51 protein-coding genes, 1 tRNA gene, 2 pseudogenes and 1 riboswitch are annotated in these 57,671 nt (G+C 67.2%); of the genes and pseudogenes, 36 read left to right on the top strand and 18 right to left on the bottom strand.

Translation table 11 applies throughout. The annotated features are described in order from the left end of the window. Positions 1 to 81 precede the first annotated feature (81 nt). Positions 82 to 660, top strand: a complete 579-nt coding sequence (locus tag BST47_RS14580) for a hypothetical protein (protein ID WP_083126241.1) — start codon at positions 82 to 84, stop codon at positions 658 to 660. Between the two features lie 135 nt (positions 661 to 795). Then, a complete protein-coding gene (gene topA / locus BST47_RS14575) occupies positions 796 to 3,603 on the top strand; it encodes a type I DNA topoisomerase (protein ID WP_083126240.1) in 2,808 nt (935 codons plus the stop codon). On the opposite strand, the gene BST47_RS14570 is transcribed toward topA, so the two are convergent. Beyond that, positions 3,600 to 5,213, bottom strand: coding sequence for an adenylate/guanylate cyclase domain-containing protein (locus BST47_RS14570; protein WP_083126239.1), 1,614 nt, complete (start codon positions 5,211 to 5,213; stop codon positions 3,600 to 3,602). The genes topA and BST47_RS14570 overlap by 4 nt on opposite strands. 92 nt (positions 5,214 to 5,305) lie before the next feature. Here BST47_RS14570 and BST47_RS14565 point away from each other — a divergent pair, with 92 nt between their 5' ends. Together BST47_RS14565 and BST47_RS14560 are read left to right on the top strand one after the other, a co-directional pair. Further along, a complete protein-coding gene (locus BST47_RS14565; protein WP_083126238.1) occupies positions 5,306 to 6,514 on the top strand; it encodes a DNA polymerase III subunit delta' in 1,209 nt (402 codons plus the stop codon). A gap of 83 nt (positions 6,515 to 6,597) precedes the next feature. Then, positions 6,598 to 6,670: transfer RNA gene (locus BST47_RS14560), tRNA-Thr, on the top strand. Here BST47_RS14560 and BST47_RS14555 read toward each other — a convergent pair. Further along, on the bottom strand, positions 6,670 to 7,545 hold the full coding sequence (locus BST47_RS14555; protein WP_083126237.1) for an alpha/beta fold hydrolase: 876 nt from the start codon (positions 7,543 to 7,545) through the stop codon (positions 6,670 to 6,672). The genes BST47_RS14560 and BST47_RS14555 overlap by 1 nt on opposite strands. A 318-nt stretch (positions 7,546 to 7,863) precedes the next feature. On the opposite strand from BST47_RS14555, the gene BST47_RS14550 reads away from it, so the two are divergent. Further along, complete coding sequence (locus tag BST47_RS14550; RefSeq protein WP_165799793.1) at positions 7,864 to 8,604, top strand: SDR family oxidoreductase; 741 nt, start codon at positions 7,864 to 7,866, stop codon at positions 8,602 to 8,604. A gap of 50 nt (positions 8,605 to 8,654) precedes the next feature. On the opposite strand, the gene BST47_RS14545 is transcribed toward BST47_RS14550, so the two are convergent. Then, positions 8,655 to 10,439 carry a hypothetical protein gene (locus tag BST47_RS14545; RefSeq protein WP_083126516.1) on the bottom strand — a complete coding sequence of 595 codons (1,785 nt, stop codon included), beginning with the start codon at positions 10,437 to 10,439 and terminating at the stop codon, positions 8,655 to 8,657. Beyond that, entirely contained in the window at positions 10,436 to 11,413 is a 978-nt protein-coding gene (gene galE, locus BST47_RS14540; RefSeq protein WP_083126235.1) for a UDP-glucose 4-epimerase GalE, read from the bottom strand. Before galE ends, BST47_RS14545 begins: the two co-directional genes overlap by 4 nt. A 96-nt stretch (positions 11,414 to 11,509) precedes the next feature. Between galE and BST47_RS14535 the strand changes: the two genes are divergently transcribed. Further along, positions 11,510 to 13,291 (top strand): N-acyl-D-amino-acid deacylase family protein, encoded by a 1,782-nt coding sequence (locus BST47_RS14535; protein ID WP_083126233.1) that lies wholly within the window; start codon positions 11,510 to 11,512, stop codon positions 13,289 to 13,291. Between the two features lies 1 nt (position 13,292). Next, a complete protein-coding gene (locus tag BST47_RS14530; RefSeq protein ID WP_083126232.1) occupies positions 13,293 to 13,895 on the top strand; it encodes a TetR/AcrR family transcriptional regulator in 603 nt (200 codons plus the stop codon). On the opposite strand, the gene BST47_RS14525 is transcribed toward BST47_RS14530, so the two are convergent. Genes BST47_RS14525 through BST47_RS14515 form a run of 3 tightly spaced genes read right to left on the bottom strand, consistent with a single transcriptional unit; the run spans position 13,875 to position 20,388 of the window. After that, on the bottom strand, positions 13,875 to 15,131 hold the full coding sequence (locus tag BST47_RS14525; RefSeq protein ID WP_083126231.1) for a polysaccharide biosynthesis protein: 1,257 nt from the start codon (positions 15,129 to 15,131) through the stop codon (positions 13,875 to 13,877). The two genes, BST47_RS14530 and BST47_RS14525, sit on opposite strands and share 21 nt — an antisense overlap. Next, the gene (locus BST47_RS14520; protein WP_083126230.1) at positions 15,128 to 16,465 is read right to left on the bottom strand and encodes a M1 family metallopeptidase; all 1,338 of its coding nucleotides are present in this window, start codon (positions 16,463 to 16,465) and stop codon (positions 15,128 to 15,130) included. The genes BST47_RS14525 and BST47_RS14520 overlap by 4 nt, the downstream gene beginning before the upstream one ends. Next, the gene (locus BST47_RS14515; RefSeq protein ID WP_083126229.1) at positions 16,462 to 20,388 is read right to left on the bottom strand and encodes a Pls/PosA family non-ribosomal peptide synthetase; all 3,927 of its coding nucleotides are present in this window, start codon (positions 20,386 to 20,388) and stop codon (positions 16,462 to 16,464) included. The genes BST47_RS14520 and BST47_RS14515 overlap by 4 nt, the downstream gene beginning before the upstream one ends. A 254-nt stretch (positions 20,389 to 20,642) precedes the next feature. Here BST47_RS14515 and BST47_RS14510 point away from each other — a divergent pair, with 254 nt between their 5' ends. Continuing rightward, a complete protein-coding gene (locus BST47_RS14510; RefSeq protein ID WP_083126515.1) occupies positions 20,643 to 21,695 on the top strand; it encodes a TerC family protein in 1,053 nt (350 codons plus the stop codon). 31 nt (positions 21,696 to 21,726) lie between these two features. On the opposite strand, the pseudogene BST47_RS14505 reads toward BST47_RS14510, so the two are convergent. After that, a pseudogene (locus BST47_RS14505) lies at positions 21,727 to 22,878 on the bottom strand (serine hydrolase domain-containing protein). A gap of 111 nt (positions 22,879 to 22,989) precedes the next feature. Here BST47_RS14505 and BST47_RS14500 point away from each other — a divergent pair. After that, the gene (locus BST47_RS14500; protein ID WP_083126228.1) at positions 22,990 to 23,229 is read left to right on the top strand and encodes a hypothetical protein; all 240 of its coding nucleotides are present in this window, start codon (positions 22,990 to 22,992) and stop codon (positions 23,227 to 23,229) included. Next, positions 23,223 to 23,762, top strand: coding sequence for a hypothetical protein (locus tag BST47_RS14495; RefSeq protein ID WP_234809715.1), 540 nt, complete (start codon positions 23,223 to 23,225; stop codon positions 23,760 to 23,762). The genes BST47_RS14500 and BST47_RS14495 overlap by 7 nt, the downstream gene beginning before the upstream one ends. A 50-nt stretch (positions 23,763 to 23,812) precedes the next feature. Here the strand turns inward: BST47_RS14495 and BST47_RS14490 are convergent, their stop codons facing one another. After that, complete coding sequence (locus tag BST47_RS14490) at positions 23,813 to 24,328, bottom strand: 2-oxo-4-hydroxy-4-carboxy-5-ureidoimidazoline decarboxylase (RefSeq protein WP_083126514.1); 516 nt, start codon at positions 24,326 to 24,328, stop codon at positions 23,813 to 23,815. 66 nt (positions 24,329 to 24,394) lie between these two features. Continuing rightward, positions 24,395 to 24,883 (bottom strand): inorganic diphosphatase, encoded by a 489-nt coding sequence (locus tag BST47_RS14485; protein ID WP_083126225.1) that lies wholly within the window; start codon positions 24,881 to 24,883, stop codon positions 24,395 to 24,397. 145 nt (positions 24,884 to 25,028) lie between these two features. Here BST47_RS14485 and dacB point away from each other — a divergent pair, with 145 nt between their 5' ends. Genes dacB through BST47_RS14460 form a run of 5 tightly spaced genes read left to right on the top strand, consistent with a single transcriptional unit; the run spans position 25,029 to position 31,241 of the window. Beyond that, positions 25,029 to 26,408, top strand: coding sequence for a D-alanyl-D-alanine carboxypeptidase/D-alanyl-D-alanine endopeptidase (dacB, locus tag BST47_RS14480; RefSeq protein ID WP_083126224.1), 1,380 nt, complete (start codon positions 25,029 to 25,031; stop codon positions 26,406 to 26,408). Then, on the top strand, positions 26,405 to 27,460 hold the full coding sequence (locus BST47_RS14475; protein WP_083126513.1) for an Rv3626c family coenzyme F420 biosynthesis-associated protein: 1,056 nt from the start codon (positions 26,405 to 26,407) through the stop codon (positions 27,458 to 27,460). Before dacB ends, BST47_RS14475 begins: the two co-directional genes overlap by 4 nt. Next, positions 27,439 to 28,401 (top strand): tRNA lysidine(34) synthetase TilS, encoded by a 963-nt coding sequence (tilS, locus tag BST47_RS14470; RefSeq protein WP_083126223.1) that lies wholly within the window; start codon positions 27,439 to 27,441, stop codon positions 28,399 to 28,401. Before BST47_RS14475 ends, tilS begins: the two co-directional genes overlap by 22 nt. 13 nt (positions 28,402 to 28,414) lie before the next feature. Further along, complete coding sequence (gene hpt, locus BST47_RS14465) at positions 28,415 to 29,002, top strand: hypoxanthine phosphoribosyltransferase (RefSeq protein WP_083126222.1); 588 nt, start codon at positions 28,415 to 28,417, stop codon at positions 29,000 to 29,002. 19 nt (positions 29,003 to 29,021) lie between these two features. After that, positions 29,022 to 31,241 carry a molybdopterin-dependent oxidoreductase gene (locus BST47_RS14460; RefSeq protein ID WP_083126511.1) on the top strand — a complete coding sequence of 740 codons (2,220 nt, stop codon included), beginning with the start codon at positions 29,022 to 29,024 and terminating at the stop codon, positions 31,239 to 31,241. Here the strand turns inward: BST47_RS14460 and BST47_RS14455 are convergent. Next, positions 31,238 to 31,987: an SIMPL domain-containing protein gene (locus BST47_RS14455; protein ID WP_083126512.1), complete on the bottom strand. Its 750-nt coding sequence runs from the start codon at positions 31,985 to 31,987 to the stop codon at positions 31,238 to 31,240. The genes BST47_RS14460 and BST47_RS14455 overlap by 4 nt on opposite strands. A gap of 31 nt (positions 31,988 to 32,018) precedes the next feature. Next, positions 32,019 to 32,936 carry an alpha/beta fold hydrolase gene (locus BST47_RS14450; RefSeq protein WP_083126221.1) on the bottom strand — a complete coding sequence of 306 codons (918 nt, stop codon included), beginning with the start codon at positions 32,934 to 32,936 and terminating at the stop codon, positions 32,019 to 32,021. Between the two features lie 82 nt (positions 32,937 to 33,018). Here BST47_RS14450 and ftsH point away from each other — a divergent pair, with 82 nt between their 5' ends. The 11 genes from ftsH (at position 33,019) to BST47_RS14395 (ending at position 42,734) form a co-directional block, all read left to right on the top strand. Beyond that, positions 33,019 to 35,346 carry an ATP-dependent zinc metalloprotease FtsH gene (ftsH, locus tag BST47_RS14445; RefSeq protein WP_083126220.1) on the top strand — a complete coding sequence of 776 codons (2,328 nt, stop codon included), beginning with the start codon at positions 33,019 to 33,021 and terminating at the stop codon, positions 35,344 to 35,346. A 28-nt stretch (positions 35,347 to 35,374) separates the two neighbouring features. Continuing rightward, positions 35,375 to 35,983 (top strand): GTP cyclohydrolase I FolE, encoded by a 609-nt coding sequence (folE, locus tag BST47_RS14440; protein WP_083126219.1) that lies wholly within the window; start codon positions 35,375 to 35,377, stop codon positions 35,981 to 35,983. 8 nt (positions 35,984 to 35,991) lie between these two features. Next, positions 35,992 to 36,795: a dihydropteroate synthase gene (folP, locus tag BST47_RS14435; protein ID WP_207568621.1), complete on the top strand. Its 804-nt coding sequence runs from the start codon at positions 35,992 to 35,994 to the stop codon at positions 36,793 to 36,795. Next, a complete protein-coding gene (gene folB / locus BST47_RS14430; RefSeq protein ID WP_083126218.1) occupies positions 36,788 to 37,180 on the top strand; it encodes a dihydroneopterin aldolase in 393 nt (130 codons plus the stop codon). Before folP ends, folB begins: the two co-directional genes overlap by 8 nt. Next, the gene (gene folK / locus BST47_RS14425) at positions 37,177 to 37,689 is read left to right on the top strand and encodes a 2-amino-4-hydroxy-6-hydroxymethyldihydropteridine diphosphokinase (protein ID WP_083126217.1); all 513 of its coding nucleotides are present in this window, start codon (positions 37,177 to 37,179) and stop codon (positions 37,687 to 37,689) included. The genes folB and folK overlap by 4 nt, the downstream gene beginning before the upstream one ends. Next, positions 37,689 to 38,165, top strand: a complete 477-nt coding sequence (locus BST47_RS14420) for a DUF3180 domain-containing protein (RefSeq protein WP_083126215.1) — start codon at positions 37,689 to 37,691, stop codon at positions 38,163 to 38,165. The genes folK and BST47_RS14420 overlap by 1 nt, the downstream gene beginning before the upstream one ends. Positions 38,166 to 38,240: 75 nt before the next feature. Beyond that, positions 38,241 to 39,566 carry a DUF6779 domain-containing protein gene (locus BST47_RS30705; RefSeq protein ID WP_083126214.1) on the top strand — a complete coding sequence of 442 codons (1,326 nt, stop codon included), beginning with the start codon at positions 38,241 to 38,243 and terminating at the stop codon, positions 39,564 to 39,566. A gap of 88 nt (positions 39,567 to 39,654) precedes the next feature. Beyond that, positions 39,655 to 40,575 (top strand): Rossmann-like and DUF2520 domain-containing protein, encoded by a 921-nt coding sequence (locus tag BST47_RS14410; protein ID WP_083126509.1) that lies wholly within the window; start codon positions 39,655 to 39,657, stop codon positions 40,573 to 40,575. Continuing rightward, positions 40,572 to 41,507: a pantoate--beta-alanine ligase gene (gene panC, locus BST47_RS14405; protein WP_083126213.1), complete on the top strand. Its 936-nt coding sequence runs from the start codon at positions 40,572 to 40,574 to the stop codon at positions 41,505 to 41,507. Before BST47_RS14410 ends, panC begins: the two co-directional genes overlap by 4 nt. Then, complete coding sequence (gene panD, locus BST47_RS14400; RefSeq protein WP_083126212.1) at positions 41,507 to 41,914, top strand: aspartate 1-decarboxylase; 408 nt, start codon at positions 41,507 to 41,509, stop codon at positions 41,912 to 41,914. The genes panC and panD overlap by 1 nt, the downstream gene beginning before the upstream one ends. A gap of 4 nt (positions 41,915 to 41,918) precedes the next feature. Further along, positions 41,919 to 42,734 carry a type III pantothenate kinase gene (locus BST47_RS14395; protein ID WP_083126211.1) on the top strand — a complete coding sequence of 272 codons (816 nt, stop codon included), beginning with the start codon at positions 41,919 to 41,921 and terminating at the stop codon, positions 42,732 to 42,734. A 9-nt stretch (positions 42,735 to 42,743) separates the two neighbouring features. Here BST47_RS14395 and BST47_RS14390 read toward each other — a convergent pair whose 3' ends face one another. Beyond that, the gene (locus tag BST47_RS14390) at positions 42,744 to 43,979 is read right to left on the bottom strand and encodes an alanine racemase (protein WP_083126210.1); all 1,236 of its coding nucleotides are present in this window, start codon (positions 43,977 to 43,979) and stop codon (positions 42,744 to 42,746) included. Between the two features lie 23 nt (positions 43,980 to 44,002). Between BST47_RS14390 and lysS the strand changes: the two genes are divergently transcribed. The 6 genes from lysS to BST47_RS14360 all read left to right on the top strand — a co-directional run bounded on the left by lysS (position 44,003) and on the right by BST47_RS14360 (position 50,603). After that, complete coding sequence (lysS, locus tag BST47_RS14385; protein ID WP_083126209.1) at positions 44,003 to 45,511, top strand: lysine--tRNA ligase; 1,509 nt, start codon at positions 44,003 to 44,005, stop codon at positions 45,509 to 45,511. A gap of 124 nt (positions 45,512 to 45,635) precedes the next feature. Next, positions 45,636 to 45,977, top strand: a complete 342-nt coding sequence (lsr2, locus tag BST47_RS14380) for a histone-like nucleoid-structuring protein Lsr2 (RefSeq protein WP_083126208.1) — start codon at positions 45,636 to 45,638, stop codon at positions 45,975 to 45,977. Between the two features lie 266 nt (positions 45,978 to 46,243). Then, positions 46,244 to 48,784: an ATP-dependent protease ATP-binding subunit ClpC gene (gene clpC1 / locus BST47_RS14375; RefSeq protein ID WP_083126207.1), complete on the top strand. Its 2,541-nt coding sequence runs from the start codon at positions 46,244 to 46,246 to the stop codon at positions 48,782 to 48,784. A 97-nt stretch (positions 48,785 to 48,881) separates the two neighbouring features. Continuing rightward, positions 48,882 to 49,005, top strand: a riboswitch (adenosylcobalamin (AdoCbl) riboswitch). A gap of 5 nt (positions 49,006 to 49,010) precedes the next feature. Then, positions 49,011 to 49,226, top strand: coding sequence for a CbtB domain-containing protein (locus tag BST47_RS14370; protein ID WP_083126206.1), 216 nt, complete (start codon positions 49,011 to 49,013; stop codon positions 49,224 to 49,226). 25 nt (positions 49,227 to 49,251) lie between these two features. Continuing rightward, positions 49,252 to 50,055, top strand: coding sequence for a CbtA family protein (locus BST47_RS14365; RefSeq protein ID WP_083126205.1), 804 nt, complete (start codon positions 49,252 to 49,254; stop codon positions 50,053 to 50,055). Beyond that, entirely contained in the window at positions 50,052 to 50,603 is a 552-nt protein-coding gene (locus tag BST47_RS14360; protein WP_083126204.1) for a histidine phosphatase family protein, read from the top strand. The genes BST47_RS14365 and BST47_RS14360 overlap by 4 nt, the downstream gene beginning before the upstream one ends. A 136-nt stretch (positions 50,604 to 50,739) precedes the next feature. Here the strand turns inward: BST47_RS14360 and BST47_RS14355 are convergent, their stop codons facing one another. Both BST47_RS14355 and mhuD read right to left on the bottom strand, forming a co-directional pair. After that, entirely contained in the window at positions 50,740 to 52,089 is a 1,350-nt protein-coding gene (locus BST47_RS14355) for a serine hydrolase (RefSeq protein WP_234809714.1), read from the bottom strand. After that, on the bottom strand, positions 52,073 to 52,393 hold the full coding sequence (mhuD, locus tag BST47_RS14350; protein ID WP_083126508.1) for a mycobilin-forming heme oxygenase MhuD: 321 nt from the start codon (positions 52,391 to 52,393) through the stop codon (positions 52,073 to 52,075). Before mhuD ends, BST47_RS14355 begins: the two co-directional genes overlap by 17 nt. 25 nt (positions 52,394 to 52,418) lie before the next feature. Between mhuD and BST47_RS14345 the strand changes: the two genes are divergently transcribed. Further along, a complete protein-coding gene (locus BST47_RS14345) occupies positions 52,419 to 53,189 on the top strand; it encodes an alpha/beta fold hydrolase (RefSeq protein ID WP_083126201.1) in 771 nt (256 codons plus the stop codon). Here the strand turns inward: BST47_RS14345 and BST47_RS14340 are convergent. Next, the gene (locus tag BST47_RS14340; RefSeq protein WP_083126200.1) at positions 53,163 to 53,417 is read right to left on the bottom strand and encodes a hypothetical protein; all 255 of its coding nucleotides are present in this window, start codon (positions 53,415 to 53,417) and stop codon (positions 53,163 to 53,165) included. The genes BST47_RS14345 and BST47_RS14340 overlap by 27 nt on opposite strands. A 71-nt stretch (positions 53,418 to 53,488) precedes the next feature. Here BST47_RS14340 and BST47_RS14335 point away from each other — a divergent pair, with 71 nt between their 5' ends. Continuing rightward, positions 53,489 to 54,475: a helix-turn-helix domain-containing protein gene (locus tag BST47_RS14335; RefSeq protein WP_083126199.1), complete on the top strand. Its 987-nt coding sequence runs from the start codon at positions 53,489 to 53,491 to the stop codon at positions 54,473 to 54,475. Positions 54,476 to 54,477: 2 nt separating this feature from the next. On the opposite strand, the gene BST47_RS14330 is transcribed toward BST47_RS14335, so the two are convergent. Together BST47_RS14330 and BST47_RS14325 are read right to left on the bottom strand one after the other, a co-directional pair. Then, entirely contained in the window at positions 54,478 to 55,836 is a 1,359-nt protein-coding gene (locus BST47_RS14330) for a bifunctional lipase/adenylate cyclase LipJ (protein ID WP_107528971.1), read from the bottom strand. A 13-nt stretch (positions 55,837 to 55,849) separates the two neighbouring features. Further along, entirely contained in the window at positions 55,850 to 56,719 is an 870-nt protein-coding gene (locus tag BST47_RS14325) for an iron-sulfur binding domain-containing protein (protein ID WP_083126198.1), read from the bottom strand. On the opposite strand from BST47_RS14325, the gene BST47_RS14320 reads away from it, so the two are divergent. Further along, positions 56,718 to 57,338, top strand: a complete 621-nt coding sequence (locus BST47_RS14320) for a carbonic anhydrase (RefSeq protein ID WP_083126506.1) — start codon at positions 56,718 to 56,720, stop codon at positions 57,336 to 57,338. The two genes, BST47_RS14325 and BST47_RS14320, sit on opposite strands and share 2 nt — an antisense overlap. A gap of 71 nt (positions 57,339 to 57,409) precedes the next feature. Beyond that, a pseudogene (locus BST47_RS14315) lies at positions 57,410 to 57,671 on the top strand (hypothetical protein); the annotation flags it as partial.

The raw sequence follows: 57,671 nt of genomic DNA, 5'->3' as shown, positions 1-57,671 counted from the left end.
GCGCCGCGGGGGTGTTTTCGTTTGTGGGGCGCCCGGCCCGGCGATCCGCCGGTGAGGCGGTCCCTGGCTTAGTGTCGAAGCGTGAGCCAGCTGTCCTTCTTCTCTGCCGAGTCGGTGCCGCCCGCCGTGGCCGACTTGACCGGGATACTCGCCGCACCGGGTCAGGTGGTGCTGGTGGGTGCGGGCGCGCGCCTGTCGGTCGTGGTCGACCAGGTGTGGCGTGCCCAGGCGCTGGCCGAGATGATCGTCGAGGCCGGCCTGGAGCCCGAGATCGCCCGCACCGACGAGAACAACCCGCTGGTGCGCACCGCTGTCGATGCTCGCCTGGTCGGTATTGCGGCGGATTGGACACGTGGCGCCGTCAAGACCGTGCCGCCGCAGTGGTTACCCGGGCCTAGGGAATTGCGGGCCTGGACGCTCGCCGCAGGCACCACAGAGGCCGACCGCTATCTCCTCGGTCTGGATCCGCACGCTCCTGACACGCATTCACCACTCGCGTCGGCGATGATGCGAATCGGGATAGCCCCGACTCTGATCGGAACCAGAGGGTCCCGTCCAGCGCTGCGGATCAGCGGCCGCCGCCGACTATCGCGCCTGGTAGAGAACGTGGGGGAACCACCTGGGAACGTCGACGCGTTTGCCCAGTGGCCCAGGATCTGAGGCTGCGCAACCGGGGGGTCAGTTTGCGTCGGCCCTCGCAGAATGCGAAATTGTCAGTTGCCGACGAGGCCGTGGCGCATATTGAGCGCGTAACCGGGCGTTGTAGGCGATAGAAAGAGTGGAGCGAAGGCACTGGTGGCAGACGGGGACGGCAGTAGCGGCCGCAACGGTAATGTGCGGCGACTCGTCATAGTCGAGTCGCCCACCAAGGCTCGTAAAATAGCGGGTTACCTGGGCTCCAATTACATCGTCGAGTCGTCGCGCGGGCACATCCGCGACCTGCCGAGGGCGGCCGCCGACGTACCCGCGAAGTACAAGTCGGAGGCGTGGGCCCGCCTCGGAGTCAACGTCGACGCCGACTTCGAGCCGCTCTACATCATCAGCCCGGAGAAGAAGAGCACTGTCGCGGAGCTGAAAGACCTGCTCAAGGACGTCGACGAGCTCTATCTGGCCACTGACGGCGACCGCGAGGGCGAGGCCATCGCGTGGCACCTGCTGGAAACGCTGAAACCGCGCATCCCGGTCAAACGGATGGTGTTCCACGAGATCACCGAACCGGCCATCCGCGCCGCCGCCGAGGACCCGCGCGACCTGGACAACGACCTGGTCGACGCGCAGGAGACCCGGCGCATTCTGGACCGGCTGTACGGCTACGAGGTCAGCCCGGTGCTGTGGAAGAAGGTCGCGCCGAAGCTGTCGGCCGGCCGCGTGCAGTCGGTCGCGACCCGCATCATCGTCTCGCGCGAGCGGGAACGGATGGCGTTCCGCAGTGCGGGCTATTGGGATGTGACTGCCGAACTCGACGCCAGCGTGTCGAACGCGGAGGCCTCACCGCCCACGTTCACGGCCAAGCTGAACTCCGTCGACGGTCGTCGCATCGCCACCGGCCGCGACTTCGACTCCCTTGGCGGGCTCAAGAAGCCCGACGAGGTGCTCGTACTCGACGAGTCCGGGGCCGGCGCGCTGGCCACCGGACTGCGTGGCGCCCAACTCGAGGTGTCGTCCGTCGAGCAGAAGCCTTACACCCGTAAGCCGTACGCGCCGTTCATGACGTCGACGCTGCAGCAGGAGGCCGGCCGGAAGCTGCGGTTCTCCTCGGAGCGCACGATGAGCATCGCGCAGCGGCTCTACGAGAACGGCTACATCACCTATATGCGTACCGACTCGACGACGCTGTCGCAGTCGGCCATCAACGCCGCACGGAATCAGGCCACCCAGCTGTACGGCCAGGAGTACGTGCACCCGTCGCCGCGGCAGTACACCCGCAAGGTCAAGAACGCCCAGGAGGCGCACGAGGCCATCCGTCCCGCGGGTGACGTGTTCCAGACCCCCGGACAGCTGCACGCACAACTGGACACCGATGAGTTCCGGCTCTACGAGCTGATCTGGCAGCGCACCGTCGCGTCACAGATGGCCGACGCCAGAGGCACGACGCTGTCGCTGCGCATTTCCGGACAGTCCAGGGACGGCCAGGACGTCGTGTTCAGCGCCAGCGGCCGCACCATCACGTTCGCGGGCTTCCTGAAGGCCTACGTCGAGAGCATCGACGATCAGGCCGGCGGCGAGGCCGACGACGCCGAGAGCCGGCTGCCGAATCTGGAGCAGGGCCAGCGCGTCGACGCCAAGGAGCTCACCGCCGACGGTCACACTACGTCGCCGCCCGCTCGCTACACCGAGGCGTCGCTGATCAAGGCGCTGGAAGACCTCGGCATCGGCAGGCCGTCGACGTACTCCTCGATCATCAAGACGATCCAGGACCGCGGCTACGTGCACAAGAAGGGCAGCGCCCTGGTGCCGTCGTGGGTGGCGTTCGCCGTCACCGGCCTGCTCGAACAGCACTTCGGACGGTTGGTCGACTACGGCTTCACCGCGGCTATGGAGGATGAGCTCGACGAGATCGCCGCGGGCAACGAGCAGCGGACCAACTGGCTGTCGAACTTCTACTTCGGCGGCGAGCATGGAGTGGCCGACTCGATCGCGCGCTCCGGCGGACTCAAGAAGCTCGTCGGTGTGAACCTCGAGGGTATTGATGCCCGAGAAGTCAACTCCATCAAGCTGTTTGACGACGACCAGGGCCGCCCGATCTATGTCCGGGTCGGCAAGAACGGGCCGTATCTCGAGCGTATGGTGGCCGACGAGGAGGGCGAGGCTGGGGAGCTCAAGCCCCAGCGCGCCAACCTCAAGGACGAGCTGACGCCCGACGAGCTGACGCTCGAACTTGCCGAAAAGCTCTTCTCCACACCGCAAGAGGGCCGTTCGCTGGGTGTCGACCCGGCGACCGGACACGAGATCGTCGCGAAGGACGGTCGCTACGGTCCATACGTCACCGAGGTGCTGCCCGCGCCTCCGGAGACTCCCGACGACGGCGCAGGGTCGGGTGCGAAGAAGCCCAAGAAGCCGACGGGTCCGAAGCCGCGCACCGGCTCGCTGCTGCGCACGATGGATCTGGAGACGGTGACGTTGGAGGATGCGCTGCGGCTGCTGTCGTTGCCGCGTGTGGTCGGTGTGGACCCGAACACGAACGAGGAGATCACTGCGCAGAACGGTCGCTATGGGCCATATCTCAAGCGCGGCACCGACTCTCGGTCGCTGACTACCGAAGAGCAGATGTTCGACATCACGCTCGACGAGGCGCTGAAGATCTACTCGGAGCCGAAACGCCGTGGTGGACAACGGGCTTCGGCGCCGCCGCTGCGCGAGCTCGGTAATGATCCCGCCAGCGGCAGCCCGATGGTGATCAAGGACGGCCGATTTGGGCCCTACGTCACCGACGGTGAGACCAACGCCAGCCTGCGCAAGGGTGACGACGTGATGTCGCTGACCGACGAGCGGGCCGCGGAGTTGCTCGCCGACCGCAGGGCCCGGGGACCGGTCAAGAAGAAAGCGACCAAGAAGGCCGCGAAGAAAAAAGCACCCGCGAAGAAGGCGGCCAAGAAGGCCTAACCGGGCCGGGATTCCTCGACGACGTTCTCGCGTTCGGCGGCGGCCTCCTCCGGGGTCACCAGGTTCAGCGGCCGGGCCAGCTGAGTCGGGGCCACCCGCCCGCGCAGTTCGACGATCTCGCCGACGTCCCAGCACAGGGCTTCGGCATCGAGTGCACCGCTGACCGCGATGGCCGACGCGAGCACATGACCCGCCTCGAGCTTGGCCAATTCGGTCAGCCGCGCCGCCTCGTTGACCGGGTCGCCGATCACGGTGTACTCGAAACGCGCCTGCGCGCCGATGTGCCCGGCGATGGCGCGGCCGGCCGACACCCCGATGCCGAACTCGGTCTGGCCCAGCACCTTGATGACTTCGTCGTGCAGCTCGCGCGACGCCGCCAGCGCTGCGCCACACGCGTCGGGATGCTCGATCGGGGCGCCGAAGATGGCCAGTGCCGCGTCGCCCTGGAACTTGTTGACGAACCCGCCGTGACGGTTGACGGTGTCGACGACCACCCGGAAGAAGTCGTTGAGGAGGTTCACCACTTCGCCGGCCGGGATGGTCGCCGCCAGCTGTGTCGAGCCGACGAGGTCGACGAACAGCACCGCGACGTCGCGCTCCTGGCCGCCGAGTTCGGTTCCGCGCTCCAGCGCCCGCCGGGCGACGTCCTCGCCGACGTAGCGGCCGAACAGGTCGCGCAGCCGCTGCCGCTCGGCGAGGTCACGGACCATGTCGTTGAAGCCCGCCTGCAGCAGGCCCAGCTCGCTGGCGTCGTAGATCTGCATGTGGGCGTTGTAGTTGCCGCGCTGCACCTCGCCCAGTGCCCAGCGCAGCTGGCGCAGCGGGTCGGCGATCGACATGGCCACCAGCACGGTGCCGAACAGGCCGATGATCAGCGCGGCGATGGCCAGCAGCAGGATCGGCGTGGTCAGCTTGTCGGCGGAAGCGGTGAGCACCTCGAACTTGCTGGCCACCAGAGCCAACACGATCGCGAGGATCGGCACTCCGGTCGACAGCACCCACGTCATGACCTGGCGCTGGATCACGCCCGGCGCGCGAAAGTTCTCGGGGACGCCGCCGCGCAGGGCGGCCACGGCGACCGGCCGCAACACCCGCTCCGACTGCAGATACCCGATGATCGCCGTCGCGGTGGCGCCGAGGCCGCTGGCGACGGCCACGACCGGCGCCGACTTGCTTGCCACCGGCCAGCTGGCGACGATGAACACCACCGACCCGAGCATCCAGTTCGCGACGTTGATCATCGTGCGGTAGTAGGGCATCTTCAGCGCGCGAACGCGGGCCAGCTCGGTGACGGCCGGGTCGCTGTCGGTCAGCAGCGTGTCCCGGCGTTGCCAGCGGATCACCGGGATGAGCAGCCGCAGGCTCAGGTACGACGCGGTCGTGAACGAGACGAACAGGAAGCCCAGGAACACCGCCAGGTTGAACGCCGGCAGGTCCTGCAGCTGGATGCGGTCCTCGGGCGGCAAGCCGAACCGCAGGAAGCTCAGGACCAGCAGGGCGCCGATGATGTCGGCCTGCAGCATCCCGAGGGTGAACACCGGCCACGGTGTGCGCGCGACCCAGCGGACGAATGCGCCGATTCGCCTGACGGGTATGGCCCCAGTGGTCACTGATCAACCGTATCGGTCGACGGGGACGGGAAAAGGCCCAAACGAGCCCTGTGGGGCGGACGTGTCGCTTCGCAGCACTACTGTTATCTGCGATGACGGGTGTCTTTTCGCGTCTGGTGGGCCAGCACGCCGTGGAAGCGGAGTTGATCGCCGCCGCACAGGCCGCGCGCGGTGATTCGGCTCACAGCGCAGCCGCGACGGGGACGATGACACACGCGTGGCTGATCACCGGGCCGCCCGGGTCGGGCCGATCGATCGCCGCGCTGTGCTTTGCCGCCGCCCTGCAATGCACCAGCGACGGCGTTCCGGGCTGCGGGCAGTGCCGCGCCTGTTCGACGGCGATGGCCGGCACCCACGCCGATGTGCGGCGGATCGTGCCCGAGGGCTTGTCCATCGGCGTGGACGAGATGCGCGCCATCGTGCAGATCGCGTCGCGGCGGCCGGGGACGGGACGCTGGCAGGTGGTGCTGATCGAGGACGCCGACCGGCTGACGGAGGGTGCGGCGAACGCGCTGCTCAAGGTCGTCGAGGAACCGCCGCCGTCGACGGTGTTCCTGCTGTGCGCACCGTCGGTGGACCCCGAGGACATCGCGATCACGCTGAGGTCCCGGTGCAGGCATGTGGCACTGGTGACGCCGCCGGTCGACGCCATCGCGCAGGTGCTGATCGAGAACGATGGTCTGGCCGAGGATGACGCCCGGTGGGCGGCGTCGGTCAGCGGTGGACATGTCGGCAGGGCGCGGCGGCTGGCCGTCGACCAGGAGGCGCGTGACCGCCGTCAGCGGGCGCTGGGACTGGCGCGCGACGCCGCGACGCCGTCGCGGGCCTATGCCGCCGCGGAGGAACTGGTCGCCGCGGCCGAGGCGGAAGCGGTGTCGCTGACCGTCGACCGCAACGAGACCGAGGCCGAGGAGTTGCGCACTGCACTGGGTGCCGGTGGCACCGGCAAGGGCACCGCCGGCACGATGCGGGGTGCGACCGGTGCGCTCAAAGATCTTGAGCGACGGCAGAAGTCGCGTAAGACACGGGCGTCGCGCGACGCGCTCGACCGGGCATTGATCGACCTGGCCACCTATTTCCGCGATGCGCTGCTGGTGTCCGCGGGCGCGGGCGCTGTCCAACCGAACCACCCCGATATGGGTGAGCGGGTGGCCGCGATGGCCGCCCACGCGCCGCCGGACAAGCTGTTGCGCTGCATCGAGGCGGTGCTGGAGTGCCGAGAGGCCCTGGACATGAACGTGAAGCCGAAGTTCGCGGTCGACGCGATGGTGGCCACGGTGGGGCAGGCGCTGCGTGACTGACTTGGGCGCTCGGTATGCCCTGTCGTAGACTCGTCCCGCCCGTGTCGATGCTCTTCGCGCAAGCGCTCATCGGCCAGGGGCACGCCACCTTAGCTCAGTCGGTAGAGCGATTCACTCGTAATGAATAGGTCAGGAGTTCGATTCTCCTAGGTGGCTCAAGAACTCAGGCCTTTCAAGAAGCCGGAGACCAGCGGGACCACGTCGCCGAGATGTGTCTGCAACAGCCAGTGCCCGCCACCGAGTAGGTGCAGCCGGGCGTCGGGCAGGTCGCGGTGGTAGGCACGCGCCGACTCTTCGGGCATGTAGCCGTCGTGCGGACCCCAGACAATCAGGGCAGGCGGCTGGTGCTCGCGCAGATAGGCCTGCTCACGCGGAAACCAGTCGAGCGTCGACGGCTGGTCTTCCAGCAGGTGGATCAGGTTGGCCAGACGTTCCGGGGTGTTCATCAATTGCCAGTGCAGCGTCCAGAGGTCGGGGCTGATGCGGTCGGCGACATCGTCGGGCAGTTCGCCGCGGAACTCGCTCTCGAACCCCGCGAGCGTGACGTGATCGGCGATGCGGCGCCGTGCGGCCGGGCCCGGGTTGTCCCAAAGCTTCTTCAGAAAGGCGTACTTCGGCCCAAAGGCGTCGGCGTAGATGTCGCCGTTCTGGATCACCAGACCCGTGATCCGCTCGGGCCGCGACAGCGCCAGCCGAAACCCGAACTGCGAGCCGTAGTCGTGCAGCCAGACGATGAAGCGCTCCAAGCCGATCGCGTCGGTGAACCGCTGCAGGAAGTCGGCATAGGCGTCGAAGCTGTATCCGAACATCTCAGCGGACGGCGTTGCGCTGTAACCGAACCCGGGCAGATCGGGTGCGACGGTCCGCCACTGTCCGCCGAGGGCGGCCATCAGGTCGCGATAGACGAACGACGAGGCGGGATACCCGTGTGGGAGTAACAACACAGGCGCATCGGCGGGGCCCGCTTCGCGATAGAACGTGTCGATCCCGTCGACGGTGATTCGGCGATGACGAACCGGCGCAAGTGACATACCCGCTGCCTTCCCCGTCAGGTCTCGGCGTCAAACTCCTCCCGGGAAATCCGGCATAGCCGGTCGAATGACAAATCACATCGGCGATCCAGCTTTGCTGAGCCCGTTGCGGGCGATCGGGAACTTTCAGCCCGTCGGTCGTCCGCAGCAGCGGGCGGCCACAGTGTTCATAATCGCTTCATGAGTGCCGGCGTGCATGATGTCGCGGAGTACAGGTGACCGCGAATCGGCGCGTCTTCATGGCAACGTGGCGACAACGTGACTGGAGCTCGTATGCGCGTGGTCAAGGGTCGAGGGCGAAGGCGGACGTCCGAAGCAGTGAGCACGTCGGAGGTGGTGCTGATCACTGGCGGCGGTTCCGGCATCGGCGCCGGTCTCGCCGGCGCCTTTCATGCACGGGGAGCCCAAGTGATCGTCGCCGGACACCGTCGCGAACGCGTTGAGGCGGTGGCCGCGCGCCATCCCGGCATGCACGCCGAAGTGGTTGATGTCGCCGACCCCCAACAGGTCGCGGAGCTTGCCGTGCGAGTTCGTGATCGGTGGCCCCGGTTGACCACGGTCATCAACAGCGCCGGCATCCAGCACCTGTTCGACTTCGCCGAGCCGGGCCCGGTTGATCCGGCCGAGCTGGGGCGCGAGGTCGACGTCAACCTCAAGGGCACGATCTACGTGGTGAACGCCTTGCTGCCGTTGCTCCAGGCCCAGCCGCGCTCTCGACTCGTCAACGTCGGCTCCGGTTTGGGCTACGTACCGTTGGCCGCTGCGCCGATCTATTCGGCAACCAAGGCCGCCGTGCACAGTTACACCATCGCCCTGCGGCGGCAACTCAGGGATTCCAGTGTCCAGGTCGTCGAACTGATCCCTCCCGTCGTCGCGACCGATCTGCATCGAAACCTCGACCAAACTCCCCCGCGCGCGATGGAACTCGACGCGTTCGTCGACGCGGCGATGGCCGGCTTGGACGCCGGCCGCGACGAGATTGTCGTCGGGCTGGCCAAAGCACTGCAGATACTCAGCCGTGCAGCGCCGTCGTTGGGGCTCAAGATCGTCAATCAATGAAAGTCGTTGGGCGACAATGCCAGCCAAACCCAGCGATTAGCGGAGGTCGCCTATTCGGGTGCGACGAATCCGACCGGTCCCGCCGCGATGCACACCGACAACGCCGCGGTGTTCGCGCTGACTTCGATCGCGTCGCCCGCGCCGGGCAGGCGGACGAACACCCGGTTCAGCCCGGGGTGGACCGGCACCTTCACGTCGATACCCTCGGTCAACGACATCGTCAGCGATCCATCACTGTTGGCCAGGTAGTTGATCTCAGCGGTCCAATCGGAGGGCAACAGCGGACCGTCCAGCGGCATGCGCACGGGAAAATCCGGCTGAACGAGATAGCCGCACTGCGGGGCCGGACCCTCGAGGATGCTGCGCACCCACGTGACTTTCGCGTCGACCAGCCGCCCTGAGTTGTCCAGCATGCGTAAGTCGGTTGTCGCCGAGGCGAATTCGGGCCTGTCCCGCAGCAGCGCGAACATGTGGCTGGCCCGGTTCTCGGGGCCGACCACCCGCTGCAGCACCATCGGGTCGACCTCCTGATCGAGCATCGCCGCGCTGGACCTTTGCGCGGCCGCGGCCAGGCCCGCCTCGGCATTCTGCAGATACGGCTGTGCCGGGTTGTCGCGCCAGCTGATCAGGAACGTCGCCGTCGAGTACAGGCTGCTGGCCATGAATGCGGTTGTCGCAACGACAATCACACCTGTCCGGGCCCGGGAGGCGTCCAGCCACTCGGTTCCCTCGCGGTTCGGCGCGCACAACCCGACGGCCGCCAGCAGGGCCAGCACCACGACGAGATCGGGTAGGTATCGCAGCGTCTGCGCCAACTCGAGTGCGGTGAACTGCGACGACCGCATCAGGTAAATCGGTATCTGGCAGGCCACCGCGTACCCGACCGCGACCAGCCACACCGCACCGATGCGCCGCTTGCGAACGACGGTCAGCGCGATCACGGCCGCCAGGGCCATCCAGCCCAGCACCATCACGATCACCGGCGGCGTGCCCCACGGGGATGCGGGCGCCCATCGCTGCCAATCCCACGGACCACCAACGAGTCCGGGCACGATGCCGTGCGTCACCGACCGGGCCAGCAGCTCCCACGTCATCGACCAGTCGAGGGTCCACCGCTTCTGGTCGACGACGGCGAGGTACACCGCGATCCACCCGGCCGTCACCGCCAGCGAGGAGACCCAGAGCCGAATACCGCGGCGCCACACAGTCATCGGCGATCCCGTGCCGGTGACATAGGCCAGCAGCGCCGCCACCGCGAACGCGACGAACGGGATGACCGCCACCTTCTCGAAGAACAGCAGGCCGCCGACGAACACCAGCAGACCCGTCACGGCATAGCGCTGATTGCCCGTGCGCACCAGCAGCACGGCGTCGCCGCACACCCACGCCAGCGCCGCCAGCATGGGAAGGGAGTTCAACGCCGCCGCCCACCACGCGAAGCCGGGGACGGCCATCGGGGTGAACAGTGCGAACGTCAACGGCACCAACAGGACCGGGCGCCAGCCGAGAATCACGTGCAGTGCCCGTAGCAGCGCCAGCGACGCCAGCAGCTGCAGCACGATCAGGCTGAGCGCCGGCAGGAACCATTGCAGCGGTGCCAGGCGAGTGATCCCGCCTGCGACCAGGAACGCCGCGGGCATGACATGGCCGTCGTGGTCGTCGAACAGGTAGCCCGGCGAGAGCAGGTTCTGGGTGCCCGCCCGGCCGATGAGGATCAGGTCGTCCCAGTAGAAGTAGCCGCTGAACGCGAGCACCGCCCGAATGACCAGTTGCGCCGCGACCAGCGCGACAGCGGCGCGGAAGACCCAGTTGCCTTGCTCGGTAAACCTTTTCACGCCGGATAGGTGTCGCCGGCTTGGCTGCGCGCCGCCCACGCGGAAGCCACCATCTCGCCGAGCGAATGCCGCATCTTCCAGTCCAGGTCCCGGGCGGCCAGATCGCCTGCCGCGACGATGCGGGCCGGATCGCCGGGGCGCCGGGGTTTGATGATTGGTTCGAACTCGATTCCGGTCGCTTCCCGAATCGCTGTCATGATCTCGCGCACGGATGTTCCGTCGCCGCTGCCGAGGTTGTAGACGGGTTCGACCGGCTGGCCGGCCGTCAGCCGTTTCGCGGCGGCAACGTGAGCCAGCGCCAGATCGGCGACGTGGATGTAGTCGCGCACACACGTGCCGTCCGGCGTGGGATAGTCGTCGCCGTTGATCTGTGGGGTCTCGCCCCGGTAGAGCATGTTGAAGACCAACGGGAACAGGTTGTGCGGACTCACGTCGAACAGATCCGTCGAACCCGAGCCCACCACGTTGAAATAACGCAGGCTGGTGTGCTCGAGGCCGGAGGCCCGCCCGGCGTCGCGGAGCAGCCATTCGCCGATCAGCTTGGTCTCGCCGTAGGGCGACTCCGGCCGGGTCGGGGTGTTCTCGGTGACGATGTCGACGTCCGGCGTGCCGAAGGTAGCCGCACTCGACGAGAACACCATCTTGTTGACGCCCTCGGCGTCCATCGCCTTGAGCAGCGTCACCATTGCCGACACGTTCTGCTCGTAGGTGTGCAGCGGGCGGCGGACGGATACGCCCGCGTACTTGTAGCCGGCGATGTGGATGACGCCCTCGACGCCGTGGTCTCGCAGCGTCTGCGTGACGAGGTCACCGTCCAGCAGGGTGCCGCGCACGAACGGCACGGATTCGGGTACGAACTGCTCCAGCCCGGAGGACAGGTCGTCGAGCACCACCACCGGAATGTCGGCGTCTTGGAGGGCGCGGACCACGTGTGACCCGATGTAGCCCGCCCCGCCCGTCACCATCCACGTCATGTTGGAGCCGAGTCTAGAGAGCGGCTCCCACCGTCAACAAAGTCGACTCACCAGAAAAGATTGTGAGTACTCACTTTCTGTTGTACGCTCGCCGGCATGACCTTCGACGTGATCGTTCGCAACGGCCTCTGGTTCGACGGGACCGGCGCGGTCCCGCAGGTGCGATCGCTGGGTATCCGCGACGGGATCGTCGCGACGGTGTCCGCCGCGCCCCTCGACGAGACGGGCTGCCCCGACGTCATCGACGCCGCGGGCAAGTGGATCGTTCCCGGCTTCATCGACGTGCATACGCACTACGACGCCGAGGTATTGCTCGATCCGGGCCTGCGCGAGTCGGTACGCCACGGCGTCACCACGGTGCTGCTCGGGAACTGCTCACTGTCGACGGTCTACGCCGACACCGATGACGCCGCCGATCTGTTCAGTCGCGTGGAAGCGGTGCCCCGCAGCTTCGTCCACGGCGCGCTCGAAGCCAAGAAGACGTGGTCCGACCCGGCCTCCTACGTCCGTGCCATTGACGATCTGCCGCTCGGCCCGAACATCGGCTCGATGCTGGGGCATTCGGACCTGCGCACCAGCGTGCTCGGCCTGGACCGCGCGACGACCGAGGGCGTGAAGCCCACTCCGGCCGAACTCGACCGCATGATGGTGATGCTCGAAAAGGCGCTCGACGCAGGCCTTCTCGGACTGTCCGGCATGGACGCCCCCATCGACAAACTCGACGGCGACCGGTTCCGTTCGCGGGCACTGCCCTCGACCTTCGCCACCTGGCACGAGCGCCGCAAACTGATCTCGGTCCTGCGCAAGCGCAACCGCATCCTGCAGAGCGCGCCCAACACCAAGAGCCCGGTATCGGCGCTGATGTTCTTCCTGACGAGCAGCAAGTGGTTCGGCCGTCGGCCCGGCGTCCGGATGAGCCTGCTGGTTTCGGCGGATGCGAAGTCCGCCACCGGAGCAGTGCACGTATTCGGGCCCGGCGTCAGGCTGCTCAACAAGGTGCTCGACTCGCTGGTGCGGTTCCAGCATCTGCCGGTGCCGTTCGAGTTGTACTCCGACGGCATCGACCTGCCGGTCTTCGAAGAGTTCGGAGCGGGCACCGCGGCGCTGCATCTACGGGACCAGATCGAACGTAACGAGCTGCTGGCCGACACCGACTACCGCCGCCGGTTCCGCAAGTCGTTCGACCGCAAGAAGCTCGGACCGTCGTTGTGGCACCGCGACTTCCACGACGCCACGATCGTCGAGTGCCCCGATGAGACGCTGATCGGCAAGAGCTTCGGCCAGATCGCCGACGAGCGCGGGCTGCATCCGCTCGACGCCTTCCTCGACGTGCTCGTCGAGAACGGCGAGCGCAACGTGCGGTGGACGACGATCGTCGCGAATCACCGGCCCAGGTACCTCGACAAGCTCGCCGCCGAACCGGCCATCCACATGGGGTTCTCCGATGCCGGCGCCCACCTGCGCAACATGGCGTTCTACAACTTCTCGCTGCGGTTGCTCAAGCGGGTCCGCGACGCCGAGCGGGCGGGTCGCCCCTTCCTGTCCACGCAGCGGGCGGTGCACCGGCTCACCGCCGAGGTCGCCGAATGGTTCGGCCTCGACGCGGGCACCCTGCGCGAGGGTGAGCGTGCCGACTTCGTCGTCATCAATCCTGAGCACCTCGACGAATCGGTGAACGCGTACCACGAGGCGACGGTCCCGTTCTACGGCGGACTGAGCCGCATGGTGAACCGCAACGATGCCACGGTGGTGGCGACGGCGGTCAACGGGACGGTCGTGTTCCGCGACGGCGACTTCTGTGAGGGCTACGGAACGACGGTCAAGTCCGGGCGCTTCCTGCGGGCCGGTGCGGCCGAGCCCGCGAAAGCGCTTGTCTGATATGGCAAGGACGCAACAGCAGCGTCGTGAGGAAACGATCGCCCGACTGCTCGACGCCAGCATCGACACCATCGTCGAGGTGGGGTACGCGCGGGCGTCGGCGGCCGTGATCGCCAGGCGTGCCGGTGTTTCCGACGGCGCGCTGTTCCGCCACTTTCCCACCATGGGCGACTTCATGGCGGCCACTGCGCGGGAGGTGATGCGGCGCCAACTCGGCCTGTTCTCGAAGCGCGTCGCCGAGATACCGTCGACCGAGCCGGCTCTCGAGGCCGCGCTGACGGTCCTGCGCGATGTCACAGGCAACGCCACCAACACCGTGATGTACGAGCTGCTGGTTGCCGCGCGCACCGACGAAAAGCTCAGGGAAACACTGCAAGACGTGCTGACCGAGTATGCCGCGAACATCTACGAGGCCGCGCGGGCACTGCCCGGTGCCGATCAGTTTCCCGAGGATACGTTCGCCGCGCTGACGGCGATTCTGACCAACACTTTCGACGGTGCGGCGATCGTGCGTGCGGTGCTGCCGCAGCCCGAGCTCGAGGACAAGCGGATCGAGCTGCTGACGACGCTGCTCACCGGCGCATCACCCATCCGGCAGGACTGACGCGCGAGCACGCGCCAGCGCACTCAGGTGCACCGCGATGCCCACCAGCGGCCCACACATCAGCGCGATCACGGTGCGGGTCTCGATGTCCGACGGCAGCATCAGCAATGCCGTCGATGCGACCGTCGCCGAGACCCATCCCAGTGAATACGCCCGGTGCAGCGCCGCCGCCACCGTCGCGGCACCGGTCAGGGTGAGCAACGCGATCGCGATCGCCGCCGCGGTCAGCCACGCCAGCAGCGCGCCGTCGGCGCGGTACTCGGCGCCGAATGCGTTGCGCAACAGCCATGGTCCGAAGACTCCGGCGCCCACCACGCCGAGCAGGCCCAGCCCGATCACCGCTGCCGCCGGTTTCATCAGCGCCTGCATGCGCTCGGTGCGCTGGTCGACGAAATGTGCGATCAGATTGCCCTGCATTGCGGTCAGGGGTACCAACAACGGCGCACGGGTGAGCGTCACGGCCAGAATGACGACGCCACCCGTCGCACCCAGGTCACCCGACGTCGCCTTGAGCAGCACCGGAAAGCCCATCACCAGAACCGCACTCGCCCCCGCGGCAGCGATCGAATGTGACGCGCCACGCAGGAACGTAACCGTGCCGCCCGGCGTCAGTAGCCGGGCCGCATCGCGCGTGGCGGGGGAGACGACCAACATGATCAGCCAGGCGATCGCCCCGGCCACCGTGGCCCACAGATATCCGACCAGGCCCCAGCCCACCAGAAACGTCGCGACCGCCACGATCACCCGCAGTACCGCGTCGGTCACCATCAACGACCCGTATGCCGTCCAGCGGTCCAGCCCCGCCAGCATGCCGAGCAGCGTGGCATGCAGGCAGAAACCGGCAAGGCCGACGGCCAGCAGCGCAACCGAAAGCCAGCGCGCATCGGCGAACACATGCGCCGACCACAGCGGCGAACTGGCCGCGATCAGCGCGCCCGCCGCCACGCCGACTATCGCCGCCACCCTCATCGCGTGGGTCCGCGGTCCTTCGGCGATATCGGTGTAGCCGGCCGAGCGCACCTCCCTCGTCGTCTCCTGCAACAGGCCGAACGCTGCGCCGGTCACCAGTCCGAAGGCTCCCCAGAAGACTCCGAACACGGCGAACCCGATCGGCTCGAGGTCGCGGGCGGCCAGATACAGCACCGTGTAGCCGCACAGCGCGGACAGCGCCGTTGCCACGCCGACCCGTGCGACGCTCGCGCGCGCGACGGGACCCGGTGTGCCGGCATCCGTCACGGGGAGAAGTCCAGGGAAGGCAGTTCCGTGGAGTAGAGCCACGCAGCCCACAACGGCCGCAGGGAGTCGTTGGTGTAATTCGAGGCGAGCCCGGTGAAGTCGTCGGTGACGGCTGTGCTGTGCCTGTGCCGTTCCGTCCAGTCACGAAGCAGCGCAAAGAAATTGTCGTCACCGATGTGCCTGCGCAGCACGTGAAGCGTGATGGCGCCTCGCTTGTAGACGCGATCGTCGAACATGTCGCGCGGGCCGGGGTCGGCCAGCAGCAGGTCCTGCGGCGAATCCGCCAACCGCTGGTAGTAGTGGTGTGCCCACTCGTCGGCGGTGCGGCCGCCCGAGTGTTCCGACCACAACCACTCCGCGTAGCAGGCGAAGCCCTCGTGCAGCCAGATGTGCCGCCAACGTTGGGCGGTGACCGAATTGCCGAACCACTGGTGGGCCAGTTCGTGCGCAATCAGCCGTTCGGAGCTGCCCCGGCCTTCGCAGTGATTGGCGCCGAAGATCGAGATACCTTGCGCCTCAAGCGGTATCTCGAGGTCGTCATCGGTGATGACCACGGTGTATCCGGTCGCCAGCGGGTATGGGCCGAAAAGCTTGACGAACAGTTTCATCATCTTCGGCTGGTCGGCGAAGTCCTGATCGAAGTTGCGCCGCAACCGGTCCGGCAGAAGGGCGTGCATCGGGACACCGTTCTTGGCCATTCGGTGTCTGCCGTACAGGCCGATCTGCAGCGTCATGAGATACGTCGACGTCGGCTCCGCCTGCTCATAGGTCCAGGTCGTCATCCCGGCCCGCGCCCGCTTGGACACCAGCTCGCCGTTGGCCAGCGCGTAGTACGGACTCTCGGTGCTGATCCGGATGGAGAAGCTCGCCTTCGCGCTGGGGTGGTCGTCGCAGGGAAACCAGGAGGCGGCGCCGTTCGGTTGACCGGCCACCAGCACGCCTTCGGTGAGTTCCTCGAAACCCACCTCGCCCCAATGGGAGCGAATCGGCCGCGGAGAACCGCCGTAACGCACGACGATCGACATCGCCGCGCCGGCGGGCACGGCGTCGGCCAACCCGATGTGCAGCTTGTTCTGAGACGACCGGAACTGCGCGGGCCGCCGACCGTTCACGGTCACCTTCGTCACCGAAAGCGCATGCGACATGTCGAGGGTGAAACTGCGCAAGGCGGCGAGCGTCACGGCGGTGATGGTGGCCGTGCCCGCCAGCCGATTGATCGCCACCTTGTATTCCAGATCGAGTTCGTAGCGCGATACCCGGTAGCCGAAATTGCCGTTGGCCGGAATGTAAGGATCGATGACGGGGAGGGTTCCCTTCTTCTTGCTCCGCGTCACGCTGCGGCGTCTTCTGGCTTCTCGGGCGCCGGGTCAGGGCTGCCACCGCGCTTCTTACGGAACAGGTTCCACGGTGCGATCGGATTGCCCAGCCAGCGGGTCGACGGCGGCACCTCGTCGCCGCGCATCACCAGCGAGGCCGGGCCGACCGTCGCGCCCGCGCCGATCTTGGCGGCCGGCAGCGCGACACAGTGTGGGCCCAGCGTCGCACCCTCCTCCAGCACAACGGTGTCCATCCGCATGATGCGGTCGTGGAAGAGGTGCGTCTGGACCACGCAGCCGCGGTTGACCGTCGAACCCCTGCCGAGGGCGACCAGATCGGCCTCGGGCAACCAGTACGTCTCACACCACACGCCGCGTCCGATCGACGCGCCGAGCGCCCGCAGCCACAGGTTCATCACCGGGGTGCCGGTGGCGGCACGCGCGAACCACGGCGCCGCCACGGTTTCGACGAAGGTGTCCGATACCTCGTTGCGCCACACGAACGGGGACCACAACGGATGTTCGATGGCCCGGATACGGCCTACCACAACCCATTTCGCGACCACGGCGATACCGCCCGCGATTGCCCCCGCGGTCAGCATGACGACGCCGCCTGCCAGCGCCGCCCACAACCAACCGAAGGTGACCGCCAGCCACTGCAGCGTCAGCAGCACAGCGACGCCGATTGCGAACGTCACGATCAGCGGTACGATCCGGCACGTCTCCACCAGGGAGCGCAGGATCTTCAGCCGCACCGACGGGTGGAACGTGCGCAGCGTGTCGGCCGCTGTCGGCTTGCGCCGCAACCGAACCGGCGGACTGCCCAACCACGACGATCCGGCCTTTGCCTTGTGCGGTGCGGCGGACAGCACCGCGACCAACCCGTCGTCGGGCACCTTGCGGCCGGGCTGGGTGATTCCGGAGTTGCCGAGGAACGCCCGTTTACCGATGGTCGCCTTCGCGACGTGTATCCAGCCGCCACCGAGTTCGTACGACGCGACCATGGTGTCGTCGGCCAGGAACGCACCGTCTTCGACCACGGTGAACTTCGGGGTCAGCAGCGCGGTCGAGATCTCGGTGCCACGCCCCACTTTCGCACCGAGTATCCGCAGCCACCACGGCGTCAGCAGGCTGGCATACAAGGGGAAGAGATAGTTGCGTGCGGCATCCATCAGCCGTTCGGTGGCCCAAATCTGCCACCCGACGCGACTGCGCACCGGGTGATAACCCTCGCTGAGCCACAGAGAGAGCAGGCGCACCCCGACGATCGTCAGCAGCGCATAGGTCAGCACAGCGGCCAGGGTCGCGGCCGGAGTCCACACTGCGGCGGGGGCGATGGCCGCCGTCACGGTGTCGGCGCCGCGGACACCCCAGCCGACCACGGCGAGACCGACAGCGAGCGCCAGCAGCGGAACCGCGCCGAGCAGCACCGACGTCGCCCCGTAAACCGCCACCCACAGCGGTGCCCTGTGCGGCCGGTGATCCGGCCACGGATGGCGGGCCTTCCCGGACTTGACCGCGGGTGAGCCCTTCCAGTACTGACCGTTCTTGACCTTGCCGGCGACACCCGAGCCCGGTGCGACATCGGCGTTCTTGCCGACGACCGCGCCCGGGTGCAGCGTCGTGCGGGCGCCGATCGTCGCGTCGTTGCCGATGCTGATCCGGCCGACGTGGAATTGGTCGCCGTCGATCCAGTGACCCGTCAGGTCGACTTCGGGTTCGACCGAGCTGCGGTGACCGAGCTTGAGCATGCCGGTCACCGGTGGAGCCGAGTGCAGGTCGACCCCCTTGCCAACCTTGTTTCCGAGCGCGCGCGCGTAGTACACCAGCCATGGCGCACCCGCCAGGTTCTCCGCACCGCTGGCTTCCGCGAGACGCTCGGCGAACCACACCCGCAGATGCTCCGGCCCACCTCGACGGTATGTGCCGGGTTCCAGCCCCGACAGCAGCATCCGGGCGAACAGCACTGCGATGCCCATCCGGCCGAGCGGTGTGACGAAAAGCAGGAAGCCTGCGAGGATCCACCACCAGCCGATTGGCGCCGACCACGGCACCAGGTTCAGCTCCGCGGCGATGTTGTTGGCCAGTGCCAGCCAGACCACCCACTGCAGCGCCGTAAGCGTGGCCAGCGGGAGCGTCAGCGCAACCTGAACTGCTTGTGAAAGCCACGGCGTCGGTTCGACCACACGGGTTTCTACCCGCGGTGGCGGTTTCAACTCATCGAGGTACCCGGTCAGCGATCCGAGCCGCGGATGGTCGTAGAGGTCGGCCACGGTCACCTGCGGATAGCGCTGACGTAGGGCGGTCACCAGCTGGGCGGCCGACAAAGATCCGCCGCCGAGCGCGAAGAAGTCCGCCTCGGGCCCTTCGATGGGGGCGGCCAGGACATCGCGCCACAGACCGGCCACCCAGCCCATCGTGCCGCCGAGGTCGGGTGCGTCCGCGTCCTCGGGTTCACCGGGTGGTGGCCATGGCAGCGCGTCGCGGTCGACCTTGCCGGACGTCCGCGTCGGCAGTTCGTCGACGAGCACCAGACGCGGCACCAGCGCGGCAGGCAACGCCTCGGCGAGCGTGGCCCGCGCGTTAGCGAGATCGAAGGTGGGATCGGTGCTGGCGATGTAGCCGACCAGTAACGGGGTTCCGCTGGCGGTGCGGCGCACCGCGGCCGCGCCGCCGCTGACGCCGGGGAGGTGGACCAGCGCGGAGTCGACCTCGCCCAGCTCGATCCGCCGGCCGCCCACCTTGACCTGATCGTCGGCGCGCCCCTGGAAGTAGAGGCCGTCGTCTTCGAGGCGAACCAGGTCGCCGCTGCGGTACGCGCGGCTCCATCCAAGGGTGGGCATCGGTGCGTACTTCTCGGCGTCCTTCTCCGGGTCCAGATACCGGGCCAGCCCAACGCCACCGATCACGAGTTCGCCGACCTCGCCGAGAGCCACCGGAACACCCGACTTGTCGACCACCGCCAGGTCCCAGCCCGGGAGCGGCCGCCCGATGCTCACCGGTGCCCAACCGCGTAGCCGCGCCGCGCACGCGACGACGGTCGCCTCGGTGGGTCCGTAGGTGTTCCACACCTCGCGCCCCTCAACGGCGAGCCGCTCGGCCAACTCCGGCGGGCAGGCCTCGCCACCGAAGATCAACAGGCGCACCGCCTCGAGCGCCTCGGCGGGCCACAGAGCCGCCAGCGTCGGCACCGTGGAGACGACGGTGATGTCTCGCGACACCAGCCACGGGCCCAGGTCCATGCCGCTGCGCACCAGCGAACGTGGCGCAGGCACCAGGCATGCCCCGTGCCGCCAGGCCAACCACATCTCCTCACACGACGCATCGAAGGCCACCGAGAGCCCGGCGAGCACCCGGTCGTGCGGCCCGATTGGGCTGTCCTGCAGGAACATTCGTGCTTCTGCGTCGACGAACGCGGCCGCGCTTCGGTGTGTGACGGCTACGCCCTTGGGGGTGCCGGTGGACCCGGACGTGAAGATGATCCAGGCGTCGTCGCGGCCGAGCGGCGCCGCGGCGCGCCACCCCCGCGACGAACCCTGCGCACGGATCAACCCGGCCTCGGTGATGATCGCGACGACGTTGGCCTCGGTGAACACCAGGCCCGCGCGTTCGTCGGGATCGTCGGCGTCGACCGGAACGTAGGCGGCGCCGCTGGCCAGCGTCGCGAGTATCGCCACGTACAGCGCGTAGCTGCCCGACGGCATCCGGATCCCGACGCGGTCACCGCGCCCGATCCCGCGGGCGGCCAGCCACTCGACACTGTCTTCGATGTCGGAGATCAGCTCGGCATACGTGAGCTGCACCTCGCCGTCGTCGATGGCCGGCGAATCGGGATGACGGCCGGCAGTCTCATAGAGAATGTCGATGAGCGTTCTGGGCTCGGTAGCATGCCGCGACAGCAAATACTGCCGAGGTACCTCGGGCCCAACATCCCCAGTCACGGCTATAAAACTACTAAGCGGCGCGGTCGGCGCACGCGCGCCGCACGCGGTGGGTTTGGTTTCCTCGATTTCGGTCAATCGCGGTTACCTGGCAGAATCATGTACGGAGGGGAGTATTCCTTCGCCGCAGCGTCGTCATCACGTCGACCTACATGGGACGACCGGTGCTGCGGACCGCTTACGACATGCGGTGGAAGAGACCTCCGGCGTTATTCGGGCTGCATTCGCTGTCCGCCGCGGCGACCGGAGGTTTTGTGAACGTTTCTCAACTCGAGTGGATCATCACGCTGGGCGTGACGGTCGCGATTCTGCTGTTCGACGTCATCGTCATCGGGCGCCGGCCGCACGAACCGTCGAGGCGCGAAACCGCGACTTACCTCACCATCTACATCACCCTGGCGGTGGGCTTCGGTATCTGGGTGTGGTTCTTCCACGGCAGCCAGTTCGGCCTGGAGTTCTTCACGGGCTGGCTCACCGAGTACAGCCTGTCGGTGGACAACCTGTTCATCTTCTTGATCATCATGGCGAGCTTCAACGTGCCGAGGAAGTACCAGCAGCAGGCACTGCTGGTGGGCATCATTCTGGCGCTGATCTTCCGCGGCATCTTCATCGCGCTCGGTGCGGTGGCCATCAACCAGTTCTCGTGGATCTTCTACGCATTCGGCGCTTTCCTGGTCTACACCGCGATCACGCTCGTCCGCGACACCGACCACGACGACGACGCCGAGAACTTCGTGGTGCGCTTCGCGCGCAAGCATCTGAGCCTGACCGACGAGTGGCACGGCCTGAAGATGTGGATCAAGGACAACGGCAAGCGACTGATGACGCCGATGTTCCTGGTGATCGTTGCTCTCGGCACCACCGACCTGCTCTTCGCGCTGGATTCGATCCCCGCGATCTACGGCCTGACGCGCGAGCCGTACCTGGTGTTCACAGCGAACGTGTTCGCGCTGATGGGTCTGCGTCAGTTGTACTTCCTACTCGGTGACCTGTTGAAGCGGCTGGTCTACCTGTCGCAGGGCCTGGCCATCATCCTCGCGTTCATCGGTGTGAAGCTGATCCTGCACGCGCTTCACGAAAACGAGCTGCCGTTCATCAACGGTGGTGAGCATGTGCCGGTGCCCGAGATCCCGACGTTGGCCAGCCTCGGCGTGATCATCGTGACGCTGCTCATCACGACGGTCGCCAGCCTGTACAAGACGCGCGTCCACGACGTGAAGAACGGGACCGACGGCGGGGCCGAGACCGGCGATACCGGGAAGGGCACCGCGCCGGACGCAACCGAGAAATCGTTGGATACGCACTGATCGCCAGGCTCGACTGGCCGGCGATCCGAGGTCAGGCCAACGCCTCGTAGAAGAGGCGCGCGTACCGGTTCGTTCGGTCGGTACCGACTGTGCCGGGACCCATCTTGTTCATCACATAGGCGAACGTGGCCCGATGTTCGGGGTTCATCACGATCGCCGAACCACCCCACCCGCCCCACCAACAGATCTTGCCGTCGGGAACGGCGGGAACGCTCTGCGGAGTGGGCAGTCCGAAGCCGATGCCAAACCGTAGTGGCGTGAAGAGGACCTGGTCGACGCCGTTGGATTGCTCCTCGAAGATCAAGTCGATGGTTGCCGGGCTGAGTAGCTGAACGCCGTTCGCCTTACCGCCCAACGAGATCGGCGACAATGCGCGGGCCAGTGCCCGGGCGTTGCCATGCCCGTTCGCGCCCCCGATATCCGCCCGCCGCCACGCGGTGGTCTCGGCTATCGCTGCGAAGTCCGGGGCAGCCCGAAACGCCGCGAATGTCTTCAGCATCGGGTGGTCTGCGGGCTACGCGTCGTACGGCAGATCAAGAGGCGGCGGCGGAATCAGCTCAGCGATGCGCGGGTCGTCCTCAGCGCGGGCGCCGATCTGGACGTCCGCGTCGAGTGGACCGGCGATCTCGTCGCGAACGAAAGCCTTGAGCGTCTTGCCGCTGATTCGCCGGATCACCTCACCGATCAGATGGCCATAGTTGATCGCGTGGTAGCCCGAAGCCGTACCCGGTTCCCACCACGGCGCTTGCCCAGCGAGGAGGTTGGTCGATTTCTCCCAGTCGTAGACGTCGTCGACGTCGAAGGGCATATCCCATCCAGACACCCCCGACGTGTGGGCCAAGAGGTGACGTATCTCGATGTCCTGCTTGCCGTTCTGGGCGAACTCCGGCCAGTAGTCGGCGACGGGAGCGTAGGGATCGAGCAGGTGGCGGTCGATGAGGATCAACGCCGAAAGCGCTGTGAGTGTCTTCGTGCATGACCAGAAGTTGACGATGGTGTTCTCGGACCACGGCACGGTCTTGGCGCGGTCCGCATGGCCGCCCCAAATGTCGACGACGTACTCGCCGTCGATGTCCACGGCGATCGATGCGCCGAGTTCCTCACCCCGGGTGATCTCGTCGGCTAGCGCCTCGGCGACCTGGTCGAAGCGTGGATCACAGTAGCCCTGCAGTACTTCATGCATCGGATCATCATGCGGGGTCAGCCCCTGATTTGTTCCGGCAATTGCGAAGTGGCCACCGCGTGGGAGGGGTACCTTCGGCTTACCCGAGTGTCAACGTCGAGGGGAGCAGAGATGCACAGACTCACGATGGCGGTCGCTGTGGCCGCGCTCGCTTCCGCACCGATCCTGACGGCAACACCAGTAGCCGCAGCGGCATCGGTCAACAACACCACGACCCACACTCAGCCTGCCGTGCCCGCGGGCCCGCGCGTCCAGGCGCTGGACTGCTACGGAACCACCGGCAGCATGGGTTGCGGGCCCGGCTGGTTCTGGCGCGATGGATGGCGCGGATGGGCGTGCTACCCATGCTGAGGCGGAACATGTGCGCGAAGGTCGGGGGAGCTTTCGCTGCCGTGGCGGTGGCGGCCACCGTCGGCGGATTGGGTTCTGCCGCAGCGCAACCCAACGACTACAGCCAGCTACCGGTCGACCCGAACCTCATCACGGATTCGCAGGCATACAGTGCTGACCCCTTCGACATCGATCCGAACGGACAGCGCGGCGTCTCGGCCAGGTACGTCCACCGCGAAGGTGGCACCCGGCAGATCACGACGACCATCCTGATCTTCCCCAGCGCAGGGGAAGCGACGGGATCACTTGCCGGCGCTGCGGCCGACGTGGCCAATCCGGTGTCGGCACCCGTGCCGGTGGGCACTGGCGGCACGATGGTCTCCGGGACGTCCATGGGCGGGCCGGGGTCGGTGACGGTGCTGTCGTTCACCGAGGGCAACGTCGCCACCACCATCGAGTTCGACGGTCCGCCAAACGATCCGGCGCCACCGGACTTCGTGACCGAGCTCGCGCAGAAACAGGACACGGCCATCAAGGACTGGCAGGGGGTCTAGCGCCCCGCGTCAATTAGCCTGCCCAGCAACGCTTTTTGAGTTGTCGAGCCTCACCAGTTGTCGTAGCCGCCCTCTGGGCCCAGCATGCGCTCGAGACGAGTGCGGTTGATGCGGGCGAGCTCGTTGCGCACGACCTTGCGTTCGGTCTCGACGTCGTTGTGCAGCCGGTCCGACATCGTCGACAGCCTGTCCTGCGCGGTGTATCCGTTGACGAACATGACGAAGCCGAAGCCGAAGTGCGCCAGGTAGCGTTCCGAGGCCTCTCCGAGCTGGGCCATCACCTCGGGCTGATCGCACCAGATGGCGCACTGCTCGGCGGCTGACTTCTCGCTGCCCGGCCTGCGCCCGATGTCGGGGTAGGCCTGCAGGATCGTGTCGATCGATTCCTCGGAAAGCCCGAACAGCAGCGCGTCGGCCGATCGGAAGAGTTCGTCGTGGTTGGCAAATGGCCGACCACGGCACAAATCCGCTGCCAGCGGCACGCTGTAGCAGCACTCGTAGATGGCATGCACCGCGCGCCGCATCGGCATGGCGTTGAACGCCTCCAGGCCGATCCCCTGATGCATGAACACAGCGTCATCATCGGAGGCGCAGGGTACGCCCGGGTTACCGCGTGTTACGGCGGTGAAAACTCAGTGTCCGGCGGTCTTGAACCGATCGACCGACGCCTTCAGTTCGGCCTCGGCCTTTTCGCGCCCCACCCAGTCGGCGGCCTTGACGAACTTGCCCGGCTCGAGGTCCTTGTAGTGCACGAAGAAGTGCTTGATCGCGTCGAGTTCGTACGCGGGCACGTCTTCGAGATCCTGGATGTGGTCCCAGCGGCCGTCGCCGGCGGGCACGCACAGCAGCTTGTCGTCGCCGCCGGCCTCGTCGGTCATCTGGAACATCGCGACCGGCCGCGCCTCGACAATGCAGCCGGGAAACACCGACTCCGGCAGCAACACCAGCGCGTCCAGCGGATCGCCGTCCTCGCCGAGCGTGTTCTCGAAGAAGCCGTAATCGGCCGGGTAGGCCATCGAGGTGTACAGGTAGCGGTCGAGCTTCACCCGCCCGGAGTCGTGGTCCACTTCGTACTTGTTGCGCGAACCCTTCGGGATCTCGATGACTACGTCGAACTCCACGGCGGCGCCTTCCTGCCCTGTGCTGCGGTATTGGGGACGGCATCACCCTAATCTGCCCAGGACTATCGCCACCTACTCGGGGAGGTGCGCCGGACGCCGTCACGCGGCCGGCGGGCTTGATCGGGGCCAGCGGATACCCTGAGCTATGCGGCCAACCACGTGGAGGCGATCCACCCACGCGCTGATCGCGGTGGCGGTGCTGGTGTCGGTGGCCATCGTCGTCGCGGTGTCGGCCCTGCTGAGCGGCGGGGGTTCACCCGACGCGGCGGCTGTCAAGCCGACGCCGGCCCCGGCGACCGCGAACCCGGGCATCGTGCCCGTCGCCGACTCCGCCCCCAAGCCGACCCCCGACCGGCTGGCCGCGCTGCTCGCGCCCGCGCTGGCAGATCCGAACCTGGGCAAGTTCACCGGCCGCATCACCGATGCGATCACCGGGGCCGAATTGTGGGCACAGGGCGCCGACGTGCCGATGCAGCCCGCCTCGACCAACAAGACGCTGACGGCCGCGGCGGCGCTGCTCGCCCTCGACCGCGACGACCGGCTGATCACCCGCGTCTTCAGTACCGACAAGGTCGGCGTCGTGGTTCTGAAAGGCGGCGGTGACCAGACGTTGTCCGCCGCCGCTCCGGACGAGGAGACCTGGTACCGCGATGCCGCGCGCATCAGCGATCTGGCCGAACAGGTGGAGGACGCAGGAATCGAGCCCACCTCGGTGCAGGTGGACGTGAGCGCCTACACCGGCCCGACGATGGCGCCGGGCTGGGATCCGTTGGACATCGACGGCGGAGACATCGCGCCGATGGAGTCGGTGATGCTCGACGGTGGCCGCACCCAGCCGGTGAGCGTCGATTCCACCCGCTCCAGGACGCCGGCGCTGGATGCCGGTCGCGCGTTGGCGGTGGCGCTGGACGTCGACCCCAGGAAGGTGACGGTGGTGCCGGGCGCCGCACGCGGTGGCCAGGAGATCGGGTCGGTACAGTCGCCGCCGCTCATCGATCGCCTGCGCGACATGATGAACGCGTCGGACAACGTGATGGCCGAGTCGATCGGCCGCGAGGTCGCCGCCGAGGTCGGGCTTCCGCAGAGTTTCGCCGGTGCGGTGCAGGCGGTGCTCGGTGAACTCGACGACGCCAAGATCGACACCACCAACGCCAGGCTCTTCGACTCCAGCGGGCTGTCCGTCGACGACCGGCTCACCGCGGAGACGCTCGACGAGGTCGTGAACGCGGCTGCGGGCAGCGCCGAACCCAGGCTGCGGCCGCTGGTCGAAATGCTGCCGATCGCGGGAGGCAGCGGCACATTGTCCAACCGCTATCTCGACACCGATGCGGGCCGGTCGGCCGCAGGTTTCCTGCGGGCCAAGACGGGATCGCTTACGGGCACCAACTCGTTGGCGGGCATCATCACCGACGCCAGCGGACGGGTGCTCACCTTCGCCTTCATCTCCAACGACGCCGGGCCGACGGGCCGCGTCGCCCTGGACACGCTGGCCGCGGCCATGCGGAAGTGCGGGTGCAGCGCATGAGTACCTCCACATCGCTCAGCGTCGGCCACGCCGTCGACTGGAAGTTCGCCGCCGACGTCGGCCAGAAGCTGGTGCGGCCGGGTCCGGACGCCTCGGACTACACCCGACGCCAGGTCATCGACCAACTCGCCGAGTCATCCCGCAACGCCGAGGTGCCGGTGCGTGAGGTCACCGGGCTCATCGAGGGCGGCGCCATCCCCGAAGCTCGCATCGTCGACCGTCCTCAGTGGATCAAGGCGGCAACGCACTCGATGCGGGTGATGACCGGCGGCACAGAGGAACCGAAGAGTTTCATCAGCGGCCGGATCACCGGTGTGCAGACCGGGGCGGTGCTCGCCTATGTGTCGCAGGGCATCCTCGGTCAGTACGACCCATTCGGTGGCGACGGTGGCAAGCTCCTGCTGGTGTATCCCAACGTCATCGGTGTCGAACGCCAACTGCGCGTTGACCCAAGCGATTTCAGGTTGTGGGTATGTCTGCACGAAGTCACCCACCGGGTGCAGTTCCGGGCCAACCCGTGGCTGGCCGACCATATGTCGCAGTCGCTGGCGGTACTCACCCAGGACGCCGGCGACGACATCGGACAGATGGTGGGCAGGCTGGCCGGCTATCTGCGCAGCCGGCGCGACTACGTGGTTGACGCTGAGACGGAACCGAATTCGTCCGGCATGATCGGTCTGATGCGGGCCGTGCAGGCCGAACCGCAGCGCAAAGCGCTGGACCAACTGCTGGTGCTCGGCACGCTGCTGGAGGGCCACGCCGATCACGTGATGGACGCGGTCGGGCCCAAAGTGGTGCCGTCCGTGGCGACGATCCGGCGGCGCTTCGACGAACGGCGCCAACGCAAACAGCCGCCGCTGCAGCGAATCATGCGGGCGCTGCTCGGATTCGACGCCAAGCTCAGCCAGTACACCCGCGGTAAGGCGTTCGTCGACCACGTGGTGTCCCGGGTCGGGATGACGCGGTTCAACGCGGTCTGGTCCAGTCCTGAAACCTTGCCGCTGCCTCTGGAAATCGACAAGCCACAACGGTGGATCGACAGAGTGCTGTAGCCGCGCTGCATGCGGCCCTCACGGCGTTCTCCCGCGGTTACGCGACCGCCGATCCGCGTTGGTGTGTGGCGCTGTCCGGGGGCGCCGATTCCCTGGCGTTGACGGCTGCGGCGGTGACTGTCAAACCGACGACGGCGCTGATCGTCGATCATCGACTGCAGGCCGGTTCCGACGAGGTGGCGGCAACGGCGCGCGAACAAGCCCTGTCGCTGGGATGTGTTGATGCTCAGGTTCTTTGCGTAGACGTCGGGACGACCGGTGGGCCCGAAGCCGCCGCGCGCACCGCACGTTATGAGGCGTTGGACGCCGCGCGGGGAGACGCGCCGGTACTGCTCGCGCACACGCTCGACGATCAAGCCGAGACCGTGCTGCTCGGCCTTGGCCGCGGATCAGGTGCCCGTTCCATCGCCGGTATGCGTCCGCACGACCCACCGTGGTACCGCCCGCTGCTCGGTGTGCGGCGCGAGGTGACGCACGCGGCGTGCGATGAGCTGAAACTGACGCCGTGGCAGGACCCGCACAACACCGATCGGCGGTACACCCGGGTGCGGTTGCGTGCCGAGGTGCTCCCCTTGCTGGAAGACGTGCTCGGCGGCGGCGTCGCCCAGGCGCTGGCCCGCACCGCGGCGGCGCTGCGCGAGGACAGCGACACGCTCGACACGCTCGCCGACCGCGAGCTGTCCGAGTTGTCGACCGCAGGCGGCCTCGACACCGCTCGTCTGGTGAACCTGCCGGAGGCCGTTCGGCGCAGGGTGATTCGGGGCTGGTTGCTGGCCGGCGGCGCCAGCGGTCTGACCGACAAGCAGATTCGTGGGGTCGACACGCTGGTCACGGCATGGCGCGGACAGGGCGGCGTGGCGGTGGGGTCACCGTTACGCAGCAGGCGGCTGATCGCGGGCCGCCGCGACGGGATGCTGACCCTGCACACCGAGCCCGTGTGAAACATGGCACGCTGTGCACGTGGCGGAAACCACCGAGTCATACCCGGGCGACATCAAGTCGGTGCTGCTGTCATCGGAGGAGATCCAGGCGAAGGTCGCTGAGCTCGGAGGGCAACTCGGCGATGACTACCGCGACACCCTCGCCGAGAACGGTCAGGATCTTCTGCTCATCACCGTGCTCAAAGGTGCCGTCTTCTTCGTCACCGACCTGGCCAGGGCGATCCCGCTGCCGACCCAGCTGGAGTTCATGGCCGTCAGCTCCTACGGGTCGTCGACGTCCTCGTCGGGTGTGGTGCGGATCCTCAAGGACCTCGACCGCGACATCAACGACCGCGACGTGCTGATCGTCGAGGACATCGTCGACTCCGGTCTGACGCTGTCCTGGCTGCTGCGCAACCTCGCGACCCGCCATCCGCGTTCGCTGCGGGTGTGCACGCTGATGCGCAAGCCCGACGCCGTGCGCGCCGACGTCGACATCGCCTACGTCGGCTTCGACATCCCCAACGAATTCGTCGTGGGGTACGGCCTCGACTACGCCGAGCGCTACCGCGACCTGCCCTACATCGGCACGCTGGACCCCAGGGTGTACGAAGACCTGTAGTCGGCGCAAGATGATCGGCATGACCGAAACAGCTCTTCGGATCTGCCCGTTGTGCGAGGCCACCTGCGGACTGACCCTGACGATCGACGACGGCAAGCTCGTCGGCGCCCGCGGTGACCGTGAGGACGTCTTCAGCCACGGCTTCATCTGCCCCAAAGGGGCGAGTTTCGCCGAACTCGACAACGACCCCGACCGCTTGGCGCGGCCACTGGTCCGGCGCGACGGCGTGCTGACCGAAGCCACCTGGGACGAGGCGTTCGCCGCGGTCGCCGACGGCCTCGGCGCGGTCATCCGTGAGCACGGCGGCACATCGGTCGGGGTGTACCTCGGTAACCCCAGCGCGCACACGATCGCGGGCTCGTTGTACCCGCCGGTGATCATCCGCGCGCTCGGCACCCGCCAGGTGTTTTCCGCCAGCACGCTGGACCAGATGCCCAAGCACGTCGCACTCGGTCTGATGTTCGGCAGCCCTGTCGCATTCACCGTTCCCGATCTCGACCGCACCGACTACCTCGTCGTCATCGGCGCGAATCCCCTTGTGTCCAACGGCAGTCTGGCCACCGCCGCCGACTTTCCCGGCAAGCTGCGGGCGCTACGTAAGCGCAAGGGCAAACTCGTCGTCATCGATCCCGCCCGTACCCGCACCGCCGAACTCGCCGACCGCCACATCGCGCCCCGCCCCGGTACCGACCCCGCACTGATGCTCGCCGTCGTACACGTGCTGTTCGATGAGGGCCTGGTCGATCTCGGCACGGTGGCCGACCATGTCAACGGCGTCGACGATGTCAGCGCCGTGGCGGCCGATTTCGCTCCGGACACCGTCGCCGAATACTGCGGTGTCACCGCGGACGAGATCCGCGCGCTGGCCCGTGAACTCGCGGCCGCCCCGACCGCCGCCGTCTACGGCCGCATCGGCACCTCCACGGTCGAATTCGGAACGCTCGGCAGCTGGCTGGTCGATGTCATCAACGTCCTGACGGGCAACCTGGACCGTCCCGGTGGGGCGATGTTCCCGCTGGGTCCGACCGCGCCGGCGCCGCGCCCGCCGAAGGCCGGCCGCGGCTTCGCGATCGGCCGCTGGCACAGCCGGGTGTCGGGCCATCCCGAGGCGCTGTCCGAATTCCCGGCCGCGGCGCTCGCCGAGGAAATCGACACCCCCGGCGATGGACAGATCAAGGCGATGATCACGATCGCGGGCAACCCGGTGCTGTCGGCCCCCGACGGCGATCGCCTCGACCGCGCGCTGGAGCGCGTCGGCTTCATGGTGAGCATCGATCCGTACCTCAACGAGACGACGCGCCACGCCGACGTCATCCTGCCGCCACCGCCGCCGTCGCAGACCGCTCATTTCGACTTCGCGCTCAACAACCTCGCGGTCCGCAACAACGCGCGCTACTCACCGCCCGTGCTGCCCGCCGACGGTCGACCCGACGAGCCCGAGATCCTGTCGCGGATCGCGCTCGCGCTGTTCGGCGCAGGCGTCGACGCCGATCCCGGCGCCGTCGACGATCAGGTCATTGCAACGACATTGGCCAAGGAGACCGCCGACCCGACCTCACCGGTCGCCGGTCGCGATGTGGCTGAACTGACCGCGATGCTCGCGCCCGGACCGGGATACGAACGCCGCCTCGACATGATGCTGCGGCTCGGGGCCTACGGCGACGCGTTCGGCGCCAACCCGGACGGTCTGACGCTTCAGCGGCTGAGGGCGAACCCGCACGGGGTCGACCTGGGACCGCTGCAGCCGCGCCTGACCCAGGTGCTGCGAACACCAACGGGGAGAATCGAACTCGCTCCACCGCTGCTCGTCGAGGAGGCGGCGCGGCTGCGGGAGGCACTCGACCGCCGCGCCGACCGGTTCGTGCTCATCGGGCGACGGCATCTGCGCTCCAACAACAGCTGGATGCACAACGTGCCCGCACTCGCGGGCGGCAGCAATCGGTGCACGCTGAGGATCCATCCCGACGACGCCGCCGAACTCGGCCTCACCGACACCGCGGTGGTGAAGGGTCCCGGTGGGGAACTGCTGGCCCCGATCGAGCTCACCGACGGTATGCGGCGCGGTGTGGTGTCGTTACCGCACGGGTGGGGTCACGACCGCGGCGGCACCGGCCTCCACGTCGCGTCCCGCGACCCCGGCGTCAACGTCAATCAGCTCAACGCGGGCAACCAGCTCGACCCGCTGTCGGGCACCGCGGTGTTGAACGGGATCCCGGTCGACATCGCTCCCGCGGGTTAGGTGAGCTCCCAGATCACCGTCACGCTGAATCCGACGGTCTGCTGACCCGGCTCGACCGGAACGGGTGCGGCCATGGCCATCTCGGCGTCGCGCTGCATCGGGACGGGCGGCGGCGTTCCCGCCACCTCCGAAATCGAAATCACGTTGCCCAGGGTGAGACCGGACAGCTGTGCGTACTGCTCGGCCCGGTCCTTGGCGTCATTGAAAGCGCGGCTGCGGGCGTCGCGGATCAGTTGGGAGTCGTCGTCGATCGAGTAGTTCACCGAGTTGATCCGGGTGGCGTTGCCGCCGGTGCTGACGATCAGCGCCAGCGCCTGGGATGCGGCGTCGAGCTGGCGGATCTTGACGTCGATCGTATTGCTCGCCCGGTAACCGGAGATGGTGGTGCTGTCGGTGGTCGGTGCGAACTGCGGCTGCAGGCTCACCTGGCTGGTGCTGATGTCGTTGCGGTCGACCCCCGCGTCGACCAGTGCGTTGATCACCGCCTGCTGACGATCGCTGGTCTGGTTCATCGCACCGGTGACGTCGGGTGCGATGGCCTCGATCGACGCGTTGACGTTCAAGGTGTCCGGCGTGCCCTTGACCTCGCCGGACCCCGCGACGGTGACCTGGCGGACCTCAGAATCCGCAGTCGGCGCAGCCGTCGGGCCCGACGTCGCATCGCAACCAGCCAGTGTCACAACCAGTCCCGCCGCGGCGAGGACGAGCAGTCGGATGGGCAACTTCGCGCTCGCGGCGATCGGCATGACGAGCACCCTACCGTCAGGCTCGACGCACCTATGGCTGCTCCACGTCACGCAGGAACGCCAACAGGATTCGGTTGATGTCCTCGGGTCGCTCCTGCTGAACCCAATGGCCGGCACCCTCGATCCACTCCTCGGTGTACGGCCCGGCGACGACCTCACGGGCGCGCGCGGGGTTCATGGTCGGGCCGACCGGATCGGCTGTACCGCCGACGAACAACGCGGGCGCGGTGGTCTGCGCGCCGGCCAGCTGCGGTGTTGTCTCCCAGTTGCGGTCGTAATTGCGGTACCAGTTCAGCGCGCCGGTGAACCCGGTCCTGCTGAACTCCGTCACGTAGTGCTCGAACTCGCCGGCGCTGATCCAGTCGGGCAGCGCAGCGTCGTCCCCGGAGATCAGTCCGGCGAACATTCCCCGCATGGTGGCGGCCACGTCGGCCTCCATCTCGGCGTCGGCGACGCCTGGCTCCTGGAAGCGCAGCATGTAGAAGTCCTCGCCGAACTTCTCGCGCCAGCGCTGCGTCGGGCGGGAGCGGGCGCGGGGGATGGGTGGCACGCTCAGCCCGGCGACCGCGGCGACGCGGTCGGGGTGCAGCAGCGCGGTGTGCCAGACGACCATGGCGCCCCAGTCGTGGCCGATGAACACCGCCCGCTCCACGCCCACGTCGTCGACCAGGGCGACCAGGTCGCCGGTCAGCGCGTGGATGTCGTAGTCCTCGACGGCGTCGGGCCTGGTCGAACCTCCGTAGCCCCGCTGGTCGGGTGCCAGCACGTGGTAGCCGGCCTGCGCGAGGACAGGAATCTGATGCCGCCACGAATACGCCAGCTCAGGGAACCCGTGGGCGAGAACGACCAGCGGCGCACCGCGCTCGCCCGCTTCGAGAACGCGAAGCGTCACACCGTTGATCTCAACCAGCCGTTGAGTCGCGGTCGGCACCTGATCAGCCAAGCACACCGGCGGGAACCTTGGTTCGTTGGTGTAGCGGTAGCCTTGAGGTTTCTGACTGCGCTTAGAGGAAGTCGACGACGGACATTCGATGAACCGGAAAAATGTGATCCGCACGCTCACCGTGGTTGCGGTGGTGCTGTTGCTGGGTTGGTCTTTCTACTACTTCAGTGACGACACTCGCGGCTACAAGCCCGTCGACACCTCGGTGGCGATGTCCCAGATCAGCAGTGACAACGTCAAGAGCGCGCAGATCGACGACCGCGAGCAGCAGCTTCGGCTGGAGTTGAAGAGCGGGAACAACGACACCGAGAACAGCGACAAGATCATCACGAAGTACCCCACCGGTTACGGGGTGCAGTTGTTCGACGCGTTGAGCGCCAAGAACGCCAAGATCAACACGGTGGTGAACCAGGGCAGCATGCTCGGCTCACTACTGATCTACCTGCTGCCGCTGCTGCTGCTCGTCGGCCTGTTCGTCATGTTCTCCCGCATGCAGAGCGGCGGCCGGATGGGGTTCGGCTTCGGCAAGTCCAAGGCCAAGCAGCTGTCCAAGGACATGCCCAAGACCACCTTCGCCGACGTGGCGGGTGTCGACGAGGCCGTCGAAGAGCTCTACGAGATCAAGGACTTCCTGCAGAACCCGACGCGGTATCAGGCCCTCGGCGCCAAGATCCCCAAGGGCGTGCTGCTCTACGGCCCACCGGGCACCGGTAAGACGCTGCTTGCGCGCGCGGTAGCGGGCGAGGCCGGGGTTCCCTTCTTCACGATTTCGGGTTCGGACTTCGTCGAGATGTTCGTCGGGGTCGGCGCGTCCCGCGTGCGTGACCTGTTCGAGCAGGCCAAACAGAACAGCCCGTGCATCATCTTCGTCGACGAGATCGACGCCGTCGGACGCCAGCGCGGCGCGGGCCTCGGCGGCGGTCACGACGAACGCGAACAGACGCTGAACCAGCTGCTCGTCGAGATGGACGGGTTCGGCGAGCGGCAGGGCGTCATCCTGATCGCGGCCACCAACCGGCCCGACATCCTGGATCCTGCGCTGCTGCGTCCCGGCCGTTTCGACCGCCAGATTCCGGTGTCCAATCCGGACCTGGCCGGCCGTCGCGCCGTATTCAAGGTGCACTCGCAGGGCAAGCCGATCGCCGAGGACGCCGACCTGGACGGGCTGGCGAAGCGCACCGTCGGTATGTCGGGCGCCGACCTGGCCAACGTCATCAACGAGGCCGCACTGCTCACCGCCCGCGAGAACGGCACGGTCATCACCGGCCCCGCGCTCGAGGAGGCCGTCGACCGCGTCGTCGGCGGGCCCCGCCGCAAGAGCCGCATCATCAGCGAGCACGAGAAGAAGATCACCGCTTACCACGAGGGCGGTCACACTCTGGCGGCGTGGGCGATGCCCGACATCGACCCGATCTACAAGGTGACCATCTTGGCGCGCGGCCGCACCGGCGGGCACGCGATGTCCGTGCCCGAGGACGACAAGGGCCTGATGACCCGCTCCGAGATGATCGCCCGGCTGGTGTTCGCGATGGGCGGCCGCGCCGCGGAGGAGCTGGTGTTCCGCGAGCCGACCACCGGCGCGGTGTCCGACATCGAGCAGGCCACGAAGATCGCCCGCGCGATGGTCACCGAGTACGGCATGAGCTCCAAACTCGGTGCCGTCCGCTACGGCACCGAACACGGCGACCCGTTCCTCGGTCGCACCATGGGCACGCAGGCCGACTACAGCCACGAGGTCGCGCAGATCATCGACGACGAGGTGCGCAAGCTGATCGAGGCCGCGCACACCGAAGCGTGGGAGATCCTCACCGAGTACCGTGACGTGCTCGACATCCTCGCCGGCGAGCTGCTCGAGAAGGAGACATTGCACCGCGCCGAGCTGCAGGCCATCTTCGAGGACGTCAAGAAGCGGCCGCGCCTGACCATGTTCGACGACTTCGGTGGCCGTGTCCCCTCCGACAAGCCGCCCATCAAGACCCCGGGCGAGCTGGCGATCGAACGCGGCGAGCCGTGGCCGAAGCCGGTGCCCGAGCCCGCGTTCAAGACCGCGATCGCTCAGGCAAGCCAGGCCGCCGAAGCCACCAAACTTGCCGAAGCGGGTAACAACGGCGCGAATGGCAATGGCGCCAACGGAACCGGCGCGCCGACGCAACCCGACTATGGCGCTCCCGCGGGATGGCACGCTCCTGGCTGGCCCCCGCCGCCGAACCAGCAGCCGCCGAACCAGCAACCGCACCCGCACCAGCAGCCGCATGGTTACTGGTATCCGCCGCCACCCAATCCGTCCGGCTGGCACAACCCCTATCCGCCGTATCAGCAGCCCTACCCGCAGCCCGGCCACCCCCCTCAGGGCGGCCAACCGAACCCCAATGATGAGTCGGGGCAGGAGAACGGCAGGCATAACCCGCAGGGCTGAGCGCCCCACGGGCTCATAGGAGGCTTCAATGACGCAGTCCCAGAACAACTCTGTCAAATTCAAACCAGTTGAATTCGACCAACCGCGCGCCGAGGCGGCCGTGCGGGAGTTGCTGATCGCGGTGGGCGAGGATCCTGACCGCCACGGTCTCGAAGACACCCCGGCCCGGGTGGCGCGCGCCTACAGGGAGTTGTTCGCCGGTCTGTACACCGACCCGGACACAGTGCTGGACACCACCTTTGACGAACAGCACGACGAAATGGTGCTCGTCAAGCAGATACCGATGTACTCGACGTGCGAGCACCATCTGGTGTCATTTCACGGCGTGGCCCACGTGGGATACATTCCCGGCGAGGACGGCCGGGTCACCGGGCTATCGAAAATCGCACGGCTGGTTGACCTTTACGCCAAGCGGCCGCAGGTACAGGAACGGTTGACCGCGCAGATCGCCGACGCGCTGATGCGCAAGCTGAACCCGCGCGGAGCCATCGTCGTCGTCGAGGCCGAACACCTCTGCATGGCGATGCGCGGCGTCCGCAAGCCCGGCGCCATCACCACCACGTCGGCGGTGCGCGGACAGTTCAAGACCGACAGCGCATCCAGGTCCGAAGCACTGGATCTCATCCTGCGGAAGTGAATCCACCGGTGCGGGTCATGGGGGTCGTGAACGTCACCGACGACTCCTTCTCCGATGGCGGGTTGTTCCTCGACCGGGACCGGGCCGTCGCCCACGGTCTTGCGCTCGCGGCCGACGGTGCAGCGATCGTCGACGTCGGCGGTGAGTCGACGCGTCCGGGGGCTACCCGTATCGATCCAGAGGTCGAAACGGCGCGCGTGGTACCTGTGATCAAAGAGCTTGCCGGACAAGGCCTTACCGTCAGTATCGACACCATGCACGCAGCGGTGGCGCAGGCCGCGCTGGAGAACGGCGCGCAGATCGTCAACGACGTGTCCGGGGGCCGGGCCGACCCGGGCATGGCCCCCCTGCTGGCCGACGCGAAAGTTCCGTGGGTGCTGATGCATTGGCGCTCGGTCGGATCTGCCCGACCGCATGACGTACCCGCCTACGGCGATGTCGTCGCCGAGGTTCGTGACGAACTGATGGCCAGTGTCGACGCCGCGGTGGCCGCGGGGGTGGATCCCGGGAACGTGATCATCGATCCCGGACTCGGTTTCGCCAAGACCGCAGAACACAATTGGGCGCTGCTGCGAGCGCTGCCCGAGTTCGTCGGTACCGGGGTGCCCGTGCTGGTCGGCGCATCCCGCAAGCGCTTCCTCGGCTCGTTGCTCGCCGGTCCGGACGGTGCGCCACGCCCACCCGACGGCAGGGAAACCGCGACGGCTGTCATCTCCGCGCTCGCCGGTCTGTATGGCGCATGGGGGGTGCGGGTGCACGACGTGCGGGCGTCCGTCGACGCGGTCAAGGTACTGGAGGCCTGGCGTGGCTGATCGAATCGAGCTGCGCGGGTTGACCGTTCGTGGTCACCACGGGGTGTTCGAGCACGAGCGCCGCGACGGCCAGGACTTCATTGTCGACATCATCGTCTGGGTGGACCTCGCTGCCGCGGCAGTGAGCGACGATCTTGCCGACACCCTCGACTACGGGGAGCTGGCGCAGCGCGCAGCCGACATCGTCGCCGGGCCGCCGCGCAACCTGATCGAGACGGTCGCCGGGGAGATCGCCGATGGCGTGATGTCCGACGAACGGGTACACGCCGTCGAGGTGGTCGTGCACAAGCCGGCCGCACCGATCCCGCTGAACTTCGCCGATGTGGCGGTGGTGGCCCGCCGGTCGCGGCGCGGCGGGCGGGGCAACCCGGGAGTCGAGGCATGACACAAGTCGTGTTGTCCATCGGGTCGAACCTGGGTGACAGGCTCGCGCAACTGCAGTCGGTGGTCGACGGCCTCGGCGGCGCGGTGCGCGCGGTGTCACCGGTTTACGAGACCGATCCTTGGGGCGGCGTCGAACAGGGCGCGTTCCTCAACGCGGTGGTGATCGCGGACGACCCCGCCCTGGACGCCCGCGGGTGGCTGCGTCGCGCGCAGGAATTCGAACGCGCCGCCGGCCGCGTCCGCGACGAACGGTGGGGCCCCCGCACTCTCGACGTCGACCTCGTCATGTGCAGCGACGGCGGTCGCGAGATCACGTCGGCGGATGACGAGCTGACGTTGCCGCACCCGCTGGCGCACGAGCGAGCGTTTGTGCTCGTACCGTGGCTCGCCGTCGATCCCGCAGCCGTCCTGACCGTTGCGGGCGAGCGGCGGTCCGTCGAGAAATTGATCACCGAACTCGACCGCGCCGACCGCGACGGGGTGCGGTTGACCGACTCGGCGCTGAGCTGATGGGTCCCACCCGCAAGCGCGACCTCACCGCCGCGACCGCGGCAGCTGCGGTGGCGGCCTATCTGCTCGTGCTCCTGCTGTACCGGTTCTTTCCGCCTATCACCCTGCTGTCCGGGGTGTCGTTGCTGCTGGTCGCAGCCGCAGAGGCGGGCTGGGCCTGGTACGTGAGGTCCAAGATCAACGAGGGGCACATCGGAGACGGCCCCGGCTGGCTGCATCCCCTTGCGGTCGCCCGATCCGTGTCCATCGCCAAGGCCTCGGCGTGGGTGGGCGCGGTGGTGCTCGGCTGGTGGCTGGGCGTGCTCGCGTACCTGTTGCCAAGGCGCTCGACTTTGCGAGTCGCGGGCGAGGACACCGCGGGCGCGGTGGTCGCCGCTGTGTGTGCCCTCGCGCTGGTGGCTGCCGCGCTGTGGTTGCAGCATTGCTGCAAGTCTCCGCCGGAACCGCCCGACAACCCTGACGGCGCAACGGAGTAACCGGTTTCGAGGCGTACCAGCCGAATCGCCGGAGAGGTCGACACGCTGAGTGACCTGTGGCGGTACAGTCGCCCCATGACCGAACCGGCACGCAGCGCCAGGCCTCGGCGCAGCGCGCGCCGACCGGGTTGGGTGCTGCTGACGGTGTTGCTGGTGCTCGCGATCGGGTCCAGTTCGGCCCTTGTCTTCACCGATCGGGTGGAGTTGCTGAAACTCGCGGTCATTCTGGCGCTCTGGGCCGCGGTGGTGGCGGCCTTCGTATCGGTCATCTATCGCAGACAGAGCGATATCGACCAGGCGAAGGTCCGTGACCTCAAGCTCGTCTACGACTTGCAGCTCGATCGTGAGATCTCCGCACGCCGGGAGTACGAGCTGTCGGTGGAGACGCAACTGCGCCGTGAGCTGGTCTCCGAAATTCGCGCGCAGGCCGCCGACGAGGTGGCGGGCCTCCGGGCCGAGCTGGCCGCGCTGCGCGCCAACCTCGAGATCCTGTTCGACGCCGACCTGTCACATCGGCCCGCGCTCGAGCACGACCGATCCACCGCCCGGTCCTTCGACTGGTCGCCCACCCCCGAGACCGCGGGCCGGGTCACCGCCAGCCGCATCGACACCGAGGATCGCGACGACGCCGACTTCCACACCGATGAGAGCCCGATCATCGACGTGCCGGAGGAACCGCATCCGCCCCAGGACGAGTGGGTGGCGCCCGCGAGTTCGGGCGGAGCACATCGCCGGGGTGTGGAAGCTGACCGGGAGAACCGCCGGCACGCGCCGGCGTCACCGGTGCCGCCGCCCACGGACAACGAACGCACCACCCAATTCACTTGGCCGACAGCCCAGGAGCCCCCGAAGCCGCCGGAGCCTGTGCAAGCGCCGCCACCGCCACAGCCACCACCACCGCCACCGCCCCCGGCCCCCGAACCCGCGCCCGTATCCGAATGGCGGCCCGCGCCGGCCGAGGGTCGGTGGAGTCCGCCGGGGACACCGGGCAGCAACTGGGTGTCGCCGACACCTCCACCGACGCCTCCACCGCCGCCGCCGACCGAGCAGGGGCCCGCCGATAACGGCTCCCCCGGCGAGTACGTCGGCCGACGGCGCGCACCCGCACCCGACGCTGCGCATTCGCAGCCCGCAATGTCGACACCGCCGCCCGAGTCGCCGCGGCGCGGCAAGCATTCGGCTCCGCCGGAGGCCGTCGACCCCGGCAGGCCAGCACCGTCGCCGGCCCTGGCCACCGAACCCTCTGAGCCGCCGCCCCAGGCCGAGCCCGAGCCGCCCACGTCGCGGCGTCACCGCAGTTCCGACGACGAAGCGACCGGCGGCCAGTCGGTGGCCGACCTGCTCGCGCGGTTGCAAGCGACCCCGTCCGGGGGCGGCCGTCGCCGGCGCCGCGACGAGTGAGTTAGGCTTTCTTGACCGTCCGGTACCCGCATCGCAGGACCGGAACGAAGAACTCTCTACATTCAGCGAGGTCGACTTCATGGACTTCATGGGGACCCCCTCTGACGGATTCCGCCCTGCGCGGCTCACGATCGGCGTCATTTCCGCTGGTCGAGTGGGTACCGCGCTCGGCGTCGCCTTGGAACGGGCTGAGCATGTCGTCGTCGCGTGCAGCGCCATATCGCACGCGTCACGCGAGCGGGCGCAGCGTCGGCTACCTGACACCGCAGTGCTGCCGGTCGATGAGGTCGCCGGCCGAGCCGAACTCCTGCTGCTGGCGGTGCCCGACGCGGCACTGCCGGGACTGGTCTCCGGGCTCGCCGCCACGGGTGCGGTACGTCCGGGCACGATCGTCGCGCATACGTCGGGGGCCAACGGCATCGGCGTGCTGGCGCCACTGACCGCACAGGATTGCATACCGCTGGCCATTCACCCGGCCATGACGTTCACCGGAGGGGACGAGGACATCGCGCGCCTGTCCGAGGCGTGCTTCGGGGTCACCGCCGCCGACGAGATCGGCTACGCGATCGCCCAGTCGCTCGTGTTGGAGATCGGCGGCGAACCGTTCCGCATCCGTGAAGACGCCCGGACGCTGTACCACGCAGCGCTGGCGCATGTGAGCAACCACCTTGTCACCGTGGTGCTCGACGCGGTCGAGGCGCTGCGCTCCGCACTGTGGGGTCAGGAACTGCTCGGGCAGGAGATCGTCGGCGAGGCACCCGGCGGTATCGCCGAGCGGGTCGTCGGTCCGCTGGCGCGTGCGTCGCTGGAGAACGCGTTGGTGCGCGGCCAGGGCGCCCTGACCGGTCCGGTGGCGCGGGGTGACGCCGAAGCGGTCGCCCGTCATCTGGAGGCGCTGACAGAAGTGGATCCTCAACTCGCACAGGCATATCGGGCTAACTCCCTGCGTACCGCGCAGCGTGCTCATGCCCCCGACGAGGTGTTCGCCGTGCTTGGAGATGTCCGATGATCACCACCGGAAAGCCGCAATTCAACACGGGCGAACTCAACATCTACTCATCGCCGCGGGACGTCTCCGACGTCACCAGGGCGCTTCGGGCGACCGGCCGCAGGATCATGCTGGTTCCGACGATGGGTGCGCTGCACGAGGGCCACCTCACGCTGATCCGTTCGGCGAAACGAGTCCAGGGCGCGGTCGTGGTGGTGTCGATCTTCGTGAACCCGTTGCAGTTCGGCGCGAATGAGGACCTCGACGCGTACCCGCGCACAGTCGAAACCGACCTCGCCGCGCTGCGCGACGAACGCGTCGACATCGTCTTCACGCCGACGGCAACGGACATGTACCCCGACGGCATGCGCACCACCGTTCACCCCGGCCCGCTCGGCGCCGAACTCGAAGGTGCAGCGCGCCCAACACATTTCGCCGGTGTGCTCACCGTCGTACTCAAGCTTCTCAACATCGTCCACCCGGACCGCGCCTTCTTCGGTGAGAAGGACTACCAGCAGCTGACACTGATCCGGCAGATGGTGCTGGACCTGGACGTTGGCACACAAATCGTCGGTGTACCGATCGTTCGCGAACCCGACGGTCTGGCGATGTCGTCACGCAACCGCTACCTCGACGACGTCGAACGCGAACAGGCAGGGGCACTTTCGGCGGCCCTGCTCGCGGGCATGTACGCGGCCGGTGAGGGGGCGACCGCCGCACTGGACGCGGCCCGCGCCGTGCTCGACGAGGTGCCCGCCATCGACCTGGACTACCTGGAGGTGCGCGACCCGATGCTGGGACCGGCACCGTCAGTGGGTATGGCACGCATGCTGGTCGCGGGCCGGCTCGGACGAACCCGACTTCTGGACAACATCGCCATCGACATCGGACTGCCGTCCGGCCCCGGTCCGAACGTCGAGTACGACGAACACGAATTACCCTGGAGGAATTGATGTTACGGACAATGCTGAAATCCAAGATCCACCGGGCGACGGTGACCCAAGCCGATCTGCACTACGTCGGCTCGGTCACCATCGACGCCGACCTGATGGATGCCGCCGACCTGCTCGAAGGCGAGCAGGTGACGATCGTGGACATCGACAACGGAGCGCGCCTGGTGACCTATGCGATCACCGGTGAGCGCGGCAGCGGAGTGATCGGGATCAACGGCGCAGCAGCCCATCTGGTGCATCCGGGCGATCTGGTGATCCTGATCGCATACGGCACGATGGAGGACTCCGAAGCGCGCAGTTATCAGCCGCGGGTGGTCTTCGTCGACGCCGACAACAAGCAGATCGATCTCGGTCATGACGCCGCCTACGTGCCGGCCGATGCGGCCGAACTGATGTCGCCGCGGTAATCTCGTGCTGCTCGCTATCGACGTTCGCAACACCCACACCGTCGTCGGACTGGTGTCGGGTTCTGGCGATCACGCAAAAGTGTTGCACCACTGGCGGATACGCACCGAATCCGAGGTGACCGCCGACGAATTGGCGCTGACGATCGACGGGCTGATCGGCGACGACGCCGAGCAGCTCACCGGCGCCGCCGGATTGTCCACGGTGCCCTCGGTCCTGCACGAGGTGCGCCTGATGCTCGAGCAGTACTGGCCCTCGGTGCCGCACGTGCTCATCGAGCCGGGTGTGCGCACCGGCGTCCCGCTGCTGGTGGACAACCCCAAGGAGGTCGGCGCCGACCGTATCGTCAACTGCCTGGCCGCCTTCCACAAGTACGGCACCGCGGCGATCGTCGTCGACTTCGGCTCCTCGATCTGCGTGGACGTCGTTTCGGCCAAGGGAGAGTTCCTCGGCGGCGCCATCGCGCCCGGCGTGCAGGTGTCATCCGATGCGGCGGCGGAACGCTCGGCGGCGCTCCGGCGCGTCGAGCTGACCCGGCCGCGGTCGGTCGTCGGCAAGAACACCGTCGAGTGCATGCAGGCCGGCGCGGTGTTCGGATTCGCGGGCCTGGTGGACGGATTGGTCAACCGCATCCGCGCCGATGTCGACGGGTTCGGCGGCGACGACGTCACCGTGGTGGCCACCGGGCACGGGGCACCCCTGGTGCTGCCGGACCTGCACACCGTCGAGCATTACGACCAGTACCTGACCCTCGACGGACTGCGGCTGGTGTTCGAGCGCAACCGCGACAGTCAGCGGGGCCGCCTCAAGCAGGCGCGGTAGCGACCCGCTTTAGAAGAACGTACGGATCAGGTCGACGACGCGACCGCCCTCGTCGAGCACGGGGATCATCGGCCATTTGTCGAAAACCGTGCACGGATGGCTGATTCCGAACTCCACCCAATCGCCGACCTCCACGCCGTCGTCGCCGAGGCGCAGGTACGCGTGCTGGTCGTTGAGTTTGACCACGCGTGCCGTCGTCAAACCGTAGGGCACGGGTAGATCCTGGTCGAAGGACACGTCGCGGCGGCCCATCGTCAGCACCGCGAGATCCGGTTCTGGCCGCGACATCACCTGAGACCACACTCGCAACGCCGGTCGCAGCCCCTCCCGCAGCGGAGACGTGCGGCGGTACAGGCCGTCGTCGTGCGTCAGATAGCACCCGCTACGCAGGACCGTGCGCACGCTCATATCCGCGGGCCATTCGGTGAGCGCGTCGGCGACCGCGTCGAAGTACGTGCTGCCGCCCGCCGTCGCGAAGATTCGATCGGTTTCGAAGATCGGCGCCAGCCGCAGCACCGCCGCACGGACGTCGGCCAGATACGAACGGACCGCCGCCACGGCCTCGGGCGCCACGTCATGTCCGAGCGCCGCCTCGTAGCCGGCCACGCCGATCAGCCGCAGCCGAGGCGATGCGGCGACGGCACGGGCCACCGTATCGACGCCGTCCGCGTCCCGGCACCCGGTGCGTCCGCCCGGCATGCCGACCTCGACGCAGACATCCACCGGCCGTACCGCGCCCGCCGCCGTCAGCGCCGAGGTCATCAGCTCGACGCCGCGCACCGAGTCGACCCAGCACACCAGGCCGAAGTCGGCATCGGCGTCGAGTTCGGCGGCCAGCCACCGCAGCGCGGCCGCGTCGACCACCTCATTGGCGAGCACGACGTCGCGCACGCCGAACGCACGGAAGATCCGGACCTGGCTGACGGTGGCGGCCGTGACCGCGCACGCACCCGCCTCGAACTGGCGTGCCAGCAGCTGAGGAGCCATGTGCGTCTTCCCGTGCGGCGCCAACTCGACCCCGCGCTCCCTGCACCACTGCGCCATCGTGGCGAGGTTCGCCGAAAGCGCGTCCGCGAGCAGCACGCAGACCGGGCCGACGGCGTCGTCGCCGAACAGACGAGGTGACGCTGCGCACACGTCGGCGGGCGTGCGACCCCACCACGACGCAGGCAGGCCCTTGAACCGCCAGTCCAGTGGCTCCAGGGCCAGAGCCGCGACGGCCGCTGCGTTGATGGGCGCGCTCATGAGTTGATTTAAGCTGGCCAGTCGTGACCGCACCTGATCCGCCCGAAGCCGACATCCCTGAGCAGTACCGGATCCGCCAGGGCAAGCGGGAACGTCTGCTGGCCGAAGGGCGCGAGCCGTACCCGGTCGAGGTCGACCGCACCCACACGCTCGCCGAGATCCGCGAGACCTACCCCGACCTGGAGGCCAACGCCGAGACTGGCCTCGTCGTCGGTGTCGCGGGTCGGGTCATGTTCGCCCGTAATTCCGGAAAGCTGTGTTTCGCCTCGTTGCAGGAGGGCGACGGCACGCAACTGCAGGTCATGATCAGCCTCGACAAGGTCGGGCAGGAGTTGCTGGATGCGTGGAAGTCCGACGTCGACCTCGGCGACATCGTTTTCGTTCACGGCGAGGTGATCAGCTCGCGGCGCGGAGAACTATCCGTGCTCGCCGATTCTTGGCAAATTGTCTCCAAGGCATTGCGTCCACTTCCTGTTGCGCACAAAGAGATGAGCGAAGAGTCCCGAGTGCGGCAGCGCTATGTGGATTTGATCGTGCGCCCAGAGGCCCGCACCATCGCGCGTCAGCGGGTCGCCGTAGTCCGAGCGGTGCGGTCGGCGCTGGAACGACGCGGTTTTCTCGAGGTCGAGACGCCGATCCTGCAGACGTTGGCAGGCGGCGCGGCGGCCCGGCCGTTCGTGACCCACTCCAATGCACTCGATGCGGATCTCTACCTCCGTATCGCACCGGAGCTTTTCCTGAAGCGCTGCCTCGTCGGTGGATTCGAGCGGGTCTTCGAGTTGAATCGGGTGTTCCGAAACGAAGGCGCGGATTGGACGCATTCACCGGAATTCGCAATGCTCGAGACATATCAGGCGTACGGCACGTACGACGATTCCGCAGTCGTCACCAGGGAGATAATTCAGGAGGTCGCCGACGAGGCGATCGGCACCAGAAAGGTCCCATTGCCTGATGGCAGTGTCTACGATCTCGACGGCGAATGGCAGTCAATACAAATGTATCCGTCGCTCTCGGAAGCACTTGGTGAAGAGATCACTCCGGATACACCTGCCGAACACTTATGGGCCATCGCCGATCGACTCGATGTCGAGATTCCACGCGACCGCGGTTACGGCCACGGAAAATTGGTCGAGGAGTTGTGGGAGCACACCGTGGGAAACACCCTGTGGGCGCCTACTTTTGTCAGGGACTTTCCCGTCGAGACGACGCCGCTGACGCGCGCGCATCGCAGCATTGACGGAGTCACCGAGAAATGGGATCTGTACGTGCGGCGCATCGAGCTGGCGACCGGCTACTCCGAACTCATCGACCCGGTTATCCAACGCGAAAGGTTCGAAGCCCAAGCGCGTGCAGCCGCCGCCGGTGACGACGAGGCAATGGTGCTGGACGAGGATTTCCTTGCGGCCCTGGAGTACGCGATGCCACCCTCGACTGGCACTGGAATGGGCATCGATAGATTGTTGATGGCTTTGACGGGACTGTCGATTCGGGAGACAGTTCTGTTCCCGATAGTTCGACGTCACGGCGGCTGATCTAAGCCGAACTTGCCGGATTTCCGACCATGTTGAATGGGGTGTCTTAATATGGCACATTGGGTCGGGGGATCAAGACTTATCAATTCATGAAGGTTGCTCCCGAGAAGGGCAGAGTGGGCTAATGGCGAAAAAAGTGACCGTCACGCTGGTCGATGATTTCGACGGCGAGGGCGGAGCCGATGAGACAGTTGAATTCGGGCTCGACGGCGTCAGCTACGAGATCGACCTTTCTTCGAAGAATGCCACCAAGCTGCGCAATGACCTCAAGCAATGGGTCGAGGCCGGACGCCGGGTCGGCGGCCGTCGCCGCGGACGTTCGGCGGGGTCGGGCCGCGGACGGGCGGCGATCGACCGGGAGCAGAGCGCCGCGATTCGGGACTGGGCCCGCCGCAATGGACACAATGTGTCCACGCGTGGGCGAATTCCAGCAGACGTCATCGACGCATTCCATGCGGCAACGTAAATAACTCGCGCCTTCGCAATATCTCGCCCGTTCGCTGGCCGCGAACCCCGCAGGAGAGCCCTGCGGAAACAATCAGGCGGCCCGGACGTTGACACCAATGGCACCACAGACCAGCCGCCTCGCCGAATGACGGCGCCCCTGTTCCGCTAAGAGCAGACCGGGAGGCGGGGCGGGCTGGTCCGCCGCCCATTAGAGTGGACGGCAGGTGCGGTGCACTTCTTCAAGTGCAGGGCGCCGAGTCAATGATGGAGAGCAGGTAACCACCGATGTTCGAGAGATTCACCGACCGCGCCCGCAGGGTCGTCGTCCTGGCTCAAGAAGAAGCCCGGATGCTCAACCACAACTACATCGGAACCGAGCACATCCTCCTTGGGCTCATTCATGAGGGGGAAGGCGTAGCCGCCAAGTCGCTGGAGTCGCTGGGGATTTCGCTCGAGGGCGTGCGCAGCCAGGTCGAGGAGATCATCGGCCAGGGCCAGCAGGCGCCGTCCGGCCACATTCCGTTCACCCCCCGCGCCAAGAAGGTGCTGGAACTGTCGCTGCGCGAGGCGCTGCAGCTCGGTCACAACTACATCGGCACCGAGCACATCCTGCTCGGCCTGATTCGTGAGGGCGAGGGCGTCGCCGCCCAGGTGCTCGTGAAACTCGGCGCCGAGCTGACCCGGGTACGCCAGCAGGTGATCCAGTTGCTGAGCGGTTACCAGGGCAAGGAGACCGCGGAAGCCGGTACCGGCGGGCGTGGCGGCGAGGCGGGCAACCCGTCGACGTCGCTGGTGCTCGACCAGTTCGGCCGCAACCTCACCGCCGCCGCGATGGAAGGCAAGCTCGATCCGGTCATCGGCCGTGAGAAGGAAATCGAGCGGGTCATGCAGGTGCTGAGCCGCCGCACCAAGAACAACCCGGTGCTGATCGGCGAGCCCGGCGTCGGCAAGACCGCCGTCGTCGAGGGGCTGGCGCAGGCGATCGTGCACGGTGAGGTTCCCGAGACGCTGAAGGACAAGCAGCTGTACACGCTTGACCTGGGCTCGCTGGTCGCAGGCAGCCGTTACCGCGGTGACTTCGAGGAACGCCTCAAGAAGGTGCTCAAGGAGATCAACACCCGCGGCGACATCATCCTGTTCATCGACGAGCTGCACACGCTCGTGGGTGCGGGTGCCGCCGAGGGCGCCATCGACGCCGCATCGATCCTGAAGCCGAAACTGGCCCGCGGGGAGCTGCAGACCATCGGCGCGACCACCCTCGACGAGTACCGCAAGTACATCGAGAAGGACGCCGCCCTGGAGCGCCGCTTCCAGCCGGTCCAGGTGGGCGAGCCGACGGTCGAGCACACCATCGAGATCCTCAAGGGACTGCGCGATCGCTACGAGGCGCACCACCGGGTTTCGATCACCGATCCCGCGATCGTGGCCGCGGCCACCCTGGCCGACCGCTACATCAACGACCGGTTCCTGCCGGACAAGGCGATCGACCTGATCGACGAGGCAGGCGCGCGCATGCGCATCCGCCGGATGACCGCTCCGCCGGACCTTCGCGAGTTCGACGAGAAGATCGCCGAGGCGCGCCGCGAGAAGGAATCAGCGATCGACGCGCAGGACTTCGAGAAGGCCGCCAGCCTGCGCGACAAAGAGAAGCAACTCGTCGCACAGCGTGCCGAGCGTGAAAAGCAGTGGCGCTCAGGTGATCTCGATGTCGTCGCCGAGGTCGACGACGAGCAGATCGCCGAGGTGCTGGGCAACTGGACCGGCATCCCCGTGTTCAAGCTGACCGAGGAGGAGACCACTCGGCTGCTGCGCATGGAAGAGGAGATCCACAAGCGGATCATCGGCCAGGAGGACGCCGTCAAGGCTGTCTCCAAGGCGATCCGGCGTACCCGCGCGGGTCTCAAGGATCCCAAGCGGCCGTCGGGCTCGTTCATCTTCGCCGGCCCGTCCGGTGTGGGTAAGACCGAGCTGTCCAAGGCACTGGCCAACTTCCTGTTCGGCGACGACGACGCGCTCATCCAGATCGACATGGGCGAGTTCCACGACCGGTTCACCGCCTCGCGGCTGTTCGGCGCCCCTCCGGGATACGTCGGCTACGAGGAGGGCGGCCAGCTCACCGAGAAGGTGCGCCGCAAACCGTTCTCCGTGGTGCTGTTCGACGAGATCGAGAAGGCCCACCAGGAGATCTACAACAGCCTGTTGCAGGTCCTCGAGGACGGCCGTCTCACCGACGGTCAGGGACGCACGGTGGACTTCAAGAACACCGTGTTGATCTTCACCTCGAACCTCGGCACGTCCGACATCAGCAAGGCCGTCGGGCTCGGCTTCACCCAGGGTGGCGGTGAGAACAACTACGAGCGGATGAAGCAGAAGGTCAACGACGAGCTGAAGAAGCACTTCCGCCCGGAGTTCCTCAACCGCATCGACGACATCATCGTCTTCCATCAGTTGACTCGCGACGAGATCATCCAGATGGTCGACCTGATGATCGGCCGGGTGGAGAAGCAGCTCAAGGGCAAGGACATGGCCATGGAGCTGACGGACAAGGCCAAGTCCCTGCTTGCCAAGCGCGGCTTCGACCCCGTGCTCGGGGCCCGGCCGCTGCGCCGGACCATCCAGCGCGAGATCGAGGACCAGCTGTCCGAGAAGATCCTCTTCGAGGAGGTCGGTCCCGGCCAGCTCGTCAAGGTCGATGTCGACAACTGGGACGGCGAAGGCGCGGGCGAGGACGCGGTCTTCACGTTCGTCGGCACCAAGAAGCCGGCCAAGGTCGAGGAGCCGGACCTGGCTCAGGCCGGCGCCGCGGGCGCGACGAGCGTCGAGTAATCGCCAACGACACGAAGGCCCCGAAACCATGCGGTTTCGGGGCTTTTGTGTTGCGAATGGATGACCGGACGCCCGAACGCTGGACCGTTTGCTTAGGATGCTGATGTAATCGACGGGCGAAGGAATCTGGTGAGAATCCAGAACGGTCGCGCCACTGTGAAGTCAGACCCGACGTCCGTCGTCAACACCTGAAGCTGGGACGCGAAATCCCGGGAAGGACCTGACAATGACATCTCCTGAGGCCCGCAAGAGTATTGCGACGCCCCTCGACTTCTCCGCCACCAAGGCGGCAGTCTGGCTGACCCTCACGGCATTCTTCGCGCTGCTGGTCATCTATTTCATCGGGATGGACCAGGGCGCCACGTCGGTGTTCGGAAACAACACCATGGTTCACGAGTTCGTGCATGACGCGCGACATCTGCTCGGCTTCCCCTGCCACTGATCGCGCAGAGGAACCCCCACAGACAATGGAAAAGCAGATCATTTGGCGTGGCTTACTTGCCGGCGCCGCCGCGGGAGTGCTGTCGTTCATCTTCTCCCGAATTTTCATCGAGCCCGTGATCGACCAGGCCATCGGATACGAGGACGGCATCGGTGCCGCCCACGAGGCGCTCAGCGGTGCCACGGGCGGACATGACCATGGCGGCGGCGGCGGTTTCGAAGGCTTCACCCGCGCCGTTCAGATGAACATCGGCATGGGGCTGGGAGTGCTGCTCTACAGCATCGCCATCGGCGCCTTGTTCGCCGTCGTCTTCGCGGTCGCCTACGGCCGGGTCGGCAACATCTCGGCCCGGCTGCTGTCGCTGTACGTCGCGGGCGGCATGTTGCTGAGCGTCTTCATCGTGCCCGCGCTGAAGTACCCGCCGAGCCCGCCCGCGCTCAGCCTCGACGAGACGCTTCGTCAGCGCACGCTGCTGTACCTGCTGATGGTGGCGTTGTCCGCGGCACTGCTGGTTGCGGCGGTCTACCTCGGCCGACGGCTCAACGCGAAGCTCGGTGTCTGGAACGCGATGCTGGCGGCCGCCGGTGCGTATATCGCGGCGACCGCGATCGTGATGCTCGTGCTGCCGACCATCGACGAGACCCCGGGTCCGCTGCTCGATGACGCGGGCAACATCGTCTACGAAGGCTTCCCCGCCGACCTCCTCTACGACTTCCGGTTGTTCTCGTTCGGGAACCAGCTGGTCATCTACTTGACGATCGGTCTGGTCTTCGGTGCGATGGCGGCGAAGATGCTCGGCGATAAGCGACGGGACACTGTTTCGGTGTGAGTGAGGTCGTCCGGCTGACCCTCGTATCGCACGCCATGACCGATGCGATGGCAGCCGGACGGTTCGCCACCGACGAGCCACTGAACGCTGTCGGTCATCGCCAGGTCGACTCCTCGATCGAACTCGGCGTCTCCGAGCGGGCCTACTGCGGACCCGAGAAGCGGACGCGGCAAACCGCGGAATTGCTTGGCCTGCAGGCAGGTATCGACACCCGGCTGGCGGATCTGGACTGCGGCCGCTGGCGTGGTGACGTCCTCGGCAGGGTCGATGCGGCGGATCTCGCGATCTGGCTGACGGACCCGACACGCGCACCGCACGGTGGCGAGTCCGTCGTCGACCTGATCGACCGCGTCAAGGGCTGGATGGACTCACTGACGGCCGATCGGGCCCGGCTGGTCGCCGTCACGCATCCATCCGTGATCCGCGCAGCCATCGTGATCGCTCTGGACGCGCCGCCGAAGTCGTTCTGGCGCATCGATATTGCACCGGCGAGCCGGACGGTCCTGCATTTCCGCGGACACGCCTGGACACTGCGGTCGAACCGCTAGTGTCGTGCGTCATCGGATCACAATGTCGGCCTGAGAGCGTGGCCGTGCATATATAGCCGCGGCGGGGCTGTCAGCGCGACATTGCGTCGGCGTCTGAGGCGCGGCTGACAACCATTGCAATTCCATTCGTGTGGATCTAGCTCACTGGAATCAAGCCGAATGTCTTGTGCGCTACCGACAACAGCCAGCCCGCGGCGGTCTGACTGCGAAAGCGGGGCCAGTTCAGCTGGAAGCTGACCACCCACGGCTGGCCGGTGCGGTCGACGGCGTACCAGCTGAATGTCAGATCCCCGGGCAGGTTTCCGCCTTTGGCGCCGATATAGGGAAACTTCGACTCGTCCAGCGAAATCCCGGGAACTGCGGAGAGGATTTCTCGTACCGGGGCGGCTTCACCGACCGCGGCGGCCTGTAGAGCGGCATGTACGCGGCAGATGTCGGACGCACTGCCGTACCACTCGGCGCCGTATTCGGATGCCGGAGTGCCGGTACGGACTGGGTCTGGTTGGAACGGGCGGGAATTCGTCTGCTCGAGCAGCTGCGCGCGAACCTGTGGAGAGGCCTGCTTCCATTGCTCACGAAGGTCGGGCTGACCCCAGCCGATCGAGAACAGCTCGTGCATGGTCGGAAACGGTGTCATGCTCGCCGGGTCGTGATGGCCCGCGGTGACGAGCGCACGCTCGACCGCACCGGGGCCGAGGCGCGCGATCAGCAGGTCGGTCGCCATGTTGTCGCTCGCCGAGATCATCTCCTGCGCGGCCTTGCGCACCGACACCTGCGCACCGGGCGCGAGCTCCTGAAGCCCAGCGGATCCGACGGCCTTGGCCTCTTTGGTGATCGTGAGCGGGTCCGTCCATTCGAGCGTGCCCGCCTTCACCGCTTCCGCAACCGCAAGCAGCACATACAGTTTGAAGATCGACGCCAGCGGCAGCGAGAGATCGACGTTCGTGCCCGCGACCGTCGTGCATCTCCCGTCGTTGACCTTCGAGACCTGGTAGGAATACCGCGCGCCCGTCTTCGACAGTTCGGTGTCGACGTCCTGCCACGTGTTGATCTGGGGTTCTTCCAGTGACACCTCGAACCGGTCGACGAGTCCTGCATCGTTGGTGCGCAGCGAAATGTCTTGTGCGACACCGTATGACGTCAGCACGTGCAGGGTCGCCTGCCCGGCTCCGATGTCGATCCCCGCGACCGTGATCGGGCGGTCCAACCACAGGTTGCCCATGGCGGATGTCACCTCGTTGACCTGTTCAGGGGCAGCCAGTGTGCGCACCCCGACCGTGCCGATGGGCCACTCGGAGTTGAGCATGTCGATGGTCTGTTTGGCGCGCAGACCCTGGGGGGTGTTGATCTCGATGGGCACGCCATAGGTCGCGTCGGCCGTGGGGACCGGCGCCGCGGTGTTGGTACAGCCGCATGCCAGCGCGACGACCAGCGCGACGGCCGACAGCGGACCGGTCGCGCGGCGCGCCCTACTTACTGCCAGCAACGTCCAGGACAACCTCGAACTCCAGCAGCGAAGCGCCGGTGGCCACGGGGTTGGCGGCCTGTCCCTTGTGTGCCTCGATGGCCGGGCCCGTCGCCCATGCCTGAAACGCCTCTTCGGACTCCCACTGAGTCACCACGAAATAGCGGTCCTCGCCCTTGATCGGGCGCAGCAGCTGAAACCCGAGGAAGCCGGGCTGGTTGTCGACGGCGTGCGCGCGGTGCGCGAATCGCTTCTCCAGCTCGGGGCCGGCGTCGGGCGGTACCTCGATTGCGTTGATCTTCACCACGGTGTTTGGGGCGGACATGCAGATCAGGTTACCGTGCGCTCCCATGGCCCCCGACCTGCTGACGCCCCGAGGAGGAGTCGGCGAGCCGCTGGTCCTCGTACACGGCTTGATGGGCCGAGGCAGCACGTGGTCGCGGCAGCTGCCGTGGCTGACCCGGCTGGGTCAGGTGTACACCTATGACGCGCCGTGGCACCGCGGTCGTGATGTCGACGATCCGTATCCGATCAGCACCGAGCGGTTCGTCGCCGACCTTGGTGACGCCATCGCGACGCTGGGCGCCCCGGCCGTCATGGTCGGACATTCGATGGGCGCGCTGCACTCGTGGTGTCTGGCGGCGAGCCGGTCCGAACTGGTACGCGCGCTCGTCGTGGAGGACATGGCTCCGGACTTCCGGGGCCGCACGACTGGCCCGTGGGAACCGTGGCTGCATGCGTTGCCGGTCGAATTCAACACGGCGCAAAGGGTTTACGACGAGTTCGGACCCGTCGCCGGACAGTACTTCCTCGAGGCGTTCGACAAGACCGACACCGGTTGGCGGCTGCACGGGCACACGAAGACGTGGATCGAGATCGCCGCCGAGTGGGGCACCCGCGACTACTGGCAGCAGTGGTCGACGGTGCGGGTGCCCTCGCTGCTGTTGGAGGCGGGTAACTCCGTCACGCCGCCGGGACAGATGCGCACAATGGCGGAAACAGGCCACCGGACGACGTATCTGCACGTGCCCGGCGCCGGCCACCTGATTCACGACGATGCGCCGCAGATCTATCGAGACGCGGTCGAGTCGTTTCTAGCGACCCTCGCTCAGCGACCCTGACGAGGGCCAGAACGGGTGCTGCTCGAAGCGCGTGCGCACGGCGTCGGCGTCATGGTCGATGCGGAAGGCGTCGCGGTCGTCCTCGAAGTACCGACCCGTCATGGGGCCGGCCATCCGGAACTGGTCGAGTCGCAGCCGCAGCGATCCGGAGCGATGAGCGGCCCAGCTGAGGGCCACTGCCACCGCCAGGGGGGCGATCAGGATGAGGAAGGTGAGTGCAGTGGTCATGGCAGTAATGCTCCGCTCACAAATATTCCGCCAACAGTGGCAGGAAGGACACCTTAGGATAAAATGCTGCCATGGCAATAAAGAGCGTATCGGCGCTGGTGCTGGACGGTCTAGCGATTTTTGAGTTCGGCGTCATCTGCGAGGTTTTCGGCATCGACCGCTCGGCGGAGGGCGTGCCCAATTTCGATTTCAAGGTCTGTGGGCCGGAACCCGGCAAGCCGCTGCGGACCTCTGTCGGCGCGACGATCACCCCCGACCACGGCCTTGACGACCTTGTCGGAGCGGACCTGGTGGCCATTCCCGCGATCGGCGGATCGGACTACCTACCTGCGGCGCTTGAGGCGGTGAAAGCTGCCGCCGACTCCGGGTCGATCATCCTGACGGTGTGCTCGGGCGCGTTCGTCGCGGGCGCCGCGGGGCTGCTCGACGGCAGGCCTTGCACCACGCACTGGATGCACGCCGACGACCTGGCCCGCCAGTATCCGACCGCGAAGGTCGATCGCAATGTGCTGTTCGTTGATGACGGCAATCTGATCACCAGCGCGGGGACCGCGGCGGGTATTGACGCGTGCCTGCATCTGGTTCGCCGCGAACTCGGCAGTGAGGTCACGAACAAGATCGCGCGCCGGATGGTGGTGCCACCGCAGCGCGACGGCGGTCAACGGCAGTACATCGATCAACCGATCCCGGTGCGATGCTCGGAACGCTTTGCGCCCCAACTCGACTGGATCCTGGGCAACCTCGACCAGCCGCACACGGTCGCCAGCCTTGCCGCCCGTGCGCACATGTCGGCGCGCACATTCGCGCGCAGGTTCGTCGAGGAAACCGGCCGCACGCCGATGCAGTGGGTCACCGATCAGCGCGTGCTCTACGCCCGCAGCCTGCTCGAAGAGTCCGATCTCGACATCGACCGGATCGCCGAGCGATCCGGCTTCGGCACCGCGACGCTCCTGCGGCACCACTTCCGCCGGATCATCGGCGTCACACCGTCGGACTACCGGCGCAGGTTCTGCTGCACCGACAGCGATTCCGGCGACGAGGAAGCGGCCACCGCCTGACGCTATTCGCGCACCAGCGCATAGACCCGCCATCGGCCGGGCACACCCTTGAGGTCATGCTCGCCTCGGTCGTCGAAAGCCAGTCGTGATCCCGTCACGATCTCGCGCACCGTCGAGGACACCAGCACCTCGCTCGCGCCCGCCAGCCCCGCCACCCGCGCCCCGATGTGCACCGCCATCCCGGCGATGTCGTCACCGCGCACCTCGACCTCCCCCGCATGGATGCCCACCCGCACCTCGATGCCGAGTTGGCGCACCGCGTCGACGACCGCGGACGCGCACTGGATGGCCGCGCTGGGGCTGGGGAACATGGCGACGAAGCCGTCGCCGACGGTGTTGACCTCGATGCCCCGGAACCGCTCGAGCTCGCGACGGACGACGGTGTCGTGGTTGTCGAGCAGCGCGTGCCACCGGTCGTCGCCGAGGGCGGCCGCGCGCTGAGTCGACCCGACGATGTCGGTGAACACGATGGTGGTCAGGACGCGTTCGAATTCGGCGCCGCGGCGCGAACCTGTGACGAACTCTTCGATCTCGTCGAGGATCGGCGAGCTGTCGCCGACCCAGTACAGCGAGTCCGCGCCCGGCAACTCGACATAGCGGGCGTCCGCAATGTGCTCGGCCAGATATCGGCCGTGGCCGACCGGAACAAAGGCGGTATCCCTGCGATGCAGCACCAGCGTCGGCGCCGTGATGTGTGGCAGCTTCTCCCGCACGTCGCCTTCCGCCAGCGCCTGGCTCGACCTGCGGGCCATGCTGGGTGAGGCCGCCCGGTTGCCCGCGGCGTCCCACCAGGTCCGGAACGCGATGTCGTCGGAGACCGACGGCGCCACTAGGGCCAAGACGTCGAATCCCCGCTCGACGGCATCGGGTTCGACCGCAACGGTGGTGAACGGGCTCGCCGCAGTCGCGCGCGATCCCGGCTCGTAATCGGGTGCCCACAGCGCTCGCGCGGCACCGTTGGCGATGACCAACTTCGATACCCGCTCCGGGCGATCACCGGCCAGAAAAAGTGCACTCATCGCGGAGAACCCGGTCGCGAACACGGTGGCGTGCTCCGAGCCGACGGCATCCATCACGGCGACGACGTCCTCTGCCCAGCAGGCCGGGGTGATCTTGTCGGCTCCGATCCGCGACGACATGCCCATGCCTCGGTGGTCGAACCTGATCAGTCTGCAGAACGACGCCAGTCGCCGGTGAAACCGGTACATCGAGGGTTCGGCGTCGATGGAGTCGATCGGGACGAACGGGCCGGGCATGACGACGACGTCGACGGGACCATCGCCGAGTACCTGGTACGCGATGTCCAAGTCGCCGCGCGATGCGTAGCGAGTCCGCGGCGCCCCCGAACCGGTCACAGCCACAGCACCAGGCTAACTAGTCGCCTTCACCGGCAAGTGCGAAACGCCCGTCTGCGGTCTGCTCGACCAGCCCGTCGACCAACAGCGAATCCAGCGCACGATCCCGCTGCGCGGTGTCGTTCAGCCACGCCATGTCGAGCTGGGCCCTGGGGACGGGAGAGTCGTTGCCGCGCAACACATCCAGTAGCCTGCCGCGCACCTGGCGGTCGGTCCCGGCGTAACGCTGAACCCGGCGCACCGGCGCTGCCGCCTCCGGATAACCTCTCGAGCGCCACGCGCAGACACTCAACGGGCACAGCCCGCACCGGGGTGTGCGCGCCGTGCACACCGTCGCTCCGAGTTCCATCAACGCCACCGAAAACGTTGGCGCGTCGGCACTATCGGGCAGCAGCGCCGCGACGTCGTCGAGATCGCGAACCGAAGACGGGGAGTCTGCGCGTCCGTGCACCACCCTGGCCACCACCCGGCGCACGTTGGTGTCCACGACGGGCACCCGCTTGCGGTAGGCGAAGCAGGCAACGGCCCTTGCGGTGTACGTGCCGACGCCGGGAAGGGTCAGCAACGTCTCGATGTCCGACGGCACGACGTCGTCGTGCTCGGTGGCGATCACCGTCGCGCACTCGTGCAGCCGCTTGGCGCGGCGCGGGTAGCCGAGCTTTCCCCACGCGCGCAGCACATCGGCCGCGCTCGCGGCCGCGGTCGCCGACGGGGTCGGCCAGCGCTCGATCCACGCCAGCCAGATCGGCTCGACCCGCGCGACCGGTGTCTGCTGAAGCATGAATTCGCTGACCAGAATCTGCCACGGCGAGACGGCGGTTCGCCGCCACGGCAGATCGCGCTGCTCGGTGCGGTACCAATCGAGCAGCTGGGGCACAATGTCGGTCATGCCCAACACCAGCCCCGTGACCGCGTGGAAAGCACTCAAAGAGGGTAACGAGCGGTTCGTCGCGGGTAAGCCTGAGCACCCAAGCCAGGGAATCGAATACCGAGCGAGCCTGACCGCCGCGCAGAAGCCGATCGCCGCCTTGTTCGGCTGCGGCGACAGCCGAGTGGCCGCCGAGATCATCTTCGACCAGGGCCTCGGAGACATGTTCGTCGTCCGCACCGCCGGTCATGTCATCGACTCTGCGGTGCTCGGCTCGATCGAATTCGCGGTCACGGTGCTCAATGTGCCGCTGATCGTCGTCCTCGGTCACGACAGCTGCGGTGCGGTGAAGGCGACACTTTCGGCGCTCGACGACGGTGTGGTGCCCGGCGGCTACGTGCGTGACATAGTCGAACGGGTGATGCCGTCGATCCTGGCGGGCCGCCGCGAGGGACTGAGCAGGGTGGACGAGTTCGAGGCCCGGCACGTCACGGAGACCGGCGCGCAGCTGATGTCCCGATCGACCGCCATCGCCCAACGTGTCGCGGCGGGCAGCTTGGCGATCGTCGGCCTGACCTACCAACTGGCCGACGGCCGCGTGGTTTTGCGGGACCATCTCGGCGACATCGGCGAAAGCTGAGTCCAGGCTCACTCGCGACACGCCGGGCGACCTCGGACGAACAGGCATAACCCGGCCTTACCGTGTGAATTGTGCTGGATCTAGAACCGCAGGGCCCACTACCCCAACAGATTTACTGGCGCCGCAGGGCACTGGCGCTGGGCGTTGCGGCGATCGTCATCGGCGTGATCGCAGCCCTCTCTGTCGTGATCATCAAGTCCACGGGCGGCACCGAGAACACCGCCGCCGAACAGCCAGCCCCGCCTGCTGCGACGCCATTGCCTGGGGAGAACCCCGAGGTCAAGACCCCGGTCGTGCCGCCGGCGCAGAATGCCCCACCGCCGACCCCCACCC

The sequence above is a fragment of the Mycolicibacterium tusciae genome (assembly GCF_002086795.1).
Classification (GTDB): Bacteria; Actinomycetota; Actinomycetes; order Mycobacteriales; family Mycobacteriaceae; genus Mycobacterium; species Mycobacterium tusciae.
Note: the sequence above shows the minus strand (reverse complement) of the source record. Positions and strands in the feature narration are given on the sequence as shown.

Coding starts and splice junctions, on each gene's coding strand:
- BST47_RS14565 (WP_083126238.1), top strand. CDS start 5,306: ATGACGGGTGTCTTTTCGCGTCTGGTGGGCCAGCACGCCGTGGAAGCG.
- BST47_RS14555 (WP_083126237.1), bottom strand. CDS start 7,545: ATGTCACTTGCGCCGGTTCGTCATCGCCGAATCACCGTCGACGGGATC.
- galE (WP_083126235.1), bottom strand. CDS start 11,413: ATGACGTGGATGGTGACGGGCGGGGCGGGCTACATCGGGTCACACGTG.
- BST47_RS14535 (WP_083126233.1), top strand. CDS start 11,510: ATGACCTTCGACGTGATCGTTCGCAACGGCCTCTGGTTCGACGGGACC.
- BST47_RS14530 (WP_083126232.1), top strand. CDS start 13,293: ATGGCAAGGACGCAACAGCAGCGTCGTGAGGAAACGATCGCCCGACTG.
- BST47_RS14500 (WP_083126228.1), top strand. CDS start 22,990: ATGCACAGACTCACGATGGCGGTCGCTGTGGCCGCGCTCGCTTCCGCA.
- BST47_RS14495 (WP_234809715.1), top strand. CDS start 23,223: ATGCTGAGGCGGAACATGTGCGCGAAGGTCGGGGGAGCTTTCGCTGCC.
- BST47_RS14490 (WP_083126514.1), bottom strand. CDS start 24,328: ATGCATCAGGGGATCGGCCTGGAGGCGTTCAACGCCATGCCGATGCGG.
- dacB (WP_083126224.1), top strand. CDS start 25,029: ATGCGGCCAACCACGTGGAGGCGATCCACCCACGCGCTGATCGCGGTG.
- BST47_RS14475 (WP_083126513.1), top strand. CDS start 26,405: ATGAGTACCTCCACATCGCTCAGCGTCGGCCACGCCGTCGACTGGAAG.
- BST47_RS14460 (WP_083126511.1), top strand. CDS start 29,022: ATGACCGAAACAGCTCTTCGGATCTGCCCGTTGTGCGAGGCCACCTGC.
- BST47_RS14455 (WP_083126512.1), bottom strand. CDS start 31,987: ATGCCGATCGCCGCGAGCGCGAAGTTGCCCATCCGACTGCTCGTCCTC.
- ftsH (WP_083126220.1), top strand. CDS start 33,019: ATGAACCGGAAAAATGTGATCCGCACGCTCACCGTGGTTGCGGTGGTG.
- folE (WP_083126219.1), top strand. CDS start 35,375: ATGACGCAGTCCCAGAACAACTCTGTCAAATTCAAACCAGTTGAATTC.
- folK (WP_083126217.1), top strand. CDS start 37,177: ATGACACAAGTCGTGTTGTCCATCGGGTCGAACCTGGGTGACAGGCTC.
- BST47_RS14420 (WP_083126215.1), top strand. CDS start 37,689: ATGGGTCCCACCCGCAAGCGCGACCTCACCGCCGCGACCGCGGCAGCT.
- BST47_RS30705 (WP_083126214.1), top strand. CDS start 38,241: ATGACCGAACCGGCACGCAGCGCCAGGCCTCGGCGCAGCGCGCGCCGA.
- BST47_RS14410 (WP_083126509.1), top strand. CDS start 39,655: ATGGGGACCCCCTCTGACGGATTCCGCCCTGCGCGGCTCACGATCGGC.
- panC (WP_083126213.1), top strand. CDS start 40,572: ATGATCACCACCGGAAAGCCGCAATTCAACACGGGCGAACTCAACATC.
- panD (WP_083126212.1), top strand. CDS start 41,507: ATGTTACGGACAATGCTGAAATCCAAGATCCACCGGGCGACGGTGACC.
- BST47_RS14390 (WP_083126210.1), bottom strand. CDS start 43,979: ATGAGCGCGCCCATCAACGCAGCGGCCGTCGCGGCTCTGGCCCTGGAG.
- lsr2 (WP_083126208.1), top strand. CDS start 45,636: ATGGCGAAAAAAGTGACCGTCACGCTGGTCGATGATTTCGACGGCGAG.
- clpC1 (WP_083126207.1), top strand. CDS start 46,244: ATGTTCGAGAGATTCACCGACCGCGCCCGCAGGGTCGTCGTCCTGGCT.
- BST47_RS14370 (WP_083126206.1), top strand. CDS start 49,011: ATGACATCTCCTGAGGCCCGCAAGAGTATTGCGACGCCCCTCGACTTC.
- BST47_RS14365 (WP_083126205.1), top strand. CDS start 49,252: ATGGAAAAGCAGATCATTTGGCGTGGCTTACTTGCCGGCGCCGCCGCG.
- mhuD (WP_083126508.1), bottom strand. CDS start 52,393: ATGTCCGCCCCAAACACCGTGGTGAAGATCAACGCAATCGAGGTACCG.
- BST47_RS14345 (WP_083126201.1), top strand. CDS start 52,419: ATGGCCCCCGACCTGCTGACGCCCCGAGGAGGAGTCGGCGAGCCGCTG.
- BST47_RS14340 (WP_083126200.1), bottom strand. CDS start 53,417: ATGACCACTGCACTCACCTTCCTCATCCTGATCGCCCCCCTGGCGGTG.
- BST47_RS14335 (WP_083126199.1), top strand. CDS start 53,489: ATGGCAATAAAGAGCGTATCGGCGCTGGTGCTGGACGGTCTAGCGATT.
- BST47_RS14320 (WP_083126506.1), top strand. CDS start 56,718: ATGCCCAACACCAGCCCCGTGACCGCGTGGAAAGCACTCAAAGAGGGT.
- BST47_RS14325 (WP_083126198.1), bottom strand. CDS start 56,719: ATGACCGACATTGTGCCCCAGCTGCTCGATTGGTACCGCACCGAGCAG.